Below are 53985 nucleotides of genomic sequence, written 5' to 3' on the forward strand. Positions count from 1 at the left end.
GGATCTACAGGGCGATGGGACCATGAACCGGGGGGCGATCTCGACCACGGGGGACGTGGCCTATGGCCTGCTCGCGCAAAGCATCGGCGGAGGCGGCGGGCAGGGGGCCGACGGGTCAGCCAATACGGCCCAGTCCGGCAATTCCACGTCTAGTGTCACGCTGGGCGCGAGCGGCGCCACACCCAACGGGGGCTCCGGGGGTCAGATCACCACGGGCAATGGCAGCAGTGCCAGCGTGTTATCGGTAAACACCGCCGGATTCAATTCGCACGGTATCGTGCTGCAATCGATAGGCGGAGGAGGCGGCACCGCCAGTGTGGCCTCGCTAGACATTTCGGACGGTGGCGCTACGCCGAATTTCACCCTCACTCTGGGCGGCGGCGGCGGGGCCTACAACAGCGGCATCGCGTCACCCGTATCGAGCAGTTCTGGCGGGCCGATCGGCGTGGAAGCCTGGCTGAACGTGCATACCAGTGGCGAGCATGCATTCGGTCTGGTGGCACAGAGCATCGGCGGCGGCGGCGGCATCGTCGCCTCGGGCGCGGCAAGCAATGTCGCCCAGGTGGCCATCGGCGGCAGTCCCACGGGCCAGGGCCTGGCTGGCGACACGCTGAGCATCACGATCGGCAACTTCGGCAGTCAGGCCAATTCGCCTAATCCGGCCGTGATCGCGACGACCGGCACGGGCTCGCACGGCATCGTATTGCAATCCATAGGCGGTGGAGGCGGCATCGCCGGGTATACGGCAAACGGCGTTTTGACGCCCCAATGGAACGGCACGCCGCTCAAGGAACCGCGTGGCGGTGCGAGCACCGGCGGCGAAGTGGTACTGCAGTACACCGGCACGCTGAGTACCACCGGCGATGGCGCATTCGGCATCATCGCCCAATCGATCGCCGATGGCGGCGGGCTGGCCGGCGACAGCGTGGGCAGCTATGCGGGTTCGGCCTACGACCATACCGCAGCGGGCGCCGGGGGCAGCACGGCCGGCAACGTCTCGATCGGGCAAAATGGCAAACTCAGCGTGAGCGGCAACAACGCGTACGCGATCTTCGCTCAAAGCGACGGCAACATCAGCAACAACAATACCGTCAGCGTTCTCATCAACGGCGATGTGTCCGCGACGGCCCCGACGGGCGGCGGGGTATGGATCGACGGCACCGCGCAATCCAACACGGTCACCCTCTCCTCGGGCGCATCGCTATCGGCGCCGACCGCCATCAACAACACGGCTTTGCAACCGGTGGTTTTCACCAATCACGGCAGCGTGCAAGGCAACCAGTATCTGAACGGACGCAACGGGCCGGGCACACTGGAAAATCATGGTCAGGTCCTCAATGCAGACACCATCGATGGCCGGGTCAACAATCACGGCCAATTTCTGGTGGGTCAGTCCCAAGGCGCGGCGCGCACCCATATCACTGGGGACTTCAATCAAACCCCAAACGGCCTGCTGCAAATTGGGGCCGACTTCGTCGATCAAACAACCGACGTGCTGCGGGTCGATGGCCAGGCCACCCTCGGCGGCACCCTGAACATCCAGAGCAGCCGCCTGATGCCTGAACGGCCCGTGGTGTTCTTGGAGTCGACGTTGATCAATCCGGCCAGCACACCGCGCGGCGCATCGCCGCTGTTTGACTACAACACGACGTACGCACCTGGCCACGCCACCGTGGCACTGGGCGCCTCGCATTTCGATACGCTGGCGCGCGAATATGGCGCCGGCAGCAATCTGCGCGAACTAGGTGACCACCTGCAGGACATCTGGGCGCGCGGCAGCGACGAGCGCTTGGCGGAACTCTATGCGGGCTTCGATCGCGCCGCCCGGCAGGGTGCCTCGAGCTTCAACGACGCTTTGGCGAACCTGGCACCCGGCATTTCCGCGGCACCCGCCGCGCTGAAACAGGCGGACATGGCACGCTTTGCCAGCTCCATGCAAAGCTGCCCTCAGTTCCAAAGCGCCGACCTGCGACTGAGTGAGTCGCCTTGCGTGTGGGGCAACATCGCAACCCGCAGCACCCATGTCGACGGCAGCCATGGCACGTCATCGTTCGATGCCAGCGGCGTGACCTATCAGCTTGGCGTACAGCAACAGCTTGCGTCAAAGTGGTTCGTGGGCGTGTCGGCGGCATACGAGAACGGCCATATCCGTGCCGACGACGGCCGCCAAAAGCTCAGCGGTCACACCGCCTACCTGGGGGCGACGCTAAAACATGAATCCGGCCCCTGGACGATAGCGGGCACGCTGACCGGCAGTTATGCCAGCTACGACAGCAGCCGTCGCATCTCTTCGACCGCACACGGGGATCTCAGCGCGAAAAGCTCACCCGATGTGTTCTCGCTGGGGCAACGATTACGGGTGGCGTACACCCATGCGATGAACCAAGCCTATATCAAGCCCATGGTCGACGTGGATCTGATCTACACCCGAATGCCCTCGTATTCCGAGCAGGGCGCCGGCGCGTTGAATCTCCACTACGAATCCGCTGATAAATGGGCGGCGATACTGACTCCGGGCATCGAAATTGGCGGTCGCGTCGATCTGAACGGCAAACACGTGCTGCGACCGTATCTGCACGTCGGCCTGAGTTTGACCAGCACAGACCACTGGGACAGCTACGCCCGGCTCGAAGCCGCCCCGGACGGCAGCCGCGCGGCAAAGGCCACGCTGGAGTCAGGCCGCAGCTTCGGCCGAGTCACTGCCGGGATGCAGATATTCGGAGGCGAGGCGTTCGATGTGCGCCTGCAGTATGACGGGCTGTATTCAAGCCGTGTGCAAAGTCATGGAGGATCGTTGAAAGTGAGCTGGCGATATTAGAACGACAGCAAACGGCAGGTTCTGCAAGTCTGCTTTTGACCGTCCACCGAAAAAACTTCCTTACGCCATTGTCTGATTGACGGCAGTGTCAAGCGCGCAGCACGCGTTTTCGATACGCCATCATTCTCAACGCTAAGGAACTATTAATGTCGCACATTGATCGCGCGCTTGCGATGTCGGCCTCCGGCACAACGGGAGTGCTTGATTTCTCGGACACGAACGCTGACGACCAGCATATTCATTCGCTTTTAATCGCCGCCATCAGCTCGGATGACTTGGAGACGTTCAAAACGCTGTTAGCCGATCCCGCTGTAAACATTGCCGGGCATCGCTTCGATGGCGATCAAAATTGTCTGCATCTGGCGATCAAAAGCGGTGCCAATTCCATCGCACTGTATCTGCTCACCGAACTATCTCGCGATTCCGTGAATCAGCTGCTAAGCAGCAGGGACGCAGACCGCCACACGCCTCTCATGCATGCGGTGCAGATCCAAAGCCCTGACCGGGTATTAATTCCTGCTTTGCTCGAAGCAGGGGTACAAGAGGGTCTGTCCGACGCATTACTACTCGCCGCAAAATCAGGTCGTCCCCGACTGGTCGCAACACTCATGACAGCCGGCGCGCGTGACGAAGGCTTCCAAGCGCTCGAGCATGCCGCTAAAAACGGGTACACGGCCACAATCAAAGTGCTGGTTAAAGCTGACGCCCTGCAGTTCACACATAAGGTGCTGATTAAGAAAAGTCTCGCTCAAGAAGTCCTTGCATGGATGAATACGGGCAAGTATGGCGACGCCCTCGCCAGCGCACTCATCTACGCCGTTTCGCATGGCCATGAAGACACGGCAAAGGTGCTGACTGACGCGCACAGCAGCCCCTCGGCCGCACTGGCAATGGTCCTAAGTCAGCTCGACATGGACGTTGCTGCGAGAGGCAAAGCGGTGACATATCTCTTGTCTCAGGGAGCGACAGCTTCCCAAGCGTTAGATTACTCGCTTAAGACCAAAACATTTTTTAGTTTGCCGACGCTAGTCTTGCTGGGATTGGACGATACAGCGCGGCTCTCGTGGGCATTGAGCAACGACCCTCAGCAGTTGCAACATCTACTCCGGAGTGGTGCGAAGTACGACCCACTGCTAATAACACTAGCGAAAAAAAATGCGACCCATGCACTCGAAAAGTTTCGCCGCATGATATCGGCATTGCGTTTAGGACCCACGGAAGCGGGGATACTATATTTCGCTCGTCACAACAATCTCGCCGCTTTGGAAGCCTTGGCGCCTCTGGCGGGTCGCTTCAGATCTTGGCAAAGTTTGGCCGAGAGCGGCGCCGTAGAGGCCATATCCGTTCTCCTTCGCCTGAAGTTGCTCGATGACGACGACGGTCTTCGGTCCTTCGTGCGCAACCTTCATCTAAGCGCCCTAAGAACAGCGATTCGCGCAGGTTGTAGGGCCGAAGGCATCCTACTTATAGTCTCTGCGGCCGATCGTTTTCCGCAAAAAAAGGAGTTTTTAGAGCTCTGCCGGCAGCGGATGAAACTGTTGCTCATCGCAGGGGCGAACGCTGCCCCTCTGTCCGACTCGCTCAGGGTACAGCTTGAGGAAGAAATCCACCTGCAGCGCCAACGCTACGCGAGCCTGTCATCCACCGAAAGACATGAGCAGCTATCCGAAGCGGCGTCGCAAGGACAAGTGTTGGACATCGCGCTGCTGCTCGAACGGGAGACAGATCCCCTCGCAGTGATGAAAGGGATGTCAACAACGGAGCTGCATTCCAGCATATACCATTTGATCAGAGGGGGCATGGACCCGTTCGAGATGCTTATCCGGTGTTTGAAAGCAAATGACATCGAGTTCGCCGTGGCTCTTAAAACAGCAATAATGGCGCAAACCGAATTGTCGTCACACACCGCTGAGGATTTGACGACACGGTTGCTAATTCGAGCGCTGGACGATCCCGAGCTGTCCATCACAACGATAATTCCAGCCCTGTCTAGTGGTGCAGACGCGCTCGTCCATTTCGCCCTCAGCATGGATGAGGCTGCTGCCCGGAAACTCTTGACTGCAGGGGCGGACGGCCCTGGCGCGTTGTTCTGGCTCTTACGGCGTAGTTGCGTTGCGGCGGCGAGAAAATTATTGGCCTGGGGAGTAGATCGTCATCAGACACTTAGATTGACGTTCCAGCCAGATCTCGCCCCGGCCAATAACCTGGCTGAAATCCGAGAGCGGCTGCTTCTAGTTGGCGCGGACAGGTCCGTGGCCTTGTGGCAAGCATTGGAGCGATCGGATAAAGCGGCTGCAGTAGGCCTTGTCGAGGCAGACCCATCGGTAGGCAAGGAGGTGGCATTGCGCTTGCTGCGGGACAAAACGCTAACCGACGACATCAGGGATAGCCGGTTGCGTTTCCTGCACATGGCCGGTTTTGACGCCGATGAAGTGTTAGAGACCTTGGCCAGAAATAATGAGGATGCTGGCGCACTAAAGCTTCTTGTCGCTTCGGGGAAACATCCAACTCTCCTTGGCGCACCCCCGGGTGTCTAGATCTTGCGCCTTCATTGTCGCCGGGGAAATCCCGATCCTGGTCATACGTAGCGCTATGTGGATGAAGTTGCCAAAGCAACCCTACGTACCGAACAAGGGCACAGGCGTCAGGTTGGGGCATTCGAACCCCAACCGCATCATTCTGGTGACGACCGCGCCTTTCGTTGGTGCAGCGATAGGCCGCGCATACTGCTACAGCCGCCAGGCACGCGGGGGGTGATTGCTCTACAAAAAAAGTTAAGCCGAATCCAAAAATTTTAATGTTGTCAGGGTATCCCGCTTATCTCATCATCGTCCTCACTTACTGGAGGTTCGATCGTGAAGATAACACCCAATAGCACAGGGTTTGGCGCGGAAGTCACGGACTGCCCGGCCGGCTTAAAAGTGACGGACGATGAGCTGAGTCAGCTCGTGCGCGCCTGGACGGATCATTCGATTCTATGTTTCCGCGGCGTGGACATGACGCCCGCCGAACATATCGCGTTCAGCCGGCGTCTGGGCGAGTTGCATATCATGACGCCCCTGAAATTTAACCTGGATGGTTATCCCGAGGTGTTCGTCGTCTCGAACGCCAGCAAGGCCGATCCATCCAAGCCGGTTGCGGGCAATGCGGAAGGCGACGCCGGTCTGCGCCGCGCTGGCGAAGGCTTTCACACTGATGGCGAAGATAAAGCCATCCCCAATACTGGCTCTTTTCTCTACGCACGGCAGGTTCCGCCCGAGCGCGGCGACACGCTATTCGTCGATATGTATGCCGCGTACGAAGCATTGCCCGAGAGTATCAAGACACTCATCGCCGGACGGCGCGCGCGTTACAGCCGCATCGACTTACACGCTACCCACTATCCCTTGATGGCGCCGCTCACTGACGAAGAGAAACTCGCCCGTCCGGATGTCTACCATCCGTTGGCGCGCAAGCACCCGGTCAGCGGCCGCACCTCGCTCTACATTGGTCGCTGGGCCTGCGACGTAGAGGGGTTACCTGCCGAAGAAGGGCAGGCATTGGTCAAGTTCCTCCAGGACTTCGCCAAACAACCTCGGTTCATTTACACGCATAAATGGAACGTTGGCGACGCTGTGCTTTGGGATAATCGCTGCACCCAACACTGCGCGACCGGCTTCGACGACACGAAGTACGTCAGGACCATGCACAGAACCACGCTGGAGGGGGAACTCCCCATCATGGCAAGGTCGAGCGCAGGCATATCGTCGGCGATGCTAAATGAATATTCGATTTCTTGAAACGGCACTTTGGCTGGCGAAGCTAAAGAGCATCAAAGCGACTGCGGAAAAGCTCTGCTTGACCCAGGCCGCTGTCTCCAGCCGAATCGCCAACCTCGAGCAGGATCTTGGCGCTTGCCTTTTCACTCGCGGAGGCGACGGCTTCGAACCGACCTCCGCGGGGCTCACGTTCCTGGAACATGCCCAGCGCATTGTCAACGCTCACCAGTCGCTGCGCGCTTGCATGCTGGACTCGAGCAAACTGTCCGGCTCGTTGCGCATCGGCATGACGAGCACCTTGATCCCGACCATTCTTCCCGGGCTCGTGGACACGTTGCGTAGAGGCTACCCCGGCATCTCGATCAGTCTCAAAACCGAACTGACCGAAAAATTGCTGAAGGAACTGGAGATCGGACGAGTCGATCTGGTGCTGGGTGCGGACAATGAAGCCGTGCATGAGCGCTTCGAATTGGTACCGCTGTGTTCCTTCGCGATGATCTTCGTGGCCAGTCCGAAGTTGGGCATCGACTTGATCGACGCCATGCCAGAGGACCTCGCCAGATATCCCATCATCGGATATCCGCCCGGCACCCGATCGCAGGCCAGGCTCGACAGATACTTTGAAGGCTGCGGCATCCGGCCTCAGATCATTCATGTCTCTCAAGCCGTTCCGACCAATCTGCAGCTTGCCACCTCGGGAATCGGTGTGGCAGCGGTCCCGGAAGCCATCGTCCTGCGCGAGCTTGCGACGGGCGAACTCGTGCCGATCAAACTAAAACACCCCTTCGTTTCGGTGAACTACCAGGCCGTCTTCCTGCGCGATCAAGGCCAAGGCCTGGCCAGAGCAGTCGCCGCCCTGGCGCGCGACGTCGCGGCAACGTATTGCGAATCCGTCGACAAGCGGATCGCGTGGCAATAAAGAGAACCTCTAATGAAAATATCCGTAATCCAGATGAACTCCGTTTCCGACAAGGCGGCCAACCTCGCCCTGGCGGAGCGGCTGACGCGTGCCGCCGTCATGCAAGACGCGCCGGACATGGTCGTCTTTCCCGAACACTTTGATTGGGCAGGCGGCAGCGTAGCCGACAAGGTCGCGGCTGGCGAAGCGCACGCCGACGGTCCCGCCTATCGGCTATGCGCACGCATGGCCACTGAATACGGCATCTATGTGCATTCCGGCAGCTTCTATGAAAAAGTTCCTGGAGAAGACCGCGTGTACAACACCACCGTGGTCTTCGACCCGCACGGGAAAGAAATCGCGCGCTATCGCAAGATTCACATGTTCGACATCTTTACGCCCGACGGCCTTCGGTATGGAGAATCTGACGCCGTCGCGGCAGGCTCGGAAGTCAGCACGGTCGACGTAGGTGACTTCCGTCTGGGCCTTGCGATCTGCTATGACCTGCGGTTTCCGGAGCTATTCCAACGCCTGGCCGGCATGGGCGCCAATGTCATTGTTTTGCCTGCGGCATTCACGCTGCAAACCGGCAAGGATCACTGGGAAGTGCTATGCCGCGCTCGCGCCATCGAGACGCAGTCCTATGTCGTGGCCTGCGGCTCGCACGGCCCGTTCACCCAGAATGGCGAGACGCGATACACCTACGGCCACTCAATGATCGTCGATCCCTGGGGCCACGTGATTGCCAAATGCTCCGACGGCGACGGCTTCGTCACCGCGCGCCTGGACACCGGGCTGATCAATCAAGTTCGCAAACAAATTCCCTTAGCTAAACACAAGGTGCTGCAGTGAAAAAGTTCGATCTCAATCCTATGCCAGCCCCGCTGGACTCGAAATACGTCGACCTGCTTTCCGAAGTCGAAACCGCGACGGTCGGACACTTTCGTCACTGGGGCTTTATGGCCCCCGATATCAAGCCGATCAACCACTCGCGCAAGATCATCGGCACTGCGGTGACCTTGTCGCTGCCGGGACAAGACTCGACCTTGCTGCATCACGCCTTGAGTCTGCTACGTCCGGGGGACATTCTGGTCATCGATCGCCTCGGCGACCAGAAACACGCGTGCCTGGGCGGCGGAGTGGCGCTAGGCGCCGTGCTCGCCGGCGCACACGGTGCAATCATCGACGGCATGTGCACCGACCCATCCGAACTCGAAGCCTACAACTTCCCCGTATGGGCACGCGGCGTGTCGCCCATCACCACTCGCATCTACAACATCGGTGGCCAACTGAACAAACCAGTGGCCTGCGGCGGGGCGATCGTCAACCCCGGCGACATCATCCTGGCAGATGAAAACGGCGTGCTCGTGCTGCCGCCCGATGAAGTCGCGGACGTGTCCAGAATGGCGCTGGAAAAACAAGCTCGCGGCAACTCGAACGGCGAACGGATGCGTGGCGGCGAGCGCCTCGGCGACCTGTCGGGCGCCAGCAAATACGTTTTAGAACAAGCTTAACAAGCACTCTTCAAGGGGAAAACGCATGAGACTATGCAAGCTTATTGCCTCCGGTATTGCCTCGGGTTATCTGGCTTTAATGGCTACCGTCGCGCACGCGGCATGGCCAGAACGGCCGGTCAAAATCGTAGTGCCATTCCCACCTGGGAACTCTTCCGATGTCTCAATGCGTTTGCTAGCCGAACTTCTGGCGCCCCGTTTAGGGCAGGCAGTCGTTGTCGAGAACAAAGTCGGTGCAGGCGGCACGATCGGCACGGGTTTCGCCGCCAAACAGCCCGCGGACGGCTACACCTTGGCCATGGGATCGACAGGCCCTCTGTCGATCGGCCCGTGGCTGCGTCCAGATTCCATGACCTACGATCCGCTCAAAGATCTCGAGCCCATCGCCGCGGTAGCCTGGGCGCCGCAAGTCATGGTGGTGCGTACCGACGAACCCTACGACACGATCAACGGGCTAATCGAACAGACGAAAAAAAGCGGCAATCCCTTGACCTATGGGACCCCCGGAGTCGGCACGACGCCTCACCTGGTGATCTCGAAGTTCCTGCATGATGCCGGGATTCAGGGCCAACATATCCCCTACAAAGGAGGCATGCAAAGCCTGGCGGATCTCGTCGGTGGTCAGGTCAATTTCATGTCCGACAACGTACCGGTTTTCAGTGCGGCCCTGGACGGCAAGCGCGTCAAACCCATCGGAGTGACCTCTGCGCAACGCATTCCCACGCTGCCCGACGTGCCCACCCTCGCCGAACAAGGCTTGAAAGATTTCAGCATGCAAGGCTGGATCCTGCTCATGGCGCCTACCGGCGTGCCTGCCGACGTAAAAAAGCGCCTGGAAACGGAGGTCGCAGCGGTCATGCAGGATAAAAACATGCAGGACCGTCTGTTGGGCTTCGGTCTGGTCCCGATGAACATGCCCCAATCGGAGATCCCGGCTTTCCTCAAAGACGAATCGCAAAAGTGGAAAGAGGTCGTCGATATTTCCGGCGCCAAAAACTAACGCATCTCGTCATGCGCCCGGTTGCAACGAGCAGCCGGGTTGCAGGCGCTTGAACCGGCACCGATGGCTCTTTTACACCGCGCTTTAATGCAGTGACTATCCGCGGTTAGGCCGCTGAGTTCGATACGCCAGTGTCATAAGGCGGTGCCCGACGACAGAAATCGGACGCACGCAGCCATTGTTCAAACTCCGTGGGCGACAACGGCTTGGAGAACAAATAGCCTTGAACCACCGGATAGCCCTGCTCGCGCAAAGTCTCCAGTTGCGCCGTGGTCTCGACTCCCTCCGCGATGACGGTCAGGCTCAGGCTTTCTCCGATGCCGAGAATGGCGGCACTCAGGTTTCGCGCCGCCGCGTCATGGGCAAGGTCGGCTACGAATGACTGGTCTAGTTTGAGTTCACTGATGGGCAAACTGCGCAGATAACTCAGGCTGGAATAGCCAGAGCCGAAGTCGTCCAGAGACAATCTCACACCATACTCGCTCAAGGCCTCAATGGTCTTGAGGACGGCCGGATTGGCTTCCAACAGCAGGCTTTCGGTCAGTTCGAGGGTCAGACTCGATGGGGGCAACGCATTCAAGGAAAGCGTATCCGCAATCAAGGCGGGCAGGTGCAGGTTATGAAAATTGAGGGGAGACATGTTCACGGCGACAGTCGGGACCTCCACTCCGGCATCTCGCCATTGCCGCATCTGCGCACAGGCCGTTTTCATTGCCCAGTGTCCCAAGATACCGATCAAGCCGGTTTCCTCGGCCGATGGAATGAAGCGTTCTGGGGATATGTCACCGAGCAAAGGGTGGCGCCACCGGGCCAAGGCTTCCACGCCATACAAACGGCCGGTCACGATGTCGGCCTGAGGCTGGTAATGCAGATGTAGTGTCCCGTCGTCCCCCACCAGAGCCTGCCGTAGCGCCTGTTCCAATCCCAATCGCTCTTTGGCCAGCGAATTCATTTCCTTACTGAAAAACTGAAACGACCGCGGCCGGCCTTTTTCGCCTGATACATGGCCATGTCGGCCCGGTGTATCAGCGTCTCGATATCGTGACCATCCTGAGGATAGACTGCCACGCCGATGCTCGCGGAGACGTCAACCGCCGTGTCTTTCAGATGCAAGGGCTGCATCAGGGTCGATTGCACGCGTTCGATCAACAGACCAATGTGCTCGCAATCCGTATGAGGCAGCACCATGACGAATTCGTCGCCCGACAGCCGTCCGGCAATACCTGCATGGCGCAGCAAACCTTTTATGCGGTCCGCTACGGCACATAACAACGCGTCTCCTCCCGAGTGCCCCAACGAATCATTGACATGCTTGAAGCGGTCCAGATCGATAAACAGCACTGCGGCGCTTTGCGACTCGCTGTGCTGTTGCTGCAGCAACTGATCGGCGCTGGCCTGCAGCAGGCTGCGATTAGGCAAGCCCGTGAGCGCGTCATAGTAGGCCAAGTGACGGATACGCAAGCGGGTTTGTTCGCGCTCCATCGCCAATGCACACAGGTAGATACAAGCCTGCACAAGCTGTTGGTGAAACGCCGAGGCAACATGCGGCCCGCTCTCGCGGTAATAGAACGCGAACGTGCCCAGCACTTTGCTGTCTTTATTCATTATGGGCGTGGACCAGCATGACCGATAACCCAGCGGAAGGATCAAATGTTTGTAATCCGCCCAGAGTGGGTCGGTCGCGATATCCGTGACCAGCACCGGTTCTTTACGCCACGCGGCGGTCCCGCATGAACCGACACTTGGACCGATGACCACGCCATCGAGTTGCGAGGAATAGGAGAACGGCAAGCTCGGACTGGCCAGTGGATGAAGCACGCCTTCATCATCGACCTGCAAAATACTGGCGCTGATTTCGGGCGCGATTTGTTCGACTTCCTCGCAAACCATCTCCAGCACTTCAATGAGCGGCAGATCGCGCGCCATGGCTTCGAGGACGCGGTTGTTTAATACCTCGTAAATCTTGGTTCGGGTGATATCCAGCAGCACCGATATGGTGTACAGCCATTCACCCTCCGGGTCCATCACCGGGTTGCAAACCAGATTGCACCAGTGGCGGCGCCCCTCTTTGCTGATAATTAGCTCATCGACTTTAACGGAACGTCCCGCGAGCAGTTCCTTGCGGATGCTGGCAAAAAATTCTTCTGATGCCTGCCGGGCGAGCAACGTAGGGCCGTGTTGGCCACGAACCTCGTCCAGCGTCCATCCGAACATTCGGCTGAATCCGCTGTTGTGATAAACCACCAGCCCCTGAGCGTCGGTAATAAGAACTGCCGCATCAGTGGTATCCGCCATGGAGGACAACTGCCGCAGATGCTCTTGGCCGCTCGGAACCAGGTTGTCACTGTGGGGGGGGGTCGAATGACATCGCTGATTCGATCGGAAGTCGGGTGTTACAGACTATAGCTGACCCGCAAAATAATTTCCGAATTGCCGTGCTCAGGAGCAGGGGGCCCGGACCGATTTCCTGCTATCTTTATCGCCAACTCTGTGGGTGAGGGATGGACAGCGACGTTTACGTCTGGTCGCGCCTGTTCGTACCGCGCCGTCCAGAGTCCTAGAACATGCACGCGCTGGATGTCTACGAGACATACCAGCCTATGAAAAAATTCATTCAAGGGAACAACCGATGTTACGCATGACGACCCAGGCCTTGGTATTGGCGTGTATTGCTACTCTGCATGGCTGCGCAACGCACGCGCCCACGACAAAGCCTATCGCAAGTCAAACCATTACTACTATCAATGGTGAACCCCTGCCGGGCCAAATGGCGCGGTTGGTGGGCTCCACGAAGATGCTCGACACGATAGACGTAAACGGCCAGCGCATAGTCGTTGAAAAGGGGGTGCGCAAAGCCGGCACGCGCGTGGCTATCCATGTACATGAATTCGGTGGCCACACCTGCGTCCTATCCGGTGAGATTACCGGGTTCATGGAAGGTCATGCTCCCCGCAAATGGCCCACCGGCTCCTGCTATTACATGCCGCCCAATGTGCCGATGGCGGCGGCGAATCTGGGGACTGAGGACGCGCTGCTGATAGACACTTTCATACTGCCCCCCGGCAAACCCACCATCACCATTCTGGAGCCGGGGTTTCCGGATCGTTAAGAGCCCCGGGCATATTGACCTCTCTGGAATAAAAGCTCAGAAATCAAGTCCGACTGCCTAAGGTGTCACATTGATGGAAATTAATCTGCCGGATGTCATAGCCGAGGTTCGCGAGCAATTCGAGCGCTATGAAAGCGCGTTGACGAGTAATGATGTCGCGGTGCTCGACGAATTGTTCTGGAACAGTCCCCACACCCTGCGCTACGGGGCCGGCGAGAATCTATACGGCTATGACCAGATCAAGGCGTTTCGCGCGGCCCGTCCCTCAAAGGGCCTCGACCGCGAGGTGATGAAAAGCGTCATCACAACATACGGCAAAGATTTCGCTACCTGCAATATGGAATTCAAACGCGCGGGTGTCCCTGGGACCGGACGGCAGAGTCAGACTTGGGTGCGCACACCCGAAGGGTGGCGGGTGTGCGCCGCGCATGTCAGTCAAATGGCCTGACCTTTGCCATCCCGTCTACGAGCGCGCCACAAACCGAACAGCGCCAGCAAACCGGGACCGATAATTAAGGCCCAGATAATGATGCTGAGATGTTCTTTGACCCATGGCAGGTTGCCGAAGAAATATCCCAACAAGGTCAAACCGACCACCCATAGCAAAGCGCCCGTCACGTTGTAGAAAGTGAACTTGCTGCGCGACATCTCGGAGATTCCGGCTACAAAGGGCGCGAAGGTGCGGATGAAAGGCATAAAGCGGGCGATCAGGATAGTGATGCCACCGTAACGCTCGTAGTACGCATGCGCTTGGTTAAACGCAGTTTTGCTGAAAAAGCGCGATTCTTCCCAACGGAATACTTTCGGGCCGAAGTAGCGCCCGAGACTGTAGTTCACTTGGTCACCCGCAATGGCAGCCACCAGCAACAGCGCGATGGCGACGGGTAACTCCAAAAGCCCCGCCCCGGCGAGTGTACCGACCACAAAAAGCAGCGAATCGCCGGGCAGAAAGGGCATCACCACCAAGCCCGTTTCCACGAACACGATTAAAAACAGCAAGGCGTACACCCAAGCACCGTAGTTGGCGATCAAGGCTTGCAGGTGTTGATCGACGTGCAGGATAAAGTCCACCAGGGTCCATATATATTCCAACCCAGACTCCCAAAATCGCAAAAGCCTAGGATAGCGGATTCAGAAGACTTCTAGCAGCCACGGCGCGTAGACTTCAGGATCAACGATAAAAAGGTGGCGTAAGCTAACGACGCGGCGACAGTTATTCCTCGAAAAAGACGGAATCTGTCGCTTCACTCCGCCAAATCGTCATAGCTTTAATCTTTCTTTTAAACTGCTCGGCCTGTAGTGGTATTGTCGTTATTCTAATAATCCGCCCCGGACAGGGTATCGGTTAGATTGAAGGAAGATTTGCATGTGTACTCGAGTGCTTTGGGGAGACGCCAATGGTGCGGTGCTTGTGGGCCGCAACATGGATTATCACCGTGACCTTGCAACGAACCTATGGAAACTGCCGCGCGGTATTAAGCGCGATGACGGCGTGAACGGTGCCCTGAGCTGGACGGCACGTTATGGCAGTGTCGCCATTACCGCCTTGGACATGATGACCGTCGATGGCCTCAACGAGGCAGGTTTATCCGGTCATATTCTGTGGTTGGCCGAATCGGTCTATGGCGAGTATGACGCTTCGCGCCCCGTCCTCAGCCAGGCCATTTGGCTGCAATATTTTCTTGATAACTATGCGAGCGTCGCGGAAGCCGTAGCTTGGGTAAAAGAAAACCACACGCAAGTTTTCCAACTCGTCGATCCCGCCAGTGGGGAAGTACCGGCTATACATCTGGCGCTCGACGATGCCAGTGGCGACTCTGCGATTTTTGAGTACATCGACGGTGAACTCAGGATTCACCATTCGCCTGACCATCAGGTAATGACCAACTCGCCACCCTACGATCAGCAACTTGAAATGCTGAAGCAGGTGCAAGGATTCGGTGGCACTCTGTCATTGCCGGGCAGCACGCTGGCTTCCGATAGATTTGCCCGAGCGGCTTATTACGTTAACCGCCTCGCCCAGCCCAAATCCCAGGTTGAGGCTATTGCCGCGATGTTTAGCGTGATGCGCAACGTGGCGCAGCCGTTCAGAGTGCCCGATCCTGGCAAACCCGATGCTTCGCAGACCATCTGGCAATCCGTGGCCGACCTAACCCGCCGTCGTTTGGTATTCGAGTCTACGACCCGCCCGAACATCATCTGGGTGGATCTGGATGGTCTGAATTTCGCTGCAGACTCGGGCGAAAGCAAGATTGATCTGGGAAGCCAGCTGGCTGTTGAAGGCGGCTTGGCCGGCGATGTCACCGACAAGTTCACCCCCGCCAGCGGCCTGAAGTTTCTGGATCTGACCATGCTCAAGCAGCTCAAGGCCAGGGCTGCCGCGAAAGCCTGAGCACAGGATTTGTTGGTTGGTTAGCCGTCGCCATGGGTGACGGCTAACCCATCGACGTCCATTAACGAGACGCTGGCGACAGATCAGCGTCCGTCCCAAAGCGGCCTATCTGTTTTTGAGAGCTCGGCGATCTACAGCGAGTACGAAGACAGAAAGCACCAATAGCGTGGCAATCACAATGCCGCTCACGGCAGTAAAGGACGATTCAAATGCATGCATTGCGCGGGCCAGCATCGCCTGCGATTCGTTGTGCTTCATGGCGTATGCCAGCGCTTCGTCAAGGCTACTTCCCGCCATAGCATCAATCCCGTTGTTGCGGACATCTGCCACATACACAGCCGTCATTAGTGAACCAAAAACGGTCACACCGAATCCGCCCCCAAACTCGTAAGCAACCCCTTCGACAGACCCCGCCATTCCTGCACGTTCCTCAGAAACATTGCTCATTACCAGTGTGCTTGAAGCAGTAAGACTGGAGCCTATCCCGATACCACAAAGCGCCAGGAACGCTATTGGGAAAACGGTGTTTGAATCTCCATACACTAGATAACCCACCATACCCGTTGCACACATAGCCAGCCCCGCAGCTATGACACGCGGTAATCCTATCCGGCCGATCAGAGCCCCAGCTAATGGGCCTGCAATGAATGAGCCCAGAGAAATGGGAAGCACAAACGCGCCTGCTTCCAATGGAGTTTTACCTAAGACCAACTGCAGACGCTGGCTCAGTACTAACTCAAAGCCAATGAGCGTCATAGACGCAACAAGTGCGATCAAGATCCCAGTCGCTATCGGCGCAGCAGAAAGCAGTTTGAAATCAATCAAAGGCCGATCCAGTTTTAGTTGGCGACGAACAAAGAAGGTTAGGGTAAAAATGCCTAAGATCAAAGTGCTCCAAGCTAATAGCGCATGGCTATCTGGCTTGGCAAATTCCTTAATGCCATACGCCAAAGCGACGATCCCGAGCATGCTTTGCCAGCAACTGCGGAAGTCGATGGGGATGCTGGGGTCACCTGCCTTATAAGGTACTAGAAACCAAGCCAGAACAGTACCAACCGCAATGATTGGGACATTGATGAGGAACACGGATCCCCACCAAAAATGTTCCAGCAAAGCGCCTCCTAGCAGTGGCCCTACAGCGGCTCCACCTGAAGCAACAGAAGCCCAAATACCTATGGCAAAAGCCAGTTCTTTTGGGTCCTGAAACGTGGTACGGACGATAGCAATCGTTGAGGGCATCATGGCCGCGCCGCCAACAGCAAGCAATGCACGCGCTGCAATCAACACATTCGCACTTGGTGCAAAGGCAGCTATCAATGAAGCCAATCCAAACATCAGCATGCCGAAGATAAAAACGCGCCGATGGCCTAAGCGGTCACCCAGCGCACCCATGGCTGGCATCAGCCCAGCCATGACCAAGGAATAAGCATTGAGAATCCACAGCTTTTCTGATGCGGTGGTGTGCAAAGCTTGGGCAAGACTTGGCAACGCGGTATAGAGAACCGTCATGTCGATGACGACTAGAAACAAGGCGGTTGACACCACTGCGAGTGTCAACCAACGAGCTTGTGACTTCATGAGAAAAACCTTGGAGAATATATACAAACTCAAACTACTTAAACGAAAAAAGGGCCATCGCAAAAGCGCCCCCCTCAAACACTGCTGTCGTAATACCGGCCAACTTACCCTAAGAAACTTGGCCACCTCGAGCTCTTATAAGCTCAGCGTTCACGATGCAGCTGTCGACCCTTGGCAGCCGTTAGTGACGAGAAAGCTGTTCGACATCGTAAAAATGATTTAAGTCGTTTGTCGTTGCTAATCTGATTTTTGGCAATGAAACTCGCTCATACAAGTCGCCATACCTGCGGCGATTTCGAGGAGTAACCACGGCGATGTGATGAAGCATCTGCCATTTGACAGTGTCTCGCCCACCAGCGAGTCCGCCTCGCCTGTCACGCTCGAACCAAGTACGACGCAAGTAGCGCCATAGGCTAGTCGATGTTGGTACGTCCAATAGAATAAAACCGGTTGCCCTGGACAGACGCTGGGCCAAAGTACTTGTGTAATTGCCGTCCATCACCCACTGCTCCTGCATTATCGCCTCGTCATGTAACTGACGGAATTCCTGTGCGGGCCGGGGAACCCAATCACTATAGGGGATGTGAAAAAGCTGGTCGAGATGAATGACGGGCAGACCGCGCTTGCGCGCAATCGCGTCCGCCAGGGTGGACTTGCCGCTGTTGGATGGCCCAAGAATGCAGATGCGAGGACCTAAATCATTCAATATTGGCATAGAGGGACATTGTGGCACTGCGGAAGGCATTGAGTGTCCTCATCCGGCCGATAACCGCCTCTCAAACGTTGTCGTGCGACCACAGTAAAAAGGGCCATCGCAAAAACGACAGCCCTCAACACACTATTTACAGACAGTAGAAACCTCTTCCCGCAGTGCAAAGAGGGTTCACTCCGCAGATCCGCTCGGTGTAGGATCTGGCAGTAGCTTGTTTCGGTTAGTAAAGCGGGGGGATATGCAGAGTCGTGTGACAGGCAGGTCGGGGATTTTTTGGCGGATCACTGTATGGGTGGTGCTGGTTCTTCTGGCTTGTTATACGAGAGCCGGGCTGGCTGCTGGGGCAAGTTCACCAGGCACTGCGCATGCGTTGCTGGTGGGGGTGTCCGATTATCCCTTTCTAGACCCAGGCGCCCAGTTGTTGGGGCCGCGCAATGATGTCGCTTTGTGGCGCGATTACCTGACCCGGTCCAGACCCGATGTCTCTCTTACCGTCCTGGCTGATGGCGTCAAAGATGCCGGGCTGCCTACCAGACAGGCAATCATGCAGGAGCTTGAACGCATTGCCGGCGAGGCCCGCGATGGGGATTTTGTATTCCTGATGTTTGCCGGTCATGGTGCACAACAGCCTGCGTCCCAGGCATCCATACGAGATGAGCCGGATGGTCTCGATGAGATTTTTTTACCACGCGATGCCAGAGGCTGGGATTCAGCACGGGCGGTGGTCGAAAATGCGATTGTGGACACCGAGTTCAAGCAGGCAATCGACAAAATTCGCGCCAAGAAGGCGTTTGTCTGGGCAGTATTTGACACCTGTCACTCGGCAACCATGACCCGTGCGGTCAGGCCATCAGCCGTGCGATACCGCCAGGTTTCGGCGCAGCAACTCGGTATACCGCCTGACGTGATGCAAGCAGCCCGCACACGATCCGTCGGCTCAGTGGCTGACCGTTCTGGTCAGCGATCCGAGGGCCAGCCACAACCTGAACGCGTCGAGCCTGCCGGCGATCTGGTGGCCTTTTACGCGGCGCAGAGCCATCAGGAAACGCCTGAATTCGCCCTTCCGCCGGGTGCGCCCGATGCGCGTGAACATGGCGTCTTCAGCTTTACGTTGCTGCAAGCGCTTGAGCAAGCGCCAGATGCTTCTTATACCGAATTGATCGAACGTGTCATGCAGCGGTTTCAGGCTACTGCCGGGGCGACGGCCGTGCCAATGATCGAAGGCACAGCGTTATCTGCTCGAGTGTGGGGAGGTCAGCAGAATCAGGCGACACCGTGGCGCGTCAGCCGTAAAGGCGATCATATGACCCTGTCCGCAGGCCTCATGCATGACCAGACGCCGGGTTCGACATTGAAGCTGTATCAAACGCCAGGAGCCCAGGACGAAGACGTGCTGGCGACCGTTGTCGTCAGTCAGGCCAGAGCCGTTGATGCCGACGTCAAATTGCTGCAAACCGACGGCCAGGCGGTCGAGGTCAACCGTTTGCCAGAGGTCATGTACGCACGTGCGTGGCAGACGCAAGTCGACTGGCGGCTCAAAGTGGCCTTGCAGCATGGTGGCAACAGCGGGTGCGAGCCTGCAACTCCCGCGCTGGAATCTGCCTTGAACAAACTCCGTCAACAAGACGCTCTGGCTAAAAGAGTGCAGTGGCTGACTTCTGAATCCGCTGGAGTGGATCTATGGCTGTGCTTGCGCGCAGATCGTCTGGAGCTACTTGACGCGGACGCAACGGTGGATGTTCCTGCACCTGCGATCGCCTTGCAGTCATCAGACGCAGATAAGGTTGCAGATACGATCGCAGATGCCTTGCTCAAGGCGTCCCGTGTACTCAGTGTGCTCCGAGTGGCTCAAGCAACGGGCATGGGCAAGGCGCTTGATGTCAAAGCCTGGGTACGGCGGCCCCAGCCCGGCGAGCCTGCTTGCGATGAGCTCACGCAACCTGCGCCGCGGCAGGGCAGCCAAGCCTACGAGCCGGGTTCTCAGATGGAGCTTCGCGAGGGCGACTGCCTGAGCCTCATTGTTCACAATACCAGCACGTCCGCCGTGGATCTGACGATCATGCTGGTGCACTCTGGTTTCGGAATGACTGCGCTCTGGCCTGATTCCCCGCAGATGTTCAATCCCAGAATCGAGGCCGGTGCGAAGGTGGCAATTGGCGAGTACGAAGCTTTGTCCGACAGCCTTGGGCGCGAAAGACTGCTGGTGCTGGGCTTGCCCGTAGTACAGCCTTCCCAGCCCATTAGTCTGGCGTTTCTGGCACAGGACAACCTTGATACTTCGGTGCGAACGCGAGGCCAGCAAGATCCGTTTACGGCGCTCATGATGGATGCAGGTTTTGGGAATGTGGCGACTCGCAGTCTCAGACCGGCCCGGCAAGGCGGGCAGCCTATGTCGGCGCAGGTGTTCAGCTTCCGGGTTCAGCCTAAGTAACAGCGGAAAAGGAACTGAGCAATGATGGTCGCCAAGTTGTTCAGCATGGTCTGTATCTTGATGGGTCTATGGGTCAGTTTGCCAGTCAAAGCAAGCGACATCGTGGTCCAGACAGCTGAGCAGTCAGGAGGGTTAGGCGGTGCAAGTGCGATGGCAGTCGCTGCCGATGCAGTGACTGTGGCCATGGGTGACGCCAGCGGAAACGTCAGTTTCTGGGATCTGTCGCGACGTCAGCGCCTGGGTCAGATTGGTGCGGTGCGAGACGAACCCAATGGGGTGCAGGAACTGCAATGGGTTGCGGGGCGATCCAGCATACTGGTGGTCTCAGCTCAAAAATTCGCAATCTGGAACCGGGTCTCCGGTCAGCCTGTGTTTGAGCAACCGCGTGCAATCCTCTTCGGTCAAGAAGGGCTGGTAGATCTGGCCGCAAGCAGCAATAGCCACTGGATTGCCATGAGCTCTTGGTCAGAGGCGGCTTTGCTTGATACCGCGTCTGAACAGGAGAACCGACTTAAGGCGATACCTCGAGGGGCAGGGGCACGGCTTGCACTCGATGATCAGGGTCAGTTCCTTGCTGTGTTTGGCCACGATGGGTTACGCATGCTGGCACTTCCCAAGCTCGACACCCTGTGGGAGGTGCCCGATACCCCTCCGTTCGAGCCGGGTCAGTTGCGATTCTCACCCGATCAAAAATCGCTGCTTGTGATGTCTGGCCGCACCCGTTCAGCGCCGTCGTCTTTGTTCTCTGTGCGGTCGGGGAAACGCACGATCCTTCCCGACAACATACGCCAGTGGCAGTTTCTCGAGGATGGACGTCTGCTGGGTCTCGATGAAAATGGTTGCTGGCACATCTGGTCCGAGGAAAACGGATTAAGCCCGTCTAGCGCGGCCTGTCGCTACGATGCATCGCCAAAGTTTGCGGTGCTCAAAGACGGCGCGGTACTTGCTGCGCGCAGGATTTTTGATGCGGAAACCGGTGCGGTGATCGGCGAGTTGCCGGTCAATCCGAGGCAGTATGAGCTTGCAGAGATCGATGAAGCCAAGGGAGAGGTGATCATCGCAGTCTCACCGGCCCTCACAGACCCTGACCTGATGGCCTGGCGAGACCGTGCGCCCGCCAGACGGTATCTCGGACAAGGCCTGTATCGATGGGATCTCGCAACCGGGCAGCAAACGCCGCTGCCCTATGACCAGTGGCTGGCATGGATCGGGCAACGCTGGCCATCGTGGTGCGAACCGGCTCACGATCCGTCTGTGAGCTATCGCTGGCTTTCCGAGGAAGGGGAGTTGTGGCTTGGACTGACCGACAGAATCGTGCGCTGCGCTAACGGCAAAGTGCAGACCGTTGTACAAGGATTAAGTTCGCCTGTGAACTGGTTGCGTGCAAGAAGCCCTGCGGGTGGATCCGGGTCGAGTGACGCATCGACGCCGGCGCTTTTGTTCGCCACCGACACTGAAGGTGCCTTGTTCATTTACAGTCTTCCCGACGGACAGCAACTGCAAAGGCAGCGCGCCAACCCTCAGTCTCCTACTCTAGGTGCGGGTTCCGGCCCTGCCGCCTGGTTAAGCATGTTGCTCGATGTGACCTTCACGGATGCAGATTCGCTTTGGTTTGTCAGGCGTGACGGTGTGCTCGATGCGACCGGGCAAAGTGTGTTTGACGGTTGGATAGAGAGTCATGATCGGTTAGGCAATGATCTGGTGCTGGGGACGGACCAAGGCATTGTTGTCATTGACCTGCAGACGCGCAAGGTACGGCAGACGCTTGAGACGAATGGTGTGGCACCGGTTGCGATCAGGCAGAGAGACAAGCGCATTTATGCAATGATGCCGGACTCAGCGCTGCGTATTTACGATCGCGCCACCGGCGACTGGATTGTCAGCGCTTACCGTATCGGAGAGCACGGCAGCGCATTGATCGCACCAGATGGTCTGTACGCGGCGTCACGCACTGCCGTAAGTGCGCTGACGCGCGTGGATGCAACTGGGCTGCAAGAGTTCTCAGGATTCGATCTGGAGCGCAACCGTCCGGATCAGGTTCTGGCCAGACTCGGGTATGCCTCTGCCGCCTATCTGGATGCCATGTCTAAGCTCCATGAGCAGCGGGTGCGTCGCCTGGCGCTGCAGGGTACTGTCAACGTAGAGGGAGAACCCCTCGCCTGGGCCCGGCAGCCTTCGCTGCAAACACAGAGTCCGGCTTACACACTGTCGATAAAAGTCCCACAGGATGGTCGTCTGCATGTCGCGTTGTCGGGTGTCTCTGTGACGCCACGCGAGGGCTTGCAGGTCAGCGCTGGAAACGTCGAGGTTCCCGTGACCCTGGTGCCGGGGGACAACCGCGTCACAGTGACCTTGGAGACCTCCACATCGGTAAGCTCCTCGCCACTGGCGGCTTTCGTGCATCTATCCCAGCCCGATCAGACACCGACGACTTATCTTTTGGGCGTTGGGGTCTCAACCTATCTGCAGTCGCAGTACGACCTGCGTTATGCGGCCAAAGATATCCGGGACGTCGCCGACTTCTTCGAGAAAACACTTGGGCATACCCTTAAAACACATCTGTTGATTGACGCTGCGGCAACTCAGGACAATGTTTTACAAGCAAGCAGGTTTTTAGCGCAGGCTCGCCCGACCGATCGGGTGATTCTATATTTCGCGGGCCATGGTTTGTTGTCCGCTAGCGGGCAGTATTACTTTGCGCCTACGGATATGGATTTTTCCGATCCCGAACGCAAGGGCTTGAGTTTCGCGCAGATAGAAGGTCTGCTCGATGCGACACCGGCCCGAGCGCGCCTGTTAATGCTCGACAGCTGCCACGCCGGCCAGAATGATGAGGCTAAAGTCGGACTCGAACCGCAGCCGCTAGTCCTGGTGGCGAGTCAGTCGTCACCGCATCAGGTAAGTGCGCGTGGGCTGCGGCGTGTCAGCACAGTCCCGCCAAGTGCGCCCGATCTTCGCCGACCTTTACTGGAAGATGTTTTTGTTGATCTGCAGATGGGTAGTGGTGCTCACATCATTGCCGCGGCGGGTGCAGAAGAATTTGCTCTGGAGTCGCCCCAGTGGTCCAACGGCGTGTTTACGGCAGCCGTCCTGGAAGGGTTGGGGTCGCGTGCCGCTGATACGGATCTGGATCGGCGTATTCATGTGGACGAGTTGCGCCAGTATGTCGCCAACCGCGTCGCCGAGTTGACGCAAGGACGTCAGTTGCCCACAGCGCGAGCAGTTAATCACGAAATGCCCATCGTTCTTGCTCAGGCCAGTGATCCCAGCCCAGGGGTCGACGCGATTGCCGATGTACGGGTTCGCGACGGGTTCGGCAGCGCCCTGGCGTACGATCCGACAGGACGTTTTCTCGTGATTGCGGATGGCCAGTCCATCATTCGCCTGGATCTTCAGAATGGGCAGCGGCAAGTATTACCCCTTTCCTTGTCGCGGGTCGACTCGGTCGTGATCGGGCCCGAGGCGCGTTACGCCGTCACCTCGGGGCTGGTTTCTTCGGACAGGAAGCGCCACTGGATCGACTTTGAGAGGTTTTCTGTCGCCCCGTTTGACGAGATCGGGATAGCACCCACACTATCTCGCCCCGAATTGACGGCGGCTTTTACCGGCGACGGGCAATGGTTTGTCATTGAGGGGGGCTTTCCCGAACGCGGACTACTGGTAATTCCGAGCTCTGATCCCCGGCAGTGGCGCCGCGAGGACATAAAACTTCAGGGATTTGTCGATGCGATTGCAGGTTTAGCGCAATCGCAGGTGCGCCTGGTCGATGAGTATGGAGAGGTCGTGGAGTTGAACGTTGCCTCCGGACAGATACTAAATCGCTGGAAGCTTTCCACACCGCACGGCGAACAGGCTCAGTTTGACGTCATGGCAAAGGTGGCTCTGGGGACCAATGGGCGCTACTTCAGCCGGACATATCAAGTCGGGCCTGCTGATTCAAACTCGAAACGCCTGCTGGGTGTATGGGATCTTGAGAAAAAGGCCTGGCTGTTTGATCGCCCTCTGGGCAAGAATAATGCCTTGATATCGTCGTCACAAGCGAAATCCGGGGAACTCGAGTCTTATCTGAATCCGGCTTTGCTCGCCATGCAGATCGCCGCAACACCGAGACTTGCCATGCTCGATGGTGCCAGTATTCGCATGGTCGATTTGCAAAACGCCCTTGATATCGACTGGGCTTATCGGGGTAATGTTCTGACGACGCTGCCTTGGGCGTTTGCGCCAGATGGGGAGCGTCTTGCCGCGCTCGATGGACAGGGCCAGCTCCTGTCCTGGAAACTCATGCCAGTATCTGACGTCGGGCAGACGAGGCTGTCAACTCAGCTGCGTCAATAGTGTTACATGAAGAGGTGTTGTGGATTTATAGTACGGGCTCTGTTGCTGTGGCCGGTGTGACACTTTGCTGGCCGGCGAACGCGCAGGGTGTGTACCTTTGAGGATGAACTTTAGGGTCAACGATGAGAATCAAACGTTCAATCGTGGCAGCGCTGTTGCTGTGTTGTGGTCTGGCGTTGACAAATGCGCAGGCTGCGCCGGATCTGTTGCTCGTCGGTGATGTCGAGACTGCGGTTGCCCAGAAGGATTTTGATCAGGCGATCGCCAGAATAACCAGCGCGCTGGCAACCACCCCGCAACAAGACACCGAAGTGCGGCTCGACCTGTTGCAGCGTCTTGCCATGGTCTACGAGGTAGCAGAGCGATGGTCAGATGCGGCCCAGACGTGGGAGCAAGGTGCTGCAGTGCTGGCCCGGTGGAAAGGCGAGCGCGTTCCCGAACTTTCTCAATGGTACGAAGCCGCATCGAAGGCCTATGAACGGGCCGGTTTGACCCGCCAGGCTTTTGAACAAGGGCGTGCCGCATTTGCTGTTGACCAGGCCAATCTGGGGGCCGCTCATCCTGCGCTCGTGCCCGCACGTCAACGCCTGTTGGCCCTGGCAACCGAGATCGGTGACTCTGAAGCTGTCGCGGCCTATCAGCCTCTGTCGCGGGGACGCGGTCGTCAGGCCAACGTCCCCACCGTACCCGTGCCTGCTATTGACCACATTAACGTCGATTACGGTGAGGTTAATCCCAATAATTTCGCGCGAGTGAAAGTGTTTTTTGGGACTGATAGAAATGTGACGGGGTCGCGTAAACCCGATTCCTACTTTGGTGGAGAACGGGGCCAGTTCAACTGGGGGACGGTCGATGTCAGTGTGCCCCGCACGCACAAACCGGGTGCCGTGGAGCGCCCCTCGTTAATGTCTTTCGAAGTCCACGAAAGCCCCGAGCGTCACATGGTGCTCATGAGCATGACCGTGCTCGACGGTCAAGAGGCATTGCAAGAAATGCGTCGCACGCTCGAGCAGCAAGGCTCCGATCAGGCTTTCGTTTTTGTGCACGGGTACAACGTATCATTCGCCGACGCAGCCCGACGTACCGCGCAGATTGCCTACGATCTGAATTTCCCCGGACTGCCAATACTTTATTCGTGGCCGTCACGCGCCAGCACACTGGATTACATTGCCGACACGGCCGTCGTGCGGCACAGCGGGCGGAACCTGTTGCGTTTTCTTGAGGAGATCGTGCAAAAGTCGGGCGCCAAACGCATACATCTAGTCGCCCATTCCATGGGCAACCGCGCTTTGACGGATGCCCTGGAGCTGTACGCTGTACGTCATGCCCAGGAATCAAAACCCGCCTTTGATCAGATCATTTTCACGGCACCAGATGTGGATGCAGGACTGTTTTCGGAAATGGTGCAAACCATCAGGCCCATTGCTAACCGCCTGACCCTGTACGCATCAGATCAGGATCTGGCGCTTTCGGTGTCACGCAAACTGCACGGCAGCCGGCCCAGAGCGGGGCAGGCGGGCGACGATATTCTCGTGATGAACGCAATCGATACCGTCGATATGACAGCGCTTGGAGATGATGTCCTGGGTCATTCCTATTTTGCGAATGATGCTTCGGCGCTTTCTGATCTTCTGAGTCTGTTTACAGTGGCTCAAGGTCCCGAGAGTCGTTGTGGACTGGTACCTCGAGCCTCAAATCGAGGCGAACACTGGCAGTTTGATCCAGCACGCTGCAATGGCTCGGTTTGGCTCTCGGCGATGTCGCTTTGGCATGCGCGTGGACCACAAGCACTGGATTACGCAAAGCAAATGGCGCTTGATGCACAGGCGAGCAGCGTGACCCAAGCGCAACAAGAGTGGCAACAAATCACGCAAGCCCTCGAGCAATTGATCGAGTCAGCAGGGCCTCGTCGATAGGATTGGGGCTGTCCGTCATGTCAAGCGATGTCCGGGGCTTTAACTGAACCGATAAGCGGGTGTCTCGAAACTACCGCGAACTCGAGTTGAATCTGCGCATCAAGCCGCGTAAGCGGCTGTTTAGCCGGCGTCCGAGCCATTGACGAACGCCCGAGTATGGCTCTGGGCAGCATAACCTGCACACAGCGGTTGGCCATGGCCGCATAGCGTTGCTACTTATGCGTGCCGTTAAAAATGGGGGGATTACCTTGGCGGAGCAGGCAGCCAATAATACGGAAGAACAGTTCCGCATGGGTGACTTCAAAGACCGCCTTACGGACATCATTTTGGATGGGCAGGAGGCGCACAACTCCATTGCGGACCAGTTGCTTAAGGACGAGCGGGTTTTTGCCGCCATGCAGGGAATGCTAGCAAAGATGGTGTATCAGGCTTTCGCTCAGGAGCGTTCTGAATGAGCACTATCAAGAAGATAGTCGAGCGTCATTACCTTAGTTGTAAATCTAAATGTCGGCCGGCATGAGTTTTATGAAGGTGATTGTCATGCTTAAACCTAAGGCGATGATGAACCCCACTCGGTATAAAGGAATTGGTCAAGTTCAAGCATCGACGCAGGGTGCTGTAGAAGCAAATCGGCTAAATCAGTTTGGTCTATAAGAAGAACCTCGTTGAACGCGGCTTGTTCTTGCGCTTGGCTGTTGAAGAATTGGTTGGTGATGCAGACCTTTTGGAAGTCAACATTCTGGTGCTTCCGTTGATAGAAGGCGGCACCAGCAACGACTTCTTTGACTGCATCCCATCCCAGCCTCTTACCGTCTGTACTCGATGTTTTAGCTTGGATTAGTATCCCTTCTCCGGAGCGTGTGGCTACGACATCTACTCCTTGGTCTCTGGATTGAGGCGTGCAATAGCACTTATATCCTTGCTTTCCCCAAAGAATGGCTACGAGCCCTTCGAAGTGACGTGGTTCCATGCTGAGCGCGTGGCTTAGGGTGATGCGCTCGTTGAAGGAGTCCCTGTCCTTGGGCGGGACTACGTCCTCCACGTTGAAGTCACCCGGTCGAACGTCTCCCGAGCCATTGAGCATGTCGCCCGCGAGTTCGCGTTTGCGTGCCAGGAGTTGATCCAGTTTGACGTCGAACGTTGCAAAGTCATCTGCCTTAACGACTGGGTAGTAGACATAGACGTCTTTCTTTTGCCCAATGCGGTAGGCTCGGTCCGTTGCTTGGTCCTCCTTAGCGGGGTTCCACGTGCGGGTGTAGTGGATAACGTGATTCGCTGCTTGTATGTTCACGCCAAAGCCTACGGCGACAGGCGACAGAATGATGGCCCCAAATCCGGCCGCCTCCTGAAATTTCTTAATCTGACGCTGGCGGCTATCCGCATGACCGGCGGTCGCGCTCGTGTCACCGTTTATTATGGGCGGAGAAATGTTGAACTGTTCTTCGATGTAATGCCTCAGCAACCGCTGGATATTACGAAATTCGCAGAAAATGATGACTTTTTCGTCTTTTTTCTGAATGACTTTCAGCTGCTCGAGCAGCCAATCCAGTTTTGGAGATTTTTCTCGGTATTGCTTCAAAGGTTCTGGGTTCGGCGCGGTTAATCCGTAACGACGAGGGTCCGTGCAGATTAGCCTCAGGTAGTGCAACAGCCCCAACATGTTCTTGAAGGGGGAGATGGCGCCAGGGTCCTTCCTTGCTTTAAAGCTTTCGATGGCTGAGGCGTAGAGCTTGCGTTGCTCAGAAGACAGCGCCAGGTGACGACACGCCTCGACGATTATTTTTTGAGGGAGGTCTTTTGCGACTTCGGCTTTCGTTCGGCGTAGGATTTGCGGCTTAATTCGGAGCCTAAGCTCTTCAACGCGAGCCCGTTCTTCGTCAGTCTTGGCTTCGATGGGCTTGCTGTAGCGGGTACCGAAGTCATTGAGCGCGCCGAGCAGCCCAGGTTGCACAAAGTCAAAAAGACACCACAAATCGACCAAGCTATTTTCGACGGGCGTACCGGTACAAGCAATTTTGAAGTCCACATTCTGCTTTTTTGCAGCCCGCGTCACCATGGCAGCGGGATTCTTGATGCGTTGCGCTTCATCACAGACCATCACGGACCAATGTTCTGCAGCAAATGAAAACTCTAAATCACGGAGGGTTTCATAGGTGGTCAAGACCACTTTGGCAGAACCAATCCAGCCTGGTTTGAGAAACCGAACAAGCCCATCTTCTGTTTTGAGTCGCTCTTCAATGTCTGCTCGCGGTACGCGCAGACCGGCCAGCGCATCACCGTAGGCGGTCAGAAGGGGCAAGACTCCAGGACGAATGAACTTTCCGGCTTCTTCTGCCCAGTTTTCCAGTAGCGATACGGGAGCCACAACGAGCATAGGAGCGACGCTTGGGTCGCGTTCCACTAGCCACGCCATCAGCGATAGCAGCTGGAACGTTTTCCCGAGCCCCATGTCATCGGCCAGGATAGCTCCTCTTACTTCACGCTCGACTCGCGACTTATGCAGATGTTGAAGCCATGCCAGCCCTTGCTCCTGGTGCGGCAGTAACGAAAATTCCGGGTTGAGAGCGTTTGGGATATCTGCCGCCGAAGGCAGGGCGAGCAGGGCTTCTCGCCGGCTTTCTTCGTAGTCAACGGTTTCGATGTTAGGGCGAAGAATGAGTGTTTTACGAGGCGGTGCTTTCGGGGCTGTGGCCTTTTCCCGGGTCGTCGGGTCTTTACCTTGCTGGACATCCCTTAGCGCGCTGTCAATGGAGTCGACGATATCCTGAGCCTGTTCGAGAGGAATATCGTTGGAAAGCCCACCAACTTTAACGGAAGGCCTCCCTTCAGCTTGAGCTTGCGCCACAGCCTCACGAAGTGTTTCAAGGACTTCCTTGGTAACAGGAATCCCCTCCAAAGCGCCCTGTGGCCCCTTAGCGTTCGAGGCAATGAGAACCTGGACGTTCTCGGGAACCCAATCGCCACTGTCTTTCTTGGCGATGAAGGGGGAGTAGTAGGGCTCTTCGAACCCAATACCTTCGATACGAGAGGAGTAAGCACTCAGGTCATGTACCTGTTCGTACCTAACAAGAGCATTGTCCTGTTGGCGTTGCGCCAAAGCTGCTTTTAATTCAGCAAGATAGTCCGGCGTTTCGCCAAGCAGCTCTAGGTCGAAGCCTCGCCAGCCGAGCAATTGAAAATTCTTATTAAATGCGGTTTCCAGCCGAGCAATAAACTCAGCAAGTTCGGTGTCATCGAGCTCGATGCTTTCTGAGAAACTCAGTCCGGAGGCGTTCGCCGATTCAATTAATAGGCTAATTTTCCGGGGGTAGCCACCCGCGTCTCGCTCGATGACGGGGGTGAACCGGTCAAATTGAATGCCTGCCGCTTCTCTGGCTTGCTCAAATTGTTCTTCGTCAATGACCGCCTTAGCGTCCTCCCCAAGGGTGGCAAAGGGGTTCAACGAAAAGGCTTGGGCTCGCGACCCTGCGATACGTCGATACGGTAACCGCTTGACCTCTTGAAGAACGGTTTTGACTTGAGGGACAATCAGAACCTGGACGATGCCGTCAGGTGTTGGAATATCGTAGCGGTCAGGAATGCTCCGCAGCGCATCAAAGCGTTCGAGCCATCCTTCGGGTGCCCCTTCGAAGGATGGGGTGATTTCAATGACCTGGTCCTCTGCGATGGCGATTTTTCGAAGACCGATATCCAATCGCTCAGGAGTGAGCACCACCGTGCGGCGAAGAAAGTCATCCAGGCGCGCATTGGCTTCGAGCGCGAGCGCTCGAATTCTCCCCCAGGCTTGTCGGTGCTCTAGGTCGTGGCGAGCCTCAGGCGGGCGCTTAGAGAAGGCGAAAACCTCCTTGAGGAGCGGCCAATGCTCGGGGCGCACGAGCTCATCCGTCCCTGGGCGCGACAAAAGCGGGCCAACCAGCTTGCTATCGACGGTGCGCCCGCTTTGGTCCTGCCAGCCCGCTAGCAGAATGGAAAAATTCTCGTCCGTGAGGGCGTTGCGACTTTGCAGGACCGGCCGCATGGTGGTCAGAGAAGGGAGCGCTAATACGCTGATTAAGTCTTCATAGTCCGGGCGTTGAAGCGCCGTAAAGATAGCATCCCAAGGAATCGTCACCTCCTGCTCTGATTCTAGGGCAAGGCCATCATCAACGAGTTGCGCCAGGTAGCCGGCAAGTAGCGCAGAATCCAAGCGCATTGCACCCTGGGATTGATGGACGACGACGCCGTTTGCAGAGAGGGTGCGCTGCCAAGCTATCGAGGAGGAATTCTTTTTCTTAAAGAGCTTGAATACCATGGTTTACCTTACTTCCACCAGCCTTTTCCGGCCTTGTACTGGAACCCCCAAGATTGAAAGAGCTGGATTAATTCAGGGTCATTGCTTTGCGTATACGCCCAAATATTGCCGCCCTTGGTCCGAAGGTCTGCGATATCGAACCCTCTGTACTTCGATAGGGCCTTGAGTTTGTATCCGGCAAAACTGCCATATTTGGAGATGAGCGAATTTGGCGAAGGTTCTGTGGGTGAGGAGATGCCTGAATTAGGTTCCGAACGGGAAGTATCGGAGGCTGCCCGGGTGGGCGAAGTCGCGCGAGGCGCGCGCGGTAGAGCATCATCTGGAAGAATGCCGAAGCTTTCTCTGAGGGTCGCTTCGTACATATCCTCCCATCTGTTCCATCCGTGGATATTGTCTTTGTGCAGCAGCCAAATAACACTTTGGTTTCTGTCTTTTAGCGTGTTAACCGCTCTACCAGAAAGGCGCAACGGCTCAGATGAGTCAAAGACAAATGGCAGGGCTCCTTTCTGATACCCATAAAGGGCGTTTCCCGTGGCACTAAACTCGACAGCGACTAGATTTCCCAGCGTCATAATGAATGCGTTGTTCGCACTGCCCGAGTCTTTTAACTCTGTGTACAAGCCCTTCATTTTTTCCAACAACACTGCGAAGTCTCGACTGGGCGAATTCAGAGCGCGAGGTCCAAGGGCAAATTGCACATTCGTCATGGACTTTACGTAGCGCAGCCAGAAGTTAGCGCGCCTACGGTCGCCGATGCCATCCTGGGCAAGTTTGGTGAAGAATGTCTCAATGAATTCGCCTCGAAGCCATTCCGAAACCATTTCTCTGGCTTGCGGCGATACACCGCCCCACTGGGCCGCGGTAGAAGGAAGCCATGGATTTCCCCACCAGTCTACGGATACGTCTCGCAGTTGCTCGAAGATGGCAGGGGTGCTGCCCTGGGCATAGGCGTCAAGGATGAGCGATAAGCCTCGATTGCGCACCTTGGTTCCGTGTCGAGCTAGACTCGCCAGCATCGTCAGTAGATTGGGGGCTTGCGCCTTAAATTCCTCATACGGCAAAGCAACCGCGTGACGGACTTGGGAGAGTACGAGCTCATTGGTGAACCAGGAGTCGTCTGTAATTCCCAACTGCTCTCGGATACGGTTAATGGAGGACATGTCCCCCGATAGCGCCGTCTTGGCATAGGGCAAACAGGGGTTTTCTGAAAATAAGCCTTTATTTTCAACGGCCGTGATGGCCCAGTCGGGGTTGATTCGTTCCGGGTCGATGATATTTGAAGACCTATCGTGCAGATACTCACGCAGTTTCTTCCAGTTTTTGCGGCCCTCATCTGGCGCCACTTTCCCCTTACGGTCGTCATAGCTGAAGTAGCTGCGGACTAAGCCCTGGTAACAGCGGCGGAACCATTGAGGCTTTTTGACCCATTGGTCAACGCCGGTGTCGCTGCTAAGCGCTGCATCAAATCGCTTGGAATCCTCCAGAAGACAGGGACCGTTCGGATGGCTGGGTAAGCACATGCCGAAGGATACGAGTCTGGCTTCTTTGAGCGTGTCAAGCCGAGTCGTTTCCCAAAAACGTCGTACAGCTTTTGCTTGAAGGTCTTCTGGCTCGTATGGACTTGAGCCGACCTTTACATGCTGCTGTAGCGCAGCCAAGTGTCTATCAAGGCTACTCTCTCTCATCGTCAGATTGGCAGAGAGGTCAAAACTTTGAGAGAGCTTGTCGGCTAGATGCTGAAGAGCGCTATTCATCGCAGAGCACAGTCCCCAAAGTTGTCATCGATATTTATTGGCGTAGCGCGGGGCTCCTCCTTCAATCCCCTAAACTCAAGACGCATTTCGACGCGCCGGCTTTCTTCGTCGCTTTCTTTCGCGGCGTTGAAAGAGTAGCCCCCAACAAAAAACAAGTTCCGCACATCTGCTTTCTGAGAATCATCAAGCAAGTTTGGCCCAGAGGTCGCAAACATGGAGCACAGTACCTTTTGACTTCGCTGCAGACTGAGGTTCAGGTTAGTGAGATAGGAGCCTGTTTTATCGGTATAGCCCTCTATGACAACCCGTTTTAGAATGTTTTTTCCCAGCTCATCATTAGCGATTGCGAGAATTTCTGGGACAAACTGTCGAAGCACAGACTCTTGCTGGGCGTTGAGTCGCCATGTTCCGAAAGCGAATTGTGCCCGTTGTCCGAAGTCGATGGCATGGCGGTCCCTGTGGATGGTGATACCCTCGTAGGATGCTGCGGCAGATTCAAAACGGTCGAGTATTGCTTGAATATTGTTGTTGTGTATCTCTTCTTCGGTCTGTATATCCGTGACGGTTTGCGTAACCGACAGTAGAGCAACGCCCATTACCACTAAGAACAGCACCACCAGAGCGCTCATTAGGTCAGCGAATGAAATCCAGAAGGGTTTTTCTGCTTCTTCGCGACCCCCGCGCTTAACGATGATTTTTGCCCCGAACATGCTTATCGCCTATCGGGAGCAGCAATCGTACCAAGGCTGCCTTCGAGTTCTTGAACAGCTGTCGCAAGCAGCCCAACGGCAGAACTCAGTTTTTCATGGAATTCGTAGTTAACCTTTGATAGCGTGTTTACAACGGCGTCCCTGAAAGAGTCCGAAGATTGTTCCAGAACCAGGCTGACCCCGTCTAAGTACTCGTCCGCTGCTTTTTGTGCCATACCCAGCTTAGTCGTCGAAACCTCAATGCGTTGTAGTGCATCCGCTGTGATGCTGGCTTCCTTTCCTGCGAGCCCAATCATTTCTCTCACCTCAGCTAACACATGCGCAAGTGCTTCTCGTTGTGTTCTGTAGTCGCCAAGCGCCTCATGCAGCGAGGTTGAACTCGTAGAGAGCGAGCTAGAAACTTCCGCCAACTTATTTCCAATCGCTGTGGTTTGGGTCATGACTTCGGAGACACGCTCGCCTGCGGTAGAGAATGACGAAGCCGCCGCCCCGAGGCGTTCAGCGCCTGCGTTCATCTTCTCCACCGACGCACTTGTTGCAGAGGACAGCGCTGAGACACTTTGGGTCATTGCTTTCGATGCTGCGCTGATTTCTTGGATGGCCGCTTCAACGCTGCCCGACATTTGGCTTACAGCGTTGGTTGCACGGTCCGCCATCGCTTGCTCACGAGCCTGATTCTGGGCGAAGACTTGGGCTTGGGACGTATTGAGAGACTCCAAGATGGTTGCCATCTGTTGCCCGACAGAATCCAGGGTGCCTTGAAGCTTTTGTTGCGTTTCTGATTGGGAGTTCTCAACCAGCTTGCGAATCTGGTCGACAAAGTCTTGGGTCTGTGCATTGATGCTGGCTTGCCTTTCCTCCATCGCTTGAATCGACGAGGCCATTTTTAAAGCCATTTCTTCAGTGGCGCGCTTTCCACTATCTTCGACCTTTCCAAGAAGGGTGTTGAGCGCGGTCACGGCGTCTTGCATGCTTTGCGCCGTTTCCTTATTAAGTTCGTTGATGCCGCTAATTTGTCCGCCAAAAAGGTCGTTCAGCCGTTGACTGAAGTGAACCATGACATCGTTAAGCATATCAACGGCGGCTTTGCTCTGGTCTCCAGAAGCGCTTTTTACTGATGAGGCAATTTCATCCAAAGGCGTTTTCAGGCTTTGGTCAATGCTGGAGGCAATCACCTCTCCCAAGGTTTTGTTGCCTTCCTTTGCCGCTGCAAGCTGCTGGGTATGGAGGGCCATCCCGGCTTCAATCTGGGACTGAGTGAGCTCTTGAAGTACCTGCTTCAGGTCGCTCACCAAGGAGTCTTTCAGAATCTTTGCTTGACTAGCAGAAGCTTCAGAGGCATCAACTAATCTGGATAGATATTCTTCGCCAGCACCCGACTTGAAGTGTGCGTCGATAGTTTGGGAGATGTCTTCGGTTTTTCTATAAAGAGACGCTAGAAGGAGCTTTTCCAGAAGGGTAAAAAGCATCGCTAGCGCAATTGCGCTCGCTGAAACGAGGAAAGCGTGCCCAACCGACTGCATGAGAATTTCAAGACTATTCCGAACTACAGAGGTGTCTTCGCTAACCTGGAATTGCTTCAAACCGTCAATGATGCCCCCGAAGGTGGCAACAATACCAAGTCCCGTAAATATGCCCGGTAAGTGCTTAAAAAACTCGGTTCTTAAGTGACTGTCAACGACGTATTGGTCGTTAAAGTACATCTCGGCGGGAATGGTGGAGCGTATGACCCCTACCTGGAGTTGGCCATCTTGCTCTTCATATTGAGCATGAAGGGTTTGATTGTATTCCTGCCATAGATGACGAAGACGTTTGGTGGGGAAGATGTTCTGTATTGCCTCACGGTTAGCTTTGGCGTTCATCCTCCGCAACTTCCTCAGTACGCTACCTAGGCGAGCCCGGTACCATAGGCCTCGAAAGAAGAAGAGAATGGAGAGAAGGGTTAAAGCACCTAAAACGTGAGGCATATAGGCTGCGAATAGCCGTAGGCCTTCAATTGCCCAGCCCCCGACCTGGTCCAAGTTGGCCAATAGGTCTTCAGTCATGTTGTCCATGTTCGACAATTATTCTATGCAAAGGTTTGATTTTCCTATTGTGTTTTTATAATCAATAGGAAATATCTAAATTTAGATGAAACTGCCCCAGTCTAGGCGGTGTCGAATGAATCCTCACGATACAACGGTTTTCATGGGGTTACAAACGCAGTGAGGTCTAGGCCATCAAACGAGGCACCATTTATCTGGACAGCGGGGGAGATTTGTGAGGATGCATCCCTTGAGGGAAGGGGTGTTGCTATACAGTAGAGCGCAACCTCTTAGGCGGTTGGCGACCAACCCTCTCCAGAGAGGGTATTTCAGCTTGAAGGCAAGGGATGGGATTTTGGCCATTTAAAACGGCGGCCAGGTACCCGTAAACGTCAATCTCTCCTGGGCGGAATTCATTTCTCGCCTTCCTCTCCCAAAAACACAATTTCTGGCTTGGCCGAAGCACATCAGCCCGGCGGTTTCGTTGCGACTGCCCACTTCACGACTACTTGTACTTTGCGAAATTCACTTCACGACTACTTGTATAAAACAGCGTTTTTTGCCTGTTTTTAGGGCAAACCGGTGTTGTAGTTGTGAAGTGAGTTCCTGAGGGCCTTCGGCGTACCCTGACGGCTTGGGGAAAAATTGACCAAGAAATATAACGTACAAGAATCTCATAAGTCGTTGAGTGTGAAGGGAGAAGACGATTGCTTCAATCAATTACTTATTCTTTGAATTTGATCGTACTTCGGCACCCATTAACCCAAGCTATCAAATGATAAAGAGCCATAAGTGTCTCAACTTATGGCCCTCGGATTCTCACCTTATGGGTGTCTCTACATAACCTGTAGACGTCTCCATAAGGTGAGAATTCGCACCCTTTGAAAACAACGACTTACAGCACCCCGGGAGGCAAGATCGGCTCAGTTGCGCTCATAAGGTGAGAATCCTCTCCCTGCTGGACTGGTGACTGCTACTTGGACAGTTACTATCCGAGCTTCACCCATCAGTCAAGAAGTTGCAAGCGTTCCTGACCTGCCCCCAGATTTAGTACCGTGCCGACGTAGAGTCCAGGGTTAAAAACTGTTGTTGCTGATGAGCCTGAGCGAACTGCGGGCGTTGAATATCCATGTAATCATCGACAATGTTCAAGCACCGGAACCTGCGGCCACAGGCCAGGGCGTCGGCCACGAAGTCCATCGACCAGCTCTGATTCGGCGCAGTCGCCACGGGACGAACTACCCGTTCTGCGGGCGCGATGCGCTTGCGGCGACGCTTACGAACGCTCAAGCTTGCCGGGCGATAAAGCCGCCGGACGCGCTTGTCGTCTAATTGGTCAACACACCGATCCACCGTGCTCTTTGTCATCTTCGTAGTCACGCTAAATACGCGCTACAACATGCAGCCAGACGTCGCACTCGATCCCATGTGATTCACGCTATTCGATCAGAGAGGTAGCAAAGCGCGTCTCGGATTCGAGCAAGGCGACGAACTCAGTTCTGTCCGGATCTATGACCACAACACCTCAGTTAACGTTTCACCTGGAGAGCGGCGTCTTTTCACAACGCCCCAGACTTACACATGCTCAGCATAACGGTTGATAGCTTGCGAGCCAGCGCTACAACCGCATTCTTATATCCCTTCTTCTGACGTAGCATGCTTGCCCAACGCGCTAAACCAGTTTCAGTTCCATAGCGGGATAGCAAGCTTGATGCAGCCTCGTACAGCAGTGAGCGCGTATGACGATTGCCCTGCTTGGAGATTGCTCCATTTCTATCAACATCTCCGGATTGGTACTTCCTCGGCGTCAAGCCTAGGTATGCGCCAACATCAGAAATGCGCCGAAATCGGGACGGATCGCCAATGGGTGTCTTGAATGACAGTGCGGTCAACATTCCGACTCCAGGAATTGACATCAACACCTTGCAAACCGGATCCCGCACAGCTCGTCTCTCCAACATCTTGCTGCATTCCTTGATTTGTCGACTCTCGTGTCGCCACGTCTCCAGGAGCATGAGGATCACAGATTTCACTGCCTCAACCGGAGGATCAGCTGCAAACACCTCACATCGGAACACTTCACTTCTACCAGGTGAAAGGACCACACCGAATGTTTTCAGTAAGCCGCGAATCTGATTATTGATCGAGACCCTTACACGGACGAGTCTCTCTCGCGCAGAAATCATTAATCGTTCATTATGGCATTCGAGGCTTTTTACGTAGGTAGGCTGATACCCGCCTGATCGAGCCAAATTCGCTATGCCTCGCGCGTCATTTTGGTCAGTCTTGTTCAGTTGTACAGTGAGTGCAGCGTGAACGTGGCGGACATGAATGCATTCGACGTCGAGCTTATATTGCCGTAAGGAATGGTAAAGCCACAACGATAGGGGGCCAGTCTCCATGCCAATCTTGGCATGACCGCAACCCTTGGCCTCTAAGAAATTTTTAATCTCTTCCGGCCGGGTCTCAATCGGACCATGACAAACCGTCCTCCCTTCGTCATCGACGATACATACAGCAGTTTTTTCTGCGCTACATCAAGGCCAACGTAGGTATTCATGGTCTTCCCCTGTAGGTGGCAAGAACCCTTAAATTACCGCATGTGATTTGTTTGCCAGCCTTCACGGCGCAGCAGAACATGGATGCGCCGATAGCCGTAGCGTCGTTTGAGCGCTGCTATCGCCTTCAGGCGCTCAGTCAACGCGACATCATCGCCCGCACCCTTACTTTCATAAGCCAACAGCGACCGAGAGATGCCTACCAGCCCGCAGGCCCGGGTAACACCCATACCGCGCTCGGCCATTAACGTCCTGACCGCTCCCCGCTTGGACTGCGGGCTCGCTACTTTCGGGCTAAAAGCTCCCGAAGCGCAGCTTGGTGCAGCATCGACTCGGCCAATAGCTTCGTGAGCTTGTTGTTCTCTTGCTCCAGCTCCTTCAGTTGCTGCGCGTCCGAGACGGTCATTCCGCCGACTTTCGGCTTCCAAGTTGTAGTAAGTCGCTTCCGAGATACCGTGCTTGGGGCATAGGTCCGCGACCTTGGCCCCTGCCTCGGCCTCCTTCAGCACGCCGATGATCTGTTCTTCCGTGAATCGCTTCTTCATTGCCGTTCCTTTATGAGCGGACTCTACATCGATTTCGCACTAATCACGGGGAGCAGTTCATTCCAGTCAGAAATGCCCGTAAGTCCTTGTCAGTGGCGATTAGGGTCCGGTCCATTCGGCAACCATGTCGAGCGGCAGCATCCTACGAGGCACCGCCATGAATCAGTGCGTCATCATATTTCACAAGCCGGACTAAGAAGGGGAGGATAAGGATGTTCGCCCGTTTACAGTGCGGCTTCTCCTTTTGATAACCACGCTTCGTCATTGACGGCTTCAAACGAGCGCAAAGCCATATGTAATATGAGTTCTCCTTTAGGGTAATGAGCGTTTCCAAAGACGCGTCGAAATCTTAAGTCGGCAGGTCGTTGAATGAAAGGGCTGTATGAATATCTGGGAACTTGATGCCACTCAAATTGCGGCGGGCGTACGCTCCGGACAGTTCAGCGCTGAGGAGGTCGCAATCGACGTTCTACACCGAGTTGAGGCGGTTAACCCGTCGTTGAACGCGATTGTCGAATCAAGCGCGGAGCGGACGATTGATGCCGCGCGCGCAGTGGATGAGGCACTTGCCGCGGGCGCTGAACCGGGAGTGTTGGCGGGCGTCCCCTTGACTATTAAAGTGGTGGCAGACGAAGCAGGATGGGCAACCACTAATGGCGTGCGACTGCAGCAGAAACAGATAGCCGCTCAGGACAATCCTTTAGTCTTTCATCTCAAAGCTGCCGGAGGCGTGTCTATAGGGCGCACGAACACGCCGGCGTTTTCGCTTCGCTGGTTCACAAGCAACCGCTTGTATGGGACCACGCGAAATCCTCACAATATCGCGTTGACGCCTGGCGGATCGTCGGGCGGCGCGAGTGCTGCGGTGGCGGCCGGGCTGGGCGCCATTGCCCATGGCACTGACATCGCGGGCTCGGTGCGGTACCCCGCCTATGCGTGTGGTGTGCACGGTTTGCGGCCCACGCCTGGGCGAATAAGCTATTTCAACGCGACAGCGCCCGCCAGAGGAATTGGTCAGCAGTTTATGTCGGTCTCTGGCCCCATCGCGCGCAGCGTCGCCGATTTACGGCTGGCGCTAGGCGTAATGGCGCAAGGGGATGTGCGCGATCCGACTTGGGTGCCCGCCCCTTTCGAGGGACCGCAGGTCCCGCGACACGCGGCCTTGTGCACCCATCCGGCAGGGTTGAATACCCACCCGCGCATCGTGCGGGCGCTGGAAGACGCCGCACGGCGTTTGCGAGAACGCGGCTGGCAAGTCACTCAGGTCGAGAATGTGCCACCACTGCGCGAAGCCTCGGTGGAACACATCTATCTATGGATGGGTGATGGGTTCGACAGCCGCATGGCCAAGGCGTTGAAGGAAGAGGACCCCGGTGCCCTGGCCACCCTTAGGGGGCAGCGGGAGCTCGTCGCCAACATGGACGTGGCGAGATTCTCGGAAGCCTTGACGCGGCGTCTGTCGATGTTGCGCGAATGGCAGCTGTTCTTCGATCGATATCCGGTTCTATTAATGCCAGTGTCGAGCGAACTTCCATTTCCCGACGAGCTCGACGCGAAAGACGAGCCGTCATATCGGCGCGTATGGGAAGCTCAGATTCCGTTGATCGGCACCGCATTTGTCGGCCTGCCAGGGGTCACCGTGGCTACTGGAGTCGAGGAATGCGTTCCGGTTGGAGTGCAGGTGCTCGCCGGACGGTTCCGGGAAGATCTGTGCCTCAAGGCCGCTGCCGATATCGAAGCCGACGGCTTTAAACCGCGAGTGGTCACGCCCGAATTTGTGTAGCGGCATTGAATGTCAGATCTATCAACAAGGGGAAAGTATGCATCAAGCTCTAAGACGTTGGGTTGCAGCGTTCGCGATGGCGTGCCTCGGGGGCACCGTCATCGCAGCAGACGGCGAGACTTCGTGGCCAACTAAGCCTATTCGTATTGTGGTGGGCTTTCCTCCCGGGAATTCGACCGACATCAGCGCGCGGCTGATTGCCGGTGAACTCGAAAAAACGTTGGGCCAACCCTTTGTGGTGGAAAACCGTCCCGGCGCTGGTGGCACGCTTGCTATCGACTCGGTCGCGCGCTCGGGCAAAGAGGGAGAGGTGATTTTGTTTACCTCCACCGGACCCTTTGCGATCGGCCCTCATATCTACAAGGACATGAAGTCGAAGCCGACTAAGGATTTTCAGCCCGTAGCGCTAGTGGGGCGTGCCCCGTTACTGTTGGTGGTGGCTGCCGATTCCCCGTATAAGACTCTGAGCGACCTGGTCAAGGCTGGAAAGGACCCCAAGAACACGCTCAATTATGCGTCCACCGGCAATGGGGCCACTAACCATTTGGCCATGGAGTTGTTCAAGAGCCAGACCGACACTCACTTTATGCACGTGCCCTACAAGGGTTCGGGCTTGGCGCTGACCGATCTAATCGGCGGGCGCGTGCAGGTCATGTTCGACAGTCCGGCGCCGTTGCTGCCGCTGATTCGCGATGGCAAGCTGCGCGTCCTGGCAACCGGCGGCGCCGAACCCTATGGTGAAACGCCCGCGGCTCCAACGATCGCGCAGACATATCCTGGATTTGAAGCAGGCACGTGGACACTCTTCGCCGTGCCTGCTGGGACGCCGAAAGCCATCGTAAACAAGTTGAACGCCGCAATCATGCCGATACTCGGCAATGCCGAGCTGGCCGGCAAGTCCATGGCCGGTGGTGTCGAGCTATTCGAAGCTCATACCGTCGAGCAGGCACGAGAGCGATATGAACACGACTTGGAGCGCTGGGGAAATGCTGTCGAGAAAGCCCAGCTTGTCATTAATTGATCAGTTGTTCTGACGGGGTCGCTGCCTAAGGGCAGCAGATACTCCATCCATAATTTCTCACTATGAGTAGGCTATATGGCACATAAAATATCAGACGAGGCGTCAACTTCTGCGTTGGATACACATTTGATTCCCGGATCTAACTTAGCGGAACCGGTCATTGTGAGCGGGGCGGGCTGCGATGTGGTCGATGAGGGCGGAAATGTCTACCTTGATCTGGAAGCGGGGCCTGGAGTCAACTCGGTGGGGCATTGTCACCCCAAAGTTGTAAAAGCGATTCAGGATCAAGCGGGCCGCCTGCTGCAGGGGCCCGGCCGCAATCACAGCCGTGTCACGTCAGAACTCGCGGCGCGCATTACCCGGGAAAGCGACGGACGATTGTCTCGGGTGTTCTTCACCAATAGTGGCGCAGAGTCCAATGACGGTGCGATAAAGCTGGCTTTCAAGCATGCAAGCAATGCAGGTAAGAAGGGCTATGGTGTGATCGCGATGGAGCATAGTTTCCATGGACGCACTTCTTTGGCATTGAGTTTGACTGGTAACGCCGCACGCAAGAAAGGCTTCGGGCCTTATGCCGCGTTGCCGGGCGTCGTGCACGTCAGTGCTCCATATTGTTACCGATGCCCGTATTCTTCCGAAAATAAGAATAACGATGGCGGCTGTGGTCTGAAGTGTGCAGACTCGATAGAGGATGCGATTAAGGTCCGCATGCAGTCGGCGCCCGCCGTACTGATTTCCGAGTCGATCCTGTGCGTGGGAGGGGTCCTTACACCTCCGAAACAGTATTGGCCGCGGGTGCAGGAAATCTGCGGCAAACATAACATCACGCTCATTATCGACGAAGTCTTTGCCGGCTGGGGGCGTACGGGAAAGACGTTTGGCTATCAGCATTGGGACCTGCAACCCGACATCGTCACATTTGCCAAAGCCATCGGCGGCGGTGTGCCTATAGGTGGATTTATGGCGACCGAGACGTTGGGCACTGCATTCGAAGAGGGCGATCACTTCACTACTTTTGGTTCCAATAATCAGATTGGGATGGCGGCCGGACATGCTGTGCTCGACATTCTTAAAGAGGAAAAATTAGCGGAAAACGCACGCATTTGCGGCGAGCGTTTCCTGGATGGGTTGAAACGTTTGGCAGAGAAGTATGAGGTGATTGGCGACGTGCGCGGCATCGGTTTGATGCTAGGCGTTGAATTAGTGAAAAACCGAGACACGCGCGAACCGTATCCCGATCTCGTGAAGGCGATACACGCTGCTTTGCGCGAGCGCAAAGTGCTCATCTCCACGACGGGCACTTACGGGTCTACGCTACGTATTACTCCGCCGCTAGTTATCACGTCGGACCAGGTGGACTATGCGCTGCGCGTATTTGACGAAACGTTCGCGGCAGTCGGTCGCATTTGAGGTGCGTAATGTCTAAGCTATTAATTGGCGGCCAATGGGTGGCCGGAGATCATTCTGAAGTTCTAACGGATTGTTTTAGAGGTGAGCCTTACGGCGAAATGGGCGTCGCTTCAGCTCGCCAGGTGGACGAGGCCGTCGGTGCTGCGGCACTGGCGGCTAAATCCATAAAACTGTCACCCGATGAACGTTACCGCATCCTGATGCGCGCGAGTGAATTGCTGCAGGCCAGAAAGGAAAGTCTCCTGGACACATTGGTGGCCGAGACGGGCTTTCCTCGCGGCGATGGCGAGAACGAGGTGCGTCGTTGCGTGCAAACCCTGCAATTGTCGGCCGAAGAAGCGCGGCGGCTGGTTGGCGAATTAGTGCCGATGCAGGCCACTCCCGGTCTGAAAAACCGCATGGGATACACCATTTTGGTTCCCATGGGCGTCGTCTGCGCGATCACGCCGTATAACTCGCCGCTGAATGTCGTGGCGCACAAGATCGCACCCGCGCTGGCCGGGGGGAATGTGGTCGTGCTGAAGCCCTCTGAGCTGACGCCACTGAGTGCTGTGGCACTGTGCGAGATCCTTATCGAAGCCGGGTTGCCGCCCGAATGCATCACGCTGCTGCACGGGCCGGGTGCAACAATCGGGCGTGCGCTGCTGGATGATAACCGCATTCACTTTTATACCTTCACGGGTAGCACGCGAGTGGGCCGCGAGATACAAAAGGCCGCCGGGCTACGTAAAACCCAGCTTGAATTAGGTAGCATCGCGAGCACTATCGTCCTGGCGGATGCTGATCAGTCTCTGGCGGCGAGCAAGATCGTTGCGGCGGGTTTCCGCAAAGCCGGACAGGTATGCACCTCGGTGCAACGGGTGCTGATCCAACGGGAGATTTATGAGGTCTTTCTCGACAAGCTAGCCGAAGCCACACGCAGGATTCCGTATGGTGACCCGCGCGACCCAAATACCATTGTCGGGCCGATGATCACGGTGCAACAGGCTGAACGCGCGGAGCAATGGGTGGACGAGGCGGTTAAAAAGGGCGCACGGGTGATCGTCGGAGGCACGCGCGAGCGTGCAGTATTTGCACCGACTATCTTGGTGGATGCCCCTCCCGATGTACGCGTGGTATGCGAAGAAGTGTTCGCGCCTCTTATCGTGGCCATTCCTTTCGATACGTTAGAGCAAGCGTACGAACGGGCTAATGAGACGCCCTATGGTCTGGCCGCAGGCCTGTTCACACGTGACGTGTCCGTGGCTTTGAAGGCCGGCGAGAACCTTCAGTTCGGTGGCGTTCATATCAATGAGACGTCCAGTTCGCGGGTAGATGTGATGCCATTTGGCGGCGTCAAAGACAGCGGGTTCGGGCGTGAAGGTCCTCGTTATGCCATCCGGGAGATGATGGAAGAACGACTCGTGACGATCGCATATTGATCGTGAACCCTGTGAGCGCAATCGACCCCCATTGCGCTTTCCGCACAAGGAGCAGCCATGCAGCTCGAGGCAGAGCGCGACGCCGATCACGTTGAATTTCGCGCCGTGTCCAAAACCTATGATGGCCGAAGCTATTCGGTCAGAGAACTGGACTTGGCGGTCAAAAAAAATGAATTCCTTACGTTTCTTGGGCCTTCTGGTTCCGGCAAAACTACCTCCCTAATGATGCTTGCCGGCTTTGAGGCTCCTTCCTCGGGCGATATCTTGATCGCTGGAAAGCCTGTCACCCACACCGCACCACACAAACGCAACATTGGCGTCGTGTTTCAGAACTATGCCTTATTTCCCCATATGACTGTGACGGAAAACCTGGCATTTCCACTCACGGTGCGGAATTATTCTCGTAGTGACATAGGTCAGAAAGTCGACAAGGCCCTTGATATGGTGCGGCTCAGGAACTTTGCCGAGCGCAGGCCTGCGCAATTGTCAGGAGGGCAACAACAACGCGTAGCACTTGCACGCGCGCTCATATTCGATCCTGTGCTCGTCCTAATGGATGAGCCTTTGGGCGCGCTGGACAAATACCTGCGTGAGAAGCTGCAGTATGAAATAAAGCGGATCCATTCGGAGCTCGGTGTCACCATCATCTATGTGACGCATGACCAATCCGAAGCCCTAACAATGTCCGACCGCATCGCGGTGTTTGACGAGGGGCGAATTCAGCAGCTGGCAACACCCGCCGATATTTATGAGAGGCCGGCGAGTCCCTTCGTGGCCGGTTTTATCGGCGAGAATAACTTGATCGACGCCACCGTGCTCGAAGGGGTTGCGGGTCACTCGGTGCATCGTAGTGGCTGGGGCGCGGTCCTGCGCGCACAGAACCAGGGCACGCTGCCGTCAGGCACGCAAAGCCTGGTGTCCGTGCGACCGGAGAAAATTACGTTAGTGCCGCAGCCTGGAACGTGCGACACCATGCTCCAGGTTCGACTGGACCAATACATGTATCACGGTGATCACCAGCGAGTGATGTTTAAGCTCCCGGATGGGGGAACACTGCTTTGCAAGATAGACGACGCGTCACGTCTGGGCACTCTGAGCGTGGGTGATGACGTCATAGTAGGTTGGAAATCGGAAGACTGTTTCGCTTATCCCGCACCGCGGGTTTCCTGACGCACCGCTTCAAATCACAAGGGGAGATAAATGAAATCGAAAAAAATACTAGGAGTTATCGCGCTCGCACTCGCTACGGTGACGCAGGCGCATGCAAAAGACTTGCACGTCACCGCTTGGGGCGGATCTACCCAGGCAGCTCAAAAAAAAGTCTACTACGATCCTTTCTCAGCCAAAACCGGCGTCAAGATAGTTGAAGACTCATGGTCTGGCGGCCTGGGAATATTGCGCACAAAAGTCCAGGGCGGTAATGCAAACTGGGACGTGGTGCAGGTGGAAGCCGACGAGCTCTTGCTGGGATGCGAAGAGGGACTTTTTGAGCCCTTGGATTGGTCCGTGATCGGTGACCGGGACGACTTCATGGAGGGTGCCGCGACCGATTGTGGCGTGGGCGCGGTGGTGTGGACAACGGGTCTGGCCTACGACGGTAATCGCTTAAAGCAGGGTCCAAGCAGTTGGGCCGACGTATGGAATCTGCAAAAATTTCCGGGCAAGCGCGCATTCCGAAAAGGTCCGAAGTACACCCTTGAATTTGCCCTAATGGCCGATGGCGTTCCCGCTAAAGATGTCTATAAGGTTCTCTCCACGCCGGAGGGTGTAGACCGCGCATTCCGAAAACTCGACCAAATCAAGAATCACATCGTGTGGTGGAGTGCTGGAGCCCAAGGGCCGCAGCTCATCGCTGCCGGTGATGTCTCCATGGGAGCAATTTATATCAGTCGTGCTATTTCTGCCAATCGCATGGAGGGTACTAACTTCAGGGTCGTTTGGCCGGGCAGTGTCTACGCTATTGACTACTTCGTCATCTTGAAAGGCAGCAAGATAAAGGACGTGGCGAACCGGTTCCTCGCTTACGCTACTTCCGCCGACGCTCAAAAGTCATATCCTACGCTTGGCAACCAGGGGATCACCAACCTGCGCGCGAACGAGCTAGTCGCGCCTGACGTACTCCAGAATTTGCCCACGAATCCTGCTAATCAGTCGGAAGCGCTGGCGCTGGACGCCGAGTTCTGGGTAGAGAATATTGAAACGCTGACGCAGCGCTTCAATGCCTGGGCCTCCCAATAGGGTTGTATTCTAGAAGGGGGGTATATGAATACAGCCGTCATTCCTGCATTAACTGACGCGGATCGACAGATTATGCGTCAGCGTCTGCGTCTTACAGAGAAGCGGCGCCAGTGGCTGGCCTTCGGGCTAGTTGCGCCCCTGCTGTTGTTTCTGGTCGTGAACTTTGTCGTGCCGATCGTCCTCATCCTGAAAATGAGTGTGGACGATCGGCAGTTCAGCCGGGCAGCGCCGGGCGTTGTTCGTGCGCTAGCGGGCTGGGACGCCCGGACGCCAATCCCCGAAGCAGCCGCGCGTGCCTGGATAGATGATTTGCGTTCAGCCAAAGGCACTCCGGCGCTGAATATCATTGCCAATCGTCTGAACCAGGACACCAGTGGATATCGTAGCCTGGTCATGAGCACCGCGCGCAGGTTAGGTGCGGCGCAACCAGATAATGCAATGAAGGCGTTGACGAGTATCTCGGACAAATGGGGGCAGCCCCCGGTTTGGCAAGCGATACAACGTGCCAGCGGTCCACTCACGAGTATGTACATGTTGGCTGCCATGGACTTACACCGTACTAGTGAGGGCGGAATCGCGCCGGTGCCCAACGACGAGGCGGTGTTCGTTACGGTGTTTCAGCGTACATTCGGCATCAGCATCGTTGTGACCCTGTGTTGTCTGGTGTTGGGATATCCGGTTGCACACCTACTGGCATCCAGTAGAGGCCGTGTAGCCAGTGTAATGATGCTCGCCGTATTGATTCCTTTCTGGACGGCGTTGCTGGTCCGCACATCGGCGTGGGTCGTGCTTTTGCAGCGTGATGGGGTGGTGAATTACCTGTTGCAGTGGCTCGGTTTAATTGATCACCCTCTGGCATTGGTGTTCAATCGAACGGGCACCTATATTGCGCTGGTGCACGTTCTGTTGCCGTTCATGATCCTGCCTATCTACAGTCTGATGGCCGGTATTCGCAAGCATACTGTGCGCGCCGCCATCTCGTTGGGGGCAAGTCCGCTGACAGCGTTTTGGCGCGTCTATTTTCCGCAGACTGTGCCCGGCGTGGCTACCGGGTGCCTTCTGGTCTTCGTGATGGCTATCGGCTTTTATATCACGCCAGCACTCATCGGCGGTGCCGGCGACCAGATGATCGGATTCTTCATTGCGCACTTCATCACGGAGTCTGCTAACTGGGCGATGGGAGCAGCCTTGGGCGGTTTACTGCTGATCATCACCTGCGTCGTGCTGGTTGCGCTTAGCTGGACGAAAACCCGTCAGCGCGTCCTGCAATGACACATCATCTGTTTTATCGGAGATCTCTCGTGGTTACGTTCGAAAATGCGAGCTTGTTCGATAAGAGTTGTAGGTTCGGCTTGCGAGTGCTTTGCGTCGCGGTCCTAGTGTTTCTCGTGCTGCCCGTGCTTATCATCATTCCCCTGTCGTTTAACGGAGGATCGTTCCTGACTTTTCCGCTGGAAGGGGTTTCGTTGCGCTGGTATCGTCAATTGTTCGCTTCGGATAATTGGGTGATGGCGATTCGTAATAGTTTTTTGATCGCTGCCATAACGACGGTGATTGCGACGTCCCTGGGGACGGCCGCGGCGATCGGTATGCAACGGCTGCCCGGTAAGATCAAGACCTGCTTGCAGTTGTTCATCGCCTCTCCGGTAATCGTGCCGGTGATCATCAGTGCAACGGGGTTGTATTTCCTATATGCGCCTGTGGGGTTGAACAACAGTCTGGCCGGCATGGTGCTTTCACACACCATGCTCGCCGTGCCGTTCGTGGTGGTAACAGTCGCATCAACGCTAGAGGGATTTGATATGAACCTGATGCGTGCTGCGGCCAGTTCGGGTGCGGCACCGATCGTTGCCTTTCGGCGCGTGATGCTGCCGCTTATCTCGCCGGGCGTGATTTCCGGTGCAGTGTTCGCCTTCGCAGTGTCGTTCGACGACATTGTCATGGCAATCTTTCTCGCCGGACCGCAGCAACGTACGATCCCCCTTCAAATGTTCAATGGCGTACGCGAGGAGATCAACCCTACAATTGCTGCCGCTGCGACCATTCTGGTGATTCTTTCGATATTCCTGTTGTCTGCCGTGGAATACCTGAAGCACCGTGCGAGGAGCATGAAAGCGGGTGCCAGCGGCGATCAGTAAATCGGCCGAGGGCTAGGCGAGTGGTCCGCCACGCGTCAGATAAGAGACGAGCAATTCGACGGCCTTGGGTTGTTGGTCCCTTTGCTTGACGCAGACCTTGTACTCGCGATGTGCCCAAGGTTCGTCCAGATGGACAATGACCAAAGGCTGGTACGAGGCGATGCGCCGCGCAAAACCCATGGGAACCACGCCCACGCCCAGACCTTCGGCAGCCATGTTGCATGCGGCCTCGAAACTAGCGACTCGGATACGTGCTTGTAGGGCTGTGCCGGTCCTAGCTGCTTCGCTGCGCAATAGCCGCTGCACAGAACTATTCGGTTCCTGCTCGATAATCGGATGCCCGGCGAGTTGATTCAGGCGAAGACTTCCCGACTGCGCAAGTGGGTGTTGAGGGGCCATCACGAGAACCAGTAGGTCCCGGAAGCGGCAGGGTGAGACTTCCAAACCCGGTTCGGTCACCGAACCAACCAGCACGCCTATGTCGGCGGTTTCATCGGCCACCGCGCGCTGTATGCTCGGACTTAGTCCACCCACCAGGTCGATAAATATATTGGGATATGCTTCGGAGAAGGCCTTTACACCGGTGGGGAAAAAATCTGTCAGTGCAGATTCGCTGACCATGACACGCACGTTGCCCCGCTCGCCATCCGCGAAACTGAGCAGCTCGGTCTCCATTTCTGCCATGGCACGCAATAGTCGGCGCGCATGGCGTATTAACGCATTTCCGGCCTCGGTAGGTATGACGCCTTGACGCTGCCGCACCAGCAAGGGAGTACGAAGTGCTGACTCCAGATCTTGAATGCGCTTGCTGACGGCGGACGTAGCGATGAACTCGCTTTGAGCAGCCCTGACGATTCCACCATGTTCTACGACGCTAACAAAGAGGCGTAGCGTCATGAGATCCAAACGAGTCGTCATGGCGCGGGACGGCGCCAGTGGAGAGGACTCGTCGCGACGTTCACTCATAGGGGCTTCACGATTAGAGATCGTATGGTGTGCCCGATTGTACGAGTAATTTGGCTATCGTCGACTTACCGATGGTGAGCGTTTTCCCTAGGGCCTGGCCGCCGTCGAAGGCGCGAAAAGTAGTCGCGGGTCCGCCCTCTATATATTGATGGCGTATCTGAAGTCACACAAAGACAACCTATTCGACGCTCGGCGCGGCTCGCATGCCCTGCAATTAGTATTTCGTCGACGAAACCCGGATCGTCCCGGGCGAGGCAACCCGGCGTAAGGGTCCGAACTAATCAGCCCTCTGCGCCTTTCACTGCTCTTTCAATAGATAGGCCTGCAAAGAGAGGGCCTGTTCAGCGCTATCAATCAATTTTTCCAGCACCGACTGTAGAGACTGAAATTCTTGCTTGGACAGGCAGCCTAACTGTATGTCGTTGACCTGCCGCTGATTACACTCGTGAATGTCTGGCCATCGAAGTCGACACATCACTACCGGGATTCAGGGTGAAGCAGGCGCTGCAACGGCTGGCGGAACTGCGTGGGTTGCCCCTCTCTATCACCGTGGACCATGGCCGGGAGTTTGCCGGCAGGGCCTTGGACGCCTGGGCTTACCAGGTCGGCGTGAAGCTGTCGTTCATCAGGCCAGGAAAGCCCGTGGAAAACGCATACATCGAAAGCTTCAATGGAAAATTCCGTGATGAATGCTTGAACGAGCACTGGTTCCTATCAATGCGCCAAGCGAGATCCTTGATCGAAGACTGGCGCCTCGAGTACAACACCGAGGGACCGCATAGCGCGCTTGGATATCTAACGCCCGAGCAGTTCGCTCAGGCTCATCAGCAACAACAGTTTTTACTCTGGACTCTATGTCGGCGCCGTACTAAATCTGGGGGTAGGTCAAACCAGCACTGCGAAATCTTTGCGAAGCGTTGGCAAAGAAACTTAGGGACGCAAAGACGTTCAACCACGCCAATAAAGAGCTTATTCCCGCCGCCTATGGTCGCATCCTCGGGGTTCCGACAACCAATTTGGTATGGACATACCTGAATAAAGGTACTCATGAAGAGGCAGATCGCAATGACTTCGACGGGGACCTGGTGGAATCTGTTGTTGCAACCCTTGAAGAGCTTGACGGGCTTGACCTGAGACCGGGCAAATAGTTCGTTTTACCCCGTTCTAACAACTGCGATAGATCGCCCGGCGAGGGTGCTCTTTTTTCTCTAGCACCCCGGTCATACCAATCACTTCCGGTTAGCCTTGGCTTGCGCCACCGCCAGTCTTCCCAGGTCAGCCACCCGTAGCAGCCCTCCACGGCGCAAACCGTTCCGAAGGGTTAGGGCACCAATCACTTCTACCGCGCCACCCAGATTTCGCGCAAGAGCTGAGGCTTTGGTATTCATGGACTTTGCCAAATCTGCCAGAGGCACGTACGTTTGCCTGAACGCCAACAGTTGCTCTGGAAGAATGACATCACGCTGTTGACCTGGTAGCTTCACCTCTTCAGTGTGCATCAGCCCTTCGTTAATCCAGTGCCTTATATTTTCCTGCTTCCAACCCGTCACGCCTGCCAATCGTTTCAGAGACATCCCAGACTCCAGCACAGGCACCCCAAAATACTTTGCCACCTCTGAGCGTAGAAACCCCATCTTTCCGATCGTTGATCCCTTCACGACGGCACGAAGATCGCCACGTTGAGCAGCCTGCATGACTGACTGGATGGCTGAATTGCTACCCCAGCGCCGGCTCATGAGATCTGACCACAAAACAATTTCCTTATCGGACGTGTCTACGATCTTGACCCTGTGTACCAGCACGCTGTAAAGCTGGTCGATGGAGCTTGCCTCTATCTCGCCCGCCTTGAAGACATTCCTGCGCCATTGCGGATCAAAGCTCACCACACGAGCCTCTGTCATACTCTTCATGACTACCTCGCCCACTCCCGCCCGTTTTGCTGCCTCGGCCAGGCGCAACCATTTCGCCCGTTCCATGGCTATTCGCTCTGCGTCCTGCCTAGGCACCTCATAGGCTCGACCCCGCGTCCCTAGTAAGAAACTCCGAGATGGAATTTTGCCGCTGAGAACCGCTTTACCTAAATGATCTCGCGTAAGGCCGGTCAACCGCGCTGCGGCCGTCATAGACAAATATTCAGTGCTTTTGGCAGTAGCGTATACAGATGGATCGTTGCCCAGCACGCCATCAAACTCTTTCGCCCCCACCTCAAGTGTGGCAACCAAAAACGGCTCGAACACAGTGCCATGACATCTTTTCCTTAACTGTATGTACCATTCACCGAGCAATTTATTCAGAGTTCGAGCGTTAGGCCGACCAACAGCAATACGTTCGGAGACATGTGCCTTGAAGTTAACTGGCCAGTCCCTCAACAGAAGGTCCAGTGGTTCCAAAAGCAAGATAGCATCCGCGACTGTTCTCACGGTCCCAGCGCTACGACTTGGCGGGGGTACATTCGGATCAATCATCAAGCACAAGTCTCGAACCAAAAGGCACAGCTTGTTGACGTCTGCCCCCTGTATCTTAGGTCGGATCGTGCCCGGTGATGCGCCATTGCTTGCAATAAGCGTAGATAGCCAGAGCTCAGCCCGGGTGGGTGCGCGGGTAACGGAAACTCCGATGTCATGGCCGCAAGCGCAATATTTGATTCGGTCTCGGTCTACACCCAGCTGTTCGCCACATGAATCACAGCGATCTATCAAACGAACGTTATGTTCTGGGCAGCAGGTCGCGTAGGAATTTTCCCACGCCTGCCGCAAGTACTTGGTCTCTCGAATGCAACACGGGCACACGGCATCGAACTTGGAGAAGCGACGGAAGAGGCGCCAAGTTCGGGTCTCTAGATCCTGTTCATGAGCACGTTGCGTCCATTGCGGATCCAGTCCCAGAACCTCCGAAGTATGCTGTGGCCGTGACAGCAGCGATTCACGGGTCGCATGCTTATTTGCTGCCGCGGCTAGTTCTCTCCATCCCCACATCAAATTTTCCGCTGCCAGACGACGGTAATATCCCAATCCTGACTCATCAGGGTGAGGCGGGAAAGTGACCACCAAGCTCATGTCGCACTCCCTACTTTCTCATGCTTGGGTAACCCCATCCCGTTCATCTCCAACACATGCGCATGTACGGAATGCAGAGCAGCGGCCGACACTTCTTCCTCGTAGAAGGCAGAAAATTTTGGGTGATTTACTCCCTCAACGTTCCTAACCGCGCCCCGGCAGTCCTCTAGGGTGATAACTCGCTCTCTTTTGCGACGCATCTGAGACGCAAGTTCCTGCATGAACCGACTCACCACCCCAATGACCCCACCGGACAATAAGTAACAATGCAAAATGAGATCTTTGAAGGCTACATCAATGGACCATCCTGAATTTTTAAAAAGATTCGCATAGGCTCCAACGCACGAAGCGAAGCACTGTTGATCCGTTCTATCTCGCATGTCGTATGGACGAAATTCCTTCCTTGTGGACGCGCGTAGACGCAGCTGCTCATTGGCCTCAAAAAGCCTCGCTAGTCGGGGGACACCGAAGAGAATTAACGTCATATTCAGGTCATCGGCCAGGGATTTGAACCAGTCACCTGCCGCACGCGGTGCCACACGCGCTCCTGGCTCCACCAGATGGCTCGCTTCTTCAAAGATCACTACGCGAGTATGTGCTAATCGCAGCTGATCGCGAATGCGATCACCCAGCACCCCAGAAGTGATGCTCCGCGGCGGTACTGGCAATCCCAACCCCAACAGCACGCTCGCCGGCAATAATTTGGGAGAAATATTTGGAGAAATTGGAACTGTCAGGACGGGCACGTGCCGCTTACCCGAGACTCTAGTTTCGGGATATGAGCGCGACAGCGTATTGATCAGCATCGACTTCCCGACCCGAGAGGGGCCGACTACCCATTCAATGCGGGCGGCATCCCCTTTCAGAGCGTCTTGGATACGATCATTCAAGGCCTCATAAAGATCAGCGAACCTTGGATGTTGAATCTCAAGCGATTCGATCTTCTTTTTCACATCATACGCAGTATTCATACGATCTCTCTCCCATCCGCACGATCGAGTACGGGCAGAGTGCTAATGTCATCAAAGGCAAACTCCGGTTCGTCCGGCGCCAGGTAATCTGCTCCCGCTGAACCGCGCTGAACTGTCATCAATGGCTGGGCGTGTGCTCTTTCTAACGCCGCCGAATTTTTGGCGGCGCCTGCGATTTCACGGTTTCGCGCAGGACGCGACCGCTTCTTGCTAGATGCTGTAGCCTTGCTGCCCACTGAGTGTTCATACAAATCCCCACGGAACTTTGTAGGCTCGTCATTAGCTGGTGCGTTTACCCGCTGTTGACGCCGCATCTCCTTTACTGCTCTGACCGTGTGTCCAGGCGAGGTCTCATCCGCCCCAACTTCGGTCAGCGGGACAAGCGGAGAATCTTCTCCTTCGTAAACGAACACTTGCCGGAAATCATCGGGATCCACTAAAACCTTCACGATGGATTCACCGTATTTGGCAATCAGGTAACTCAGGTTTTCGCCGCGATAGCTTAGTCCGCCACTCACCGTAATGCCTGTCTTTCTGACCTGCCCCCGGATTTAGTACGGCACCGACATAGAGTCCAGGGGTAAAAAACCTTCTTTCTGATGAGCCTGCACGAATTGCGCCGGGGTTAAGTATCCGAG

At 56.0% G+C, this 53985-nt stretch carries 37 protein-coding genes and 4 pseudogenes; 24 read left to right on the top strand and 17 right to left on the bottom strand.

Annotation, left to right across the window (positions count from 1 at the left end; translation table 11 throughout):
- The 7 genes from GOQ25_RS14150 to GOQ25_RS14180 all read left to right on the top strand — a co-directional run.
- The coding region (locus GOQ25_RS14150; protein ID WP_160351130.1) for an autotransporter domain-containing protein at positions 1-2818 on the top strand (2818 nt) is incomplete at its 5' end.
- A gap of 146 nt (positions 2819-2964) precedes the next feature.
- Positions 2965-5355: an ankyrin repeat domain-containing protein gene (locus GOQ25_RS14155; RefSeq protein WP_160351131.1), complete on the top strand. Its 2391-nt coding sequence runs from the start codon at positions 2965-2967 to the stop codon at positions 5353-5355.
- Between the two features lie 318 nt (positions 5356-5673).
- Positions 5674-6597, top strand: a complete 924-nt coding sequence (locus tag GOQ25_RS14160; protein WP_160351132.1) for a TauD/TfdA family dioxygenase — start codon at positions 5674-5676, stop codon at positions 6595-6597.
- On the top strand, positions 6578-7495 hold the full coding sequence (locus tag GOQ25_RS14165; protein ID WP_160351133.1) for a LysR family transcriptional regulator: 918 nt from the start codon (positions 6578-6580) through the stop codon (positions 7493-7495). The genes GOQ25_RS14160 and GOQ25_RS14165 overlap by 20 nt, the downstream gene beginning before the upstream one ends.
- A gap of 12 nt (positions 7496-7507) precedes the next feature.
- On the top strand, positions 7508-8326 hold the full coding sequence (locus GOQ25_RS14170) for a carbon-nitrogen hydrolase family protein (RefSeq protein ID WP_006220099.1): 819 nt from the start codon (positions 7508-7510) through the stop codon (positions 8324-8326).
- The gene (locus GOQ25_RS14175; protein ID WP_370519955.1) at positions 8323-8988 is read left to right on the top strand and encodes an RraA family protein; all 666 of its coding nucleotides are present in this window, start codon (positions 8323-8325) and stop codon (positions 8986-8988) included. The genes GOQ25_RS14170 and GOQ25_RS14175 overlap by 4 nt, the downstream gene beginning before the upstream one ends.
- 25 nt (positions 8989-9013) lie before the next feature.
- Positions 9014-9988 (top strand): tripartite tricarboxylate transporter substrate binding protein, encoded by a 975-nt coding sequence (locus tag GOQ25_RS14180; RefSeq protein WP_160351134.1) that lies wholly within the window; start codon positions 9014-9016, stop codon positions 9986-9988.
- Between the two features lie 106 nt (positions 9989-10094).
- On the opposite strand, the gene GOQ25_RS19555 is transcribed toward GOQ25_RS14180, so the two are convergent.
- Together GOQ25_RS19555 and GOQ25_RS19560 are read right to left on the bottom strand one after the other, a co-directional pair.
- The gene (locus tag GOQ25_RS19555; RefSeq protein ID WP_236844578.1) at positions 10095-10940 is read right to left on the bottom strand and encodes a bifunctional diguanylate cyclase/phosphodiesterase; all 846 of its coding nucleotides are present in this window, start codon (positions 10938-10940) and stop codon (positions 10095-10097) included.
- Positions 10937-12283 carry a diguanylate cyclase domain-containing protein gene (locus GOQ25_RS19560; protein WP_236844579.1) on the bottom strand — a complete coding sequence of 449 codons (1347 nt, stop codon included), beginning with the start codon at positions 12281-12283 and terminating at the stop codon, positions 10937-10939. Before GOQ25_RS19560 ends, GOQ25_RS19555 begins: the two co-directional genes overlap by 4 nt.
- A 343-nt stretch (positions 12284-12626) precedes the next feature.
- Between GOQ25_RS19560 and GOQ25_RS14190 the strand changes: the two genes are divergently transcribed.
- Entirely contained in the window at positions 12627-13097 is a 471-nt protein-coding gene (locus GOQ25_RS14190) for a cupin domain-containing protein (protein ID WP_160351135.1), read from the top strand.
- Between the two features lie 73 nt (positions 13098-13170).
- Positions 13171-13545, top strand: a complete 375-nt coding sequence (gene hpxZ / locus GOQ25_RS14195; RefSeq protein WP_160351136.1) for an oxalurate catabolism protein HpxZ — start codon at positions 13171-13173, stop codon at positions 13543-13545.
- On the opposite strand, the gene GOQ25_RS14200 is transcribed toward hpxZ, so the two are convergent.
- Positions 13533-14189: a DedA family protein gene (locus GOQ25_RS14200; protein WP_160351137.1), complete on the bottom strand. Its 657-nt coding sequence runs from the start codon at positions 14187-14189 to the stop codon at positions 13533-13535. The two genes, hpxZ and GOQ25_RS14200, sit on opposite strands and share 13 nt — an antisense overlap.
- Positions 14190-14463: 274 nt before the next feature.
- Between GOQ25_RS14200 and GOQ25_RS14205 the strand changes: the two genes are divergently transcribed.
- The gene (locus tag GOQ25_RS14205) at positions 14464-15489 is read left to right on the top strand and encodes a linear amide C-N hydrolase (protein ID WP_160351138.1); all 1026 of its coding nucleotides are present in this window, start codon (positions 14464-14466) and stop codon (positions 15487-15489) included.
- A 105-nt stretch (positions 15490-15594) separates the two neighbouring features.
- On the opposite strand, the gene GOQ25_RS14210 is transcribed toward GOQ25_RS14205, so the two are convergent.
- Both GOQ25_RS14210 and GOQ25_RS14215 read right to left on the bottom strand, forming a co-directional pair.
- Positions 15595-17067, bottom strand: a complete 1473-nt coding sequence (locus GOQ25_RS14210) for an MFS transporter (RefSeq protein ID WP_160351139.1) — start codon at positions 17065-17067, stop codon at positions 15595-15597.
- 181 nt (positions 17068-17248) lie between these two features.
- Positions 17249-17812, bottom strand: coding sequence for an AAA family ATPase (locus GOQ25_RS14215; RefSeq protein WP_236844580.1), 564 nt, complete (start codon positions 17810-17812; stop codon positions 17249-17251).
- 259 nt (positions 17813-18071) lie between these two features.
- Here GOQ25_RS14215 and GOQ25_RS14220 point away from each other — a divergent pair, with 259 nt between their 5' ends.
- The 4 genes from GOQ25_RS14220 to GOQ25_RS14235 all read left to right on the top strand — a co-directional run bounded on the left by GOQ25_RS14220 (position 18072) and on the right by GOQ25_RS14235 (position 26916).
- Positions 18072-20210: a caspase family protein gene (locus GOQ25_RS14220; protein ID WP_160351140.1), complete on the top strand. Its 2139-nt coding sequence runs from the start codon at positions 18072-18074 to the stop codon at positions 20208-20210.
- 21 nt (positions 20211-20231) lie between these two features.
- Complete coding sequence (locus tag GOQ25_RS14225; RefSeq protein ID WP_160351141.1) at positions 20232-24545, top strand: caspase family protein; 4314 nt, start codon at positions 20232-20234, stop codon at positions 24543-24545.
- A 122-nt stretch (positions 24546-24667) separates the two neighbouring features.
- Positions 24668-26461, top strand: coding sequence for an alpha/beta hydrolase (locus GOQ25_RS14230; RefSeq protein ID WP_160351142.1), 1794 nt, complete (start codon positions 24668-24670; stop codon positions 26459-26461).
- Between the two features lie 218 nt (positions 26462-26679).
- The gene (locus tag GOQ25_RS14235; protein ID WP_160351143.1) at positions 26680-26916 is read left to right on the top strand and encodes a hypothetical protein; all 237 of its coding nucleotides are present in this window, start codon (positions 26680-26682) and stop codon (positions 26914-26916) included.
- Positions 26917-27011: 95 nt separating this feature from the next.
- Here the strand turns inward: GOQ25_RS14235 and GOQ25_RS14240 are convergent, their stop codons facing one another.
- The 7 genes and pseudogenes from GOQ25_RS14240 to GOQ25_RS19790 form a co-directional block, all read right to left on the bottom strand.
- Positions 27012-30752: an SNF2-related protein gene (locus GOQ25_RS14240; protein ID WP_160351144.1), complete on the bottom strand. Its 3741-nt coding sequence runs from the start codon at positions 30750-30752 to the stop codon at positions 27012-27014.
- 8 nt (positions 30753-30760) lie between these two features.
- Complete coding sequence (locus GOQ25_RS14245) at positions 30761-32506, bottom strand: EH signature domain-containing protein (protein WP_160351145.1); 1746 nt, start codon at positions 32504-32506, stop codon at positions 30761-30763.
- Positions 32503-33216: an OmpA family protein gene (locus GOQ25_RS14250; RefSeq protein WP_160351146.1), complete on the bottom strand. Its 714-nt coding sequence runs from the start codon at positions 33214-33216 to the stop codon at positions 32503-32505. Before GOQ25_RS14250 ends, GOQ25_RS14245 begins: the two co-directional genes overlap by 4 nt.
- A gap of 2 nt (positions 33217-33218) precedes the next feature.
- A complete protein-coding gene (zorA, locus tag GOQ25_RS14255; protein ID WP_236844581.1) occupies positions 33219-35078 on the bottom strand; it encodes an anti-phage ZorAB system protein ZorA in 1860 nt (619 codons plus the stop codon).
- A gap of 1721 nt (positions 35079-36799) precedes the next feature.
- Positions 36800-37762 (bottom strand): annotated as a pseudogene (locus GOQ25_RS14260) (IS110 family transposase); the annotation flags it as partial.
- A 71-nt stretch (positions 37763-37833) separates the two neighbouring features.
- Positions 37834-38043: an IS3 family transposase gene (locus GOQ25_RS19785; protein ID WP_370519957.1), complete on the bottom strand. Its 210-nt coding sequence runs from the start codon at positions 38041-38043 to the stop codon at positions 37834-37836.
- A pseudogene (locus GOQ25_RS19790) lies at positions 38043-38343 on the bottom strand (transposase); the annotation flags it as partial. The pseudogene GOQ25_RS19790 and the gene GOQ25_RS19785, both read right to left, overlap by 1 nt.
- A gap of 382 nt (positions 38344-38725) precedes the next feature.
- On the opposite strand from GOQ25_RS19790, the gene GOQ25_RS14270 reads away from it, so the two are divergent.
- From GOQ25_RS14270 to GOQ25_RS14305, 8 genes are all read left to right on the top strand, one after another.
- A complete protein-coding gene (locus GOQ25_RS14270; RefSeq protein ID WP_160351148.1) occupies positions 38726-40126 on the top strand; it encodes an amidase family protein in 1401 nt (466 codons plus the stop codon).
- A gap of 37 nt (positions 40127-40163) precedes the next feature.
- Positions 40164-41147, top strand: a complete 984-nt coding sequence (locus GOQ25_RS14275) for a tripartite tricarboxylate transporter substrate binding protein (RefSeq protein WP_160351149.1) — start codon at positions 40164-40166, stop codon at positions 41145-41147.
- Positions 41148-41222: 75 nt separating this feature from the next.
- Positions 41223-42557: an aspartate aminotransferase family protein gene (locus GOQ25_RS14280; RefSeq protein ID WP_160351150.1), complete on the top strand. Its 1335-nt coding sequence runs from the start codon at positions 41223-41225 to the stop codon at positions 42555-42557.
- Positions 42558-42565: 8 nt separating this feature from the next.
- On the top strand, positions 42566-43978 hold the full coding sequence (locus tag GOQ25_RS14285; protein ID WP_160351151.1) for an aldehyde dehydrogenase family protein: 1413 nt from the start codon (positions 42566-42568) through the stop codon (positions 43976-43978).
- A 57-nt stretch (positions 43979-44035) separates the two neighbouring features.
- On the top strand, positions 44036-45148 hold the full coding sequence (locus GOQ25_RS14290) for an ABC transporter ATP-binding protein (protein ID WP_160351152.1): 1113 nt from the start codon (positions 44036-44038) through the stop codon (positions 45146-45148).
- 30 nt (positions 45149-45178) lie between these two features.
- Complete coding sequence (locus GOQ25_RS14295; RefSeq protein ID WP_160351153.1) at positions 45179-46216, top strand: ABC transporter substrate-binding protein; 1038 nt, start codon at positions 45179-45181, stop codon at positions 46214-46216.
- Positions 46217-46240: 24 nt separating this feature from the next.
- Positions 46241-47488, top strand: coding sequence for an ABC transporter permease (locus GOQ25_RS14300; RefSeq protein ID WP_202109483.1), 1248 nt, complete (start codon positions 46241-46243; stop codon positions 47486-47488).
- 29 nt (positions 47489-47517) lie between these two features.
- Positions 47518-48354, top strand: coding sequence for an ABC transporter permease (locus tag GOQ25_RS14305; protein ID WP_370519956.1), 837 nt, complete (start codon positions 47518-47520; stop codon positions 48352-48354).
- A 12-nt stretch (positions 48355-48366) separates the two neighbouring features.
- On the opposite strand, the gene GOQ25_RS14310 is transcribed toward GOQ25_RS14305, so the two are convergent.
- Positions 48367-49320, bottom strand: a complete 954-nt coding sequence (locus tag GOQ25_RS14310; RefSeq protein ID WP_160351155.1) for a LysR family transcriptional regulator — start codon at positions 49318-49320, stop codon at positions 48367-48369.
- Between the two features lie 435 nt (positions 49321-49755).
- Here GOQ25_RS14310 and GOQ25_RS14315 point away from each other — a divergent pair.
- Positions 49756-50145 (top strand): annotated as a pseudogene (locus GOQ25_RS14315) (integrase core domain-containing protein); the annotation flags it as partial.
- A 92-nt stretch (positions 50146-50237) separates the two neighbouring features.
- Positions 50238-50468: a hypothetical protein gene (locus tag GOQ25_RS14320; protein WP_236844587.1), complete on the top strand. Its 231-nt coding sequence runs from the start codon at positions 50238-50240 to the stop codon at positions 50466-50468.
- Positions 50469-50549: 81 nt separating this feature from the next.
- On the opposite strand, the gene GOQ25_RS19565 is transcribed toward GOQ25_RS14320, so the two are convergent.
- The 4 genes and pseudogenes from GOQ25_RS19565 to GOQ25_RS14335 form a co-directional block, all read right to left on the bottom strand.
- Positions 50550-51716: a hypothetical protein gene (locus GOQ25_RS19565; protein WP_236844583.1), complete on the bottom strand. Its 1167-nt coding sequence runs from the start codon at positions 51714-51716 to the stop codon at positions 50550-50552.
- Positions 51717-52028: 312 nt separating this feature from the next.
- Positions 52029-52376 (bottom strand): annotated as a pseudogene (locus GOQ25_RS19795) (TniQ family protein); the annotation flags it as partial.
- On the bottom strand, positions 52373-53347 hold the full coding sequence (locus GOQ25_RS14330) for a TniB family NTP-binding protein (protein ID WP_160351157.1): 975 nt from the start codon (positions 53345-53347) through the stop codon (positions 52373-52375). The gene GOQ25_RS14330 and the pseudogene GOQ25_RS19795, both read right to left, overlap by 4 nt.
- Positions 53344-53865, bottom strand: coding sequence for a hypothetical protein (locus tag GOQ25_RS14335; RefSeq protein ID WP_160351158.1), 522 nt, complete (start codon positions 53863-53865; stop codon positions 53344-53346). Before GOQ25_RS14335 ends, GOQ25_RS14330 begins: the two co-directional genes overlap by 4 nt.
- Positions 53866-53985: the final 120 nt, after the last annotated feature.

It is taken from the genome of Bordetella sp. 15P40C-2, assembly GCF_009763235.1.
Lineage (GTDB): Bacteria > Pseudomonadota > Gammaproteobacteria > Burkholderiales > Burkholderiaceae_B > Bordetella_A.

What these genes read in the sequence shown, in the direction of transcription:
- GOQ25_RS19560 (WP_236844579.1), bottom strand. Translation starts at nt 12,283, where the DNA reads ATGGCGGATACCACTGATGCGGCAGTTCTTATTACCGACGCTCAGGGG.
- GOQ25_RS14240 (WP_160351144.1), bottom strand. Translation starts at nt 30,752, where the DNA reads ATGGTATTCAAGCTCTTTAAGAAAAAGAATTCCTCCTCGATAGCTTGG.
- GOQ25_RS14300 (WP_202109483.1), top strand. Translation starts at nt 46,241, where the DNA reads ATGAATACAGCCGTCATTCCTGCATTAACTGACGCGGATCGACAGATT.
- GOQ25_RS14230 (WP_160351142.1), top strand. Translation starts at nt 24,668, where the DNA reads ATGAGAATCAAACGTTCAATCGTGGCAGCGCTGTTGCTGTGTTGTGGT.
- zorA (WP_236844581.1), bottom strand. Translation starts at nt 35,078, where the DNA reads ATGAACGCCAAAGCTAACCGTGAGGCAATACAGAACATCTTCCCCACC.
- GOQ25_RS14170 (WP_006220099.1), top strand. Translation starts at nt 7,508, where the DNA reads ATGAAAATATCCGTAATCCAGATGAACTCCGTTTCCGACAAGGCGGCC.
- GOQ25_RS14225 (WP_160351141.1), top strand. Translation starts at nt 20,232, where the DNA reads ATGATGGTCGCCAAGTTGTTCAGCATGGTCTGTATCTTGATGGGTCTA.
- GOQ25_RS14290 (WP_160351152.1), top strand. Translation starts at nt 44,036, where the DNA reads ATGCAGCTCGAGGCAGAGCGCGACGCCGATCACGTTGAATTTCGCGCC.
- GOQ25_RS14330 (WP_160351157.1), bottom strand. Translation starts at nt 53,347, where the DNA reads ATGAATACTGCGTATGATGTGAAAAAGAAGATCGAATCGCTTGAGATT.
- GOQ25_RS14295 (WP_160351153.1), top strand. Translation starts at nt 45,179, where the DNA reads ATGAAATCGAAAAAAATACTAGGAGTTATCGCGCTCGCACTCGCTACG.
- GOQ25_RS14270 (WP_160351148.1), top strand. Translation starts at nt 38,726, where the DNA reads ATGAATATCTGGGAACTTGATGCCACTCAAATTGCGGCGGGCGTACGC.
- GOQ25_RS14245 (WP_160351145.1), bottom strand. Translation starts at nt 32,506, where the DNA reads ATGAATAGCGCTCTTCAGCATCTAGCCGACAAGCTCTCTCAAAGTTTT.
- GOQ25_RS14275 (WP_160351149.1), top strand. Translation starts at nt 40,164, where the DNA reads ATGCATCAAGCTCTAAGACGTTGGGTTGCAGCGTTCGCGATGGCGTGC.
- GOQ25_RS14235 (WP_160351143.1), top strand. Translation starts at nt 26,680, where the DNA reads ATGCGTGCCGTTAAAAATGGGGGGATTACCTTGGCGGAGCAGGCAGCC.
- GOQ25_RS14210 (WP_160351139.1), bottom strand. Translation starts at nt 17,067, where the DNA reads ATGAAGTCACAAGCTCGTTGGTTGACACTCGCAGTGGTGTCAACCGCC.
- GOQ25_RS14180 (WP_160351134.1), top strand. Translation starts at nt 9,014, where the DNA reads ATGAGACTATGCAAGCTTATTGCCTCCGGTATTGCCTCGGGTTATCTG.
- GOQ25_RS14190 (WP_160351135.1), top strand. Translation starts at nt 12,627, where the DNA reads ATGACGACCCAGGCCTTGGTATTGGCGTGTATTGCTACTCTGCATGGC.
- GOQ25_RS14310 (WP_160351155.1), bottom strand. Translation starts at nt 49,320, where the DNA reads ATGAGTGAACGTCGCGACGAGTCCTCTCCACTGGCGCCGTCCCGCGCC.
- GOQ25_RS14155 (WP_160351131.1), top strand. Translation starts at nt 2,965, where the DNA reads ATGTCGCACATTGATCGCGCGCTTGCGATGTCGGCCTCCGGCACAACG.
- GOQ25_RS14215 (WP_236844580.1), bottom strand. Translation starts at nt 17,812, where the DNA reads ATGCCTTCCGCAGTGCCACAATGTCCCTCTATGCCAATATTGAATGAT.
- GOQ25_RS19785 (WP_370519957.1), bottom strand. Translation starts at nt 38,043, where the DNA reads ATGGCCGAGCGCGGTATGGGTGTTACCCGGGCCTGCGGGCTGGTAGGC.
- GOQ25_RS14165 (WP_160351133.1), top strand. Translation starts at nt 6,578, where the DNA reads ATGAATATTCGATTTCTTGAAACGGCACTTTGGCTGGCGAAGCTAAAG.
- GOQ25_RS14280 (WP_160351150.1), top strand. Translation starts at nt 41,223, where the DNA reads ATGGCACATAAAATATCAGACGAGGCGTCAACTTCTGCGTTGGATACA.
- GOQ25_RS14205 (WP_160351138.1), top strand. Translation starts at nt 14,464, where the DNA reads ATGTGTACTCGAGTGCTTTGGGGAGACGCCAATGGTGCGGTGCTTGTG.
- hpxZ (WP_160351136.1), top strand. Translation starts at nt 13,171, where the DNA reads ATGGAAATTAATCTGCCGGATGTCATAGCCGAGGTTCGCGAGCAATTC.
- GOQ25_RS14250 (WP_160351146.1), bottom strand. Translation starts at nt 33,216, where the DNA reads ATGTTCGGGGCAAAAATCATCGTTAAGCGCGGGGGTCGCGAAGAAGCA.
- GOQ25_RS19555 (WP_236844578.1), bottom strand. Translation starts at nt 10,940, where the DNA reads ATGAATTCGCTGGCCAAAGAGCGATTGGGATTGGAACAGGCGCTACGG.
- GOQ25_RS14285 (WP_160351151.1), top strand. Translation starts at nt 42,566, where the DNA reads ATGTCTAAGCTATTAATTGGCGGCCAATGGGTGGCCGGAGATCATTCT.